The 47,810-nt window shown below is 71.7% G+C and carries 39 protein-coding genes (1 of these 39 cut by a window edge); 14 read left to right on the forward strand and 25 right to left on the reverse strand.

Features of this window, described 5'->3' with window-relative positions; all coding sequences use genetic code 11:
- Positions 1-535: the 3' portion of a PPA1309 family protein gene (locus ACIPSA_RS07975; protein WP_402630173.1), read on the forward strand. The gene continues 8 nt to the left of window position 1, outside the view; 535 of the gene's 543 nt are visible here — the last part of the coding sequence; the start codon falls outside the window, past its left edge; its stop codon occupies positions 533-535.
- Between the two features lie 87 nt (positions 536-622).
- On the opposite strand, the gene ACIPSA_RS07980 is transcribed toward ACIPSA_RS07975, so the two are convergent.
- The 3 genes from ACIPSA_RS07980 to ACIPSA_RS07990 form a co-directional block, all read right to left on the reverse strand.
- Positions 623-1,720 (reverse strand): PDZ domain-containing protein, encoded by a 1,098-nt coding sequence (locus ACIPSA_RS07980; protein WP_402630175.1) that lies wholly within the window; start codon positions 1,718-1,720, stop codon positions 623-625.
- A 339-nt stretch (positions 1,721-2,059) separates the two neighbouring features.
- Positions 2,060-2,521, reverse strand: a complete 462-nt coding sequence (locus ACIPSA_RS07985; RefSeq protein WP_402630178.1) for a molybdenum cofactor biosynthesis protein MoaE — start codon at positions 2,519-2,521, stop codon at positions 2,060-2,062.
- Between the two features lie 159 nt (positions 2,522-2,680).
- The gene (locus ACIPSA_RS07990) at positions 2,681-3,793 is read right to left on the reverse strand and encodes an SDR family oxidoreductase (RefSeq protein WP_402630181.1); all 1,113 of its coding nucleotides are present in this window, start codon (positions 3,791-3,793) and stop codon (positions 2,681-2,683) included.
- 190 nt (positions 3,794-3,983) lie between these two features.
- Between ACIPSA_RS07990 and ACIPSA_RS07995 the strand changes: the two genes are divergently transcribed.
- Complete coding sequence (locus tag ACIPSA_RS07995; RefSeq protein WP_402630183.1) at positions 3,984-5,426, forward strand: zinc-dependent metalloprotease; 1,443 nt, start codon at positions 3,984-3,986, stop codon at positions 5,424-5,426.
- Positions 5,423-5,950 carry an NUDIX hydrolase gene (locus tag ACIPSA_RS08000; protein ID WP_402630186.1) on the forward strand — a complete coding sequence of 176 codons (528 nt, stop codon included), beginning with the start codon at positions 5,423-5,425 and terminating at the stop codon, positions 5,948-5,950. The genes ACIPSA_RS07995 and ACIPSA_RS08000 overlap by 4 nt, the downstream gene beginning before the upstream one ends.
- Positions 5,951-6,008: 58 nt before the next feature.
- On the opposite strand, the gene ACIPSA_RS08005 is transcribed toward ACIPSA_RS08000, so the two are convergent.
- From ACIPSA_RS08005 to ACIPSA_RS08020, 4 genes are all read right to left on the reverse strand, one after another.
- The gene (locus ACIPSA_RS08005) at positions 6,009-6,764 is read right to left on the reverse strand and encodes an AIM24 family protein (protein WP_402630189.1); all 756 of its coding nucleotides are present in this window, start codon (positions 6,762-6,764) and stop codon (positions 6,009-6,011) included.
- A gap of 18 nt (positions 6,765-6,782) precedes the next feature.
- Positions 6,783-7,463: an AIM24 family protein gene (locus ACIPSA_RS08010; protein WP_402630192.1), complete on the reverse strand. Its 681-nt coding sequence runs from the start codon at positions 7,461-7,463 to the stop codon at positions 6,783-6,785.
- Positions 7,464-7,474: 11 nt separating this feature from the next.
- On the reverse strand, positions 7,475-9,145 hold the full coding sequence (locus tag ACIPSA_RS08015) for a TerD family protein (RefSeq protein WP_402630195.1): 1,671 nt from the start codon (positions 9,143-9,145) through the stop codon (positions 7,475-7,477).
- Between the two features lie 137 nt (positions 9,146-9,282).
- Positions 9,283-9,879 (reverse strand): M48 family metallopeptidase, encoded by a 597-nt coding sequence (locus ACIPSA_RS08020; RefSeq protein ID WP_402630197.1) that lies wholly within the window; start codon positions 9,877-9,879, stop codon positions 9,283-9,285.
- A 223-nt stretch (positions 9,880-10,102) separates the two neighbouring features.
- On the opposite strand from ACIPSA_RS08020, the gene ACIPSA_RS08025 reads away from it, so the two are divergent.
- Positions 10,103-11,317, forward strand: a complete 1,215-nt coding sequence (locus tag ACIPSA_RS08025) for a TOMM precursor leader peptide-binding protein (protein ID WP_402630200.1) — start codon at positions 10,103-10,105, stop codon at positions 11,315-11,317.
- Positions 11,310-12,680 carry an ABC1 kinase family protein gene (locus ACIPSA_RS08030; RefSeq protein ID WP_402630202.1) on the forward strand — a complete coding sequence of 457 codons (1,371 nt, stop codon included), beginning with the start codon at positions 11,310-11,312 and terminating at the stop codon, positions 12,678-12,680. Before ACIPSA_RS08025 ends, ACIPSA_RS08030 begins: the two co-directional genes overlap by 8 nt.
- Positions 12,681-12,722: 42 nt before the next feature.
- Here the strand turns inward: ACIPSA_RS08030 and ACIPSA_RS08035 are convergent, their stop codons facing one another.
- The 5 genes from ACIPSA_RS08035 to ACIPSA_RS08055 form a co-directional block, all read right to left on the reverse strand.
- Positions 12,723-12,932: a hypothetical protein gene (locus ACIPSA_RS08035; RefSeq protein ID WP_402630205.1), complete on the reverse strand. Its 210-nt coding sequence runs from the start codon at positions 12,930-12,932 to the stop codon at positions 12,723-12,725.
- Between the two features lie 136 nt (positions 12,933-13,068).
- Positions 13,069-13,392 carry a hypothetical protein gene (locus ACIPSA_RS08040; RefSeq protein ID WP_402630207.1) on the reverse strand — a complete coding sequence of 108 codons (324 nt, stop codon included), beginning with the start codon at positions 13,390-13,392 and terminating at the stop codon, positions 13,069-13,071.
- A complete protein-coding gene (locus ACIPSA_RS08045) occupies positions 13,389-13,757 on the reverse strand; it encodes a WhiB family transcriptional regulator (protein ID WP_019072119.1) in 369 nt (122 codons plus the stop codon). The genes ACIPSA_RS08040 and ACIPSA_RS08045 overlap by 4 nt, the downstream gene beginning before the upstream one ends.
- A gap of 176 nt (positions 13,758-13,933) precedes the next feature.
- Positions 13,934-14,260 (reverse strand): hypothetical protein, encoded by a 327-nt coding sequence (locus ACIPSA_RS08050; RefSeq protein WP_402630210.1) that lies wholly within the window; start codon positions 14,258-14,260, stop codon positions 13,934-13,936.
- 164 nt (positions 14,261-14,424) lie between these two features.
- A complete protein-coding gene (locus ACIPSA_RS08055; RefSeq protein ID WP_402630213.1) occupies positions 14,425-16,647 on the reverse strand; it encodes an ATP-dependent DNA helicase UvrD2 in 2,223 nt (740 codons plus the stop codon).
- Positions 16,648-16,828: 181 nt separating this feature from the next.
- On the opposite strand from ACIPSA_RS08055, the gene ACIPSA_RS08060 reads away from it, so the two are divergent.
- The gene (locus tag ACIPSA_RS08060; RefSeq protein ID WP_402630216.1) at positions 16,829-17,071 is read left to right on the forward strand and encodes a mycoredoxin; all 243 of its coding nucleotides are present in this window, start codon (positions 16,829-16,831) and stop codon (positions 17,069-17,071) included.
- 75 nt (positions 17,072-17,146) lie between these two features.
- On the opposite strand, the gene nudC is transcribed toward ACIPSA_RS08060, so the two are convergent.
- The 5 genes from nudC to ACIPSA_RS08085 all read right to left on the reverse strand — a co-directional run bounded on the left by nudC (position 17,147) and on the right by ACIPSA_RS08085 (position 27,304).
- Entirely contained in the window at positions 17,147-18,091 is a 945-nt protein-coding gene (gene nudC / locus ACIPSA_RS08065) for an NAD(+) diphosphatase (RefSeq protein ID WP_402630219.1), read from the reverse strand.
- 156 nt (positions 18,092-18,247) lie between these two features.
- On the reverse strand, positions 18,248-19,651 hold the full coding sequence (locus ACIPSA_RS08070; protein ID WP_402630222.1) for a dipeptidase: 1,404 nt from the start codon (positions 19,649-19,651) through the stop codon (positions 18,248-18,250).
- Positions 19,652-19,661: 10 nt separating this feature from the next.
- Positions 19,662-23,207, reverse strand: coding sequence for a UvrD-helicase domain-containing protein (locus ACIPSA_RS08075; protein WP_402630225.1), 3,546 nt, complete (start codon positions 23,205-23,207; stop codon positions 19,662-19,664).
- A 120-nt stretch (positions 23,208-23,327) separates the two neighbouring features.
- Positions 23,328-26,660: an ATP-dependent helicase gene (locus ACIPSA_RS08080; RefSeq protein WP_402630228.1), complete on the reverse strand. Its 3,333-nt coding sequence runs from the start codon at positions 26,658-26,660 to the stop codon at positions 23,328-23,330.
- A 257-nt stretch (positions 26,661-26,917) separates the two neighbouring features.
- A complete protein-coding gene (locus tag ACIPSA_RS08085) occupies positions 26,918-27,304 on the reverse strand; it encodes an MGMT family protein (RefSeq protein WP_402630231.1) in 387 nt (128 codons plus the stop codon).
- Between the two features lie 185 nt (positions 27,305-27,489).
- Between ACIPSA_RS08085 and ACIPSA_RS08090 the strand changes: the two genes are divergently transcribed.
- The 3 genes from ACIPSA_RS08090 to ACIPSA_RS08100 all read left to right on the forward strand — a co-directional run bounded on the left by ACIPSA_RS08090 (position 27,490) and on the right by ACIPSA_RS08100 (position 33,563).
- Positions 27,490-30,252, forward strand: a complete 2,763-nt coding sequence (locus ACIPSA_RS08090; protein WP_402630234.1) for a YbhN family protein — start codon at positions 27,490-27,492, stop codon at positions 30,250-30,252.
- A 72-nt stretch (positions 30,253-30,324) separates the two neighbouring features.
- Positions 30,325-31,869: an alpha/beta hydrolase gene (locus tag ACIPSA_RS08095; RefSeq protein WP_402630237.1), complete on the forward strand. Its 1,545-nt coding sequence runs from the start codon at positions 30,325-30,327 to the stop codon at positions 31,867-31,869.
- 152 nt (positions 31,870-32,021) lie between these two features.
- Positions 32,022-33,563, forward strand: a complete 1,542-nt coding sequence (locus ACIPSA_RS08100) for an alpha/beta hydrolase (RefSeq protein WP_402630239.1) — start codon at positions 32,022-32,024, stop codon at positions 33,561-33,563.
- 89 nt (positions 33,564-33,652) lie between these two features.
- Here ACIPSA_RS08100 and moeZ read toward each other — a convergent pair whose 3' ends face one another.
- From moeZ to ACIPSA_RS08135, 7 genes are all read right to left on the reverse strand, one after another.
- Positions 33,653-34,831, reverse strand: coding sequence for an adenylyltransferase/sulfurtransferase MoeZ (moeZ, locus tag ACIPSA_RS08105; RefSeq protein WP_402630242.1), 1,179 nt, complete (start codon positions 34,829-34,831; stop codon positions 33,653-33,655).
- Positions 34,832-34,894: 63 nt separating this feature from the next.
- A complete protein-coding gene (locus tag ACIPSA_RS08110; protein WP_402630245.1) occupies positions 34,895-35,647 on the reverse strand; it encodes a spherulation-specific family 4 protein in 753 nt (250 codons plus the stop codon).
- Positions 35,635-36,594: an NAD-dependent epimerase/dehydratase family protein gene (locus tag ACIPSA_RS08115; RefSeq protein WP_402630247.1), complete on the reverse strand. Its 960-nt coding sequence runs from the start codon at positions 36,592-36,594 to the stop codon at positions 35,635-35,637. Before ACIPSA_RS08115 ends, ACIPSA_RS08110 begins: the two co-directional genes overlap by 13 nt.
- A gap of 195 nt (positions 36,595-36,789) precedes the next feature.
- Entirely contained in the window at positions 36,790-38,097 is a 1,308-nt protein-coding gene (locus ACIPSA_RS08120) for a hypothetical protein (RefSeq protein WP_402630249.1), read from the reverse strand.
- Positions 38,094-39,767 carry a DUF3492 domain-containing protein gene (locus tag ACIPSA_RS08125; protein ID WP_402630251.1) on the reverse strand — a complete coding sequence of 558 codons (1,674 nt, stop codon included), beginning with the start codon at positions 39,765-39,767 and terminating at the stop codon, positions 38,094-38,096. The genes ACIPSA_RS08120 and ACIPSA_RS08125 overlap by 4 nt, the downstream gene beginning before the upstream one ends.
- A 231-nt stretch (positions 39,768-39,998) precedes the next feature.
- On the reverse strand, positions 39,999-41,396 hold the full coding sequence (locus ACIPSA_RS08130; protein WP_402630254.1) for a DUF3152 domain-containing protein: 1,398 nt from the start codon (positions 41,394-41,396) through the stop codon (positions 39,999-40,001).
- Positions 41,397-41,404: 8 nt separating this feature from the next.
- Complete coding sequence (locus tag ACIPSA_RS08135) at positions 41,405-42,424, reverse strand: alpha/beta fold hydrolase (RefSeq protein ID WP_402630256.1); 1,020 nt, start codon at positions 42,422-42,424, stop codon at positions 41,405-41,407.
- A gap of 164 nt (positions 42,425-42,588) precedes the next feature.
- Here ACIPSA_RS08135 and ACIPSA_RS08140 point away from each other — a divergent pair, with 164 nt between their 5' ends.
- From ACIPSA_RS08140 to ACIPSA_RS08155, 4 genes are all read left to right on the forward strand, one after another.
- Positions 42,589-42,813 carry a hypothetical protein gene (locus ACIPSA_RS08140; protein WP_402630259.1) on the forward strand — a complete coding sequence of 75 codons (225 nt, stop codon included), beginning with the start codon at positions 42,589-42,591 and terminating at the stop codon, positions 42,811-42,813.
- Between the two features lie 167 nt (positions 42,814-42,980).
- Complete coding sequence (locus ACIPSA_RS08145; RefSeq protein WP_402630261.1) at positions 42,981-43,625, forward strand: TetR/AcrR family transcriptional regulator; 645 nt, start codon at positions 42,981-42,983, stop codon at positions 43,623-43,625.
- A gap of 187 nt (positions 43,626-43,812) precedes the next feature.
- Entirely contained in the window at positions 43,813-44,040 is a 228-nt protein-coding gene (locus ACIPSA_RS08150; RefSeq protein ID WP_402630263.1) for a DUF3107 domain-containing protein, read from the forward strand.
- Between the two features lie 203 nt (positions 44,041-44,243).
- Positions 44,244-44,513 (forward strand): hypothetical protein, encoded by a 270-nt coding sequence (locus tag ACIPSA_RS08155; RefSeq protein WP_402630266.1) that lies wholly within the window; start codon positions 44,244-44,246, stop codon positions 44,511-44,513.
- A gap of 36 nt (positions 44,514-44,549) precedes the next feature.
- Here the strand turns inward: ACIPSA_RS08155 and ACIPSA_RS08160 are convergent, their stop codons facing one another.
- Positions 44,550-45,308, reverse strand: coding sequence for a ferritin-like fold-containing protein (locus ACIPSA_RS08160; protein WP_402630269.1), 759 nt, complete (start codon positions 45,306-45,308; stop codon positions 44,550-44,552).
- A 497-nt stretch (positions 45,309-45,805) separates the two neighbouring features.
- Between ACIPSA_RS08160 and ACIPSA_RS08165 the strand changes: the two genes are divergently transcribed.
- A partial coding sequence (locus ACIPSA_RS08165; protein WP_402630271.1) for a DEAD/DEAH box helicase occupies positions 45,806-47,810 on the forward strand: 2,005 nt, incomplete at its 3' end.

A 47,810-nucleotide genomic window follows, 5' to 3' on the forward strand; every position in this document is an offset into this window, starting at 1 on the left:
CACTCCCATGGCAGCGAACCCGCTCACCCGGGCCGTACTCGAGATCGACGAGTACGCCTCCGGCCTCGGCTGGGACCAGCCCGCTCGCCTCTTCGCCCTCGTAGACACCGCACGGCTGCGGGTTCAGGAACCTGCCCTCGCGGCCCAGCTCGGCCTGCAGGACGAGCCCGAGACCACCGGTCTCACCCCGATCGAGCAGGACGAGATTCCAACGGAAAAGGCGCTCGACGAGTTCCTCGGCACCATCGCCTGGCCCGACGCGGTCGCCGGCTGCGCCCTCACCGTGGAGCGCCTGATGCTTCCCCCGTCCGCCGAGTCCCAGGTTCCGCAGGGCCTGAGCGAGGCGAAGCTGGCGAAGTGGGTGGCGAACCACCCCGAGCGCCAGGAGGTCCGTATGACGGTCGCCGTCCTGCGCGACGGCACCCGCGAATCGGCGGTGCGCCTGCGCGAGAAGGACACCCCGACCGAGGTCCTCACCGGCCCGGACTTGGTGCCCGGCCTGGCGGAGGCGCTGTCGGCGACGTTCGTGGACTGAGTCGGCTCCGGTTCCGGTACGGCGATGGGGGCGCTCCTGGATTCAGGGGCGCCCCCATCTCCGTACCGCCTCACCCGGTTCCGCGGGTCAGCCCTTGGTCGTGCACTTCGTCAGTCCGCCGGTGTTGCCGCTGCGGATGTCCTTGAGGGCGTCGAGGGCGTCACCGATGGTCTTCACCTTGACGAGTGTGAGGCCGCTCGGGGTGTCCTTCGCGGCTGCCGCGCAGTTCTCGGCCGGCGTGAGGAAGTACTGGGCGCCCTTGTTGCGCGCGCCGACGGTCTTCATCTCGATGCCGCCGATCGGTCCGACGGTGCCTTCGTCGTCGATGGTGCCCGTGCCGGCGACGAACTTGCCGCCGGTGAGGTTGCCCGGGGTGAGCTTGTCGTAGATCCCGAGGGCGAACATCAGACCGGCGCTGGGCCCGCCGACGTCGGCGAGCTTGATGTCGATGGTGAACGGGAAGGTGTGGTCCGTGCCGGCGGAGATCCCGACGATGGCCCGCTTGGCCCCGCTGTCGCTGGACGTCGCCGTGGTGATCGTGACCTTCTCGGTCTTGGTCGCTGTCTTGTTCTCCTTCTCGGCGGCGGCCTGCTCCTTGGCCGGGACGACGGTGAAGACGACGTCCTGACCGGCCTTGTGCCTGGTCACCAGCTTCGCGACGTCGGACGGCTGCTTGACCGCCGTGCCGTCGACGGCCTTGATCACGTCACCGGCGTGCAGCCTGCCCTGGGCCGGGGAGTCCTTGACGACCGTCGAGACGATCACCCAGGACTTCACGGGGATGCCGAGCTCCTTCAGCGCCGCGACCTTGGCGCTCTCCTGGGACTGGCTGAACTCCTCGGCGTTCTCCTGGGTGGACTGCTCCTCCGTCTTGCCGTCCGGGTAGAGCGTGTCGTGCGGCACGACCTTGTCGTCGTGCGCCAGCCACCCGTAGACGGCCTCGACGAGGTTCATCCTGTAGTCGGCACTGGTGACCCGGACGGTGGTCATGTTGAGGTGCCCGGAGGCGTCGTAGGTCTTGTGCCCGGAAATCTGCAGCACCGGCTCGCCGTCGTGGTTCCCGAGGGTGTTCACGGTCGGACCCGGGGACATCTCCGAGTACGGCACGGGAATGAGCACTCCCGCGCACAGGAGCGCGATCAGCATCAGCGTGGAGGCGAGCATCGTCGCGGTGCGGCGTGGCATGCCTCGACAGTACGGGACGCCTCTGTCAGCACACCGTCAGGGCACCCGGTCCAGCGCCTCACGTACCGGAGTGGGACCTCTCCATGGCCTCGCGGAACCGGGCGTACCCGTCGAGCTCAGGGCCGTCGCCGCGTGCCTTCCGGGTCCGGTTGGCCCAACTGCCCCACAGACCGGCTCCTATCGCAGCCACAAGCGGAATAAGCAACCAGGCGAGCGCCGCCATGCCGACCTCCCAACCCCTTGAGCGTCCGCGACTGACTGATCAGCAGATTAACCATCCGCCCTGACAACGCTCACGCCAGGGGTGCGGTTACGCAACCCGACGAGACCGTGGGCGAATCAGCAGGCCCCGACCCACTCCTCGGAGCCGTCGGAGAACTTCTGGTGCTTCCAGATGGGCACTTCGTGCTTGAGGTCGTCGATCAGTTTCCGGCACGCCTCGAAGGCCTCACCCCGATGCGGACAGGCGACCGCGACGACGACGGCGAGATCGCCCACTCCGAGATCCCCCACCCGGTGCACGGCGGCCAGCGCCCGCACCGGATACTCCGCGACCACCTTCTCGGCGATCCGCCGCATCTCGGCCTCCGCACTGGGATGGCAGGAGTACCCGAGTTCGTCGACGTCGGCCCCCCCGTCGTGATTGCGCACGGTCCCGACGAAGAGCGCGATCCCGCCCGCGGCGTCGTCCCCGACGGCCCGGAAGACCTCGTCCACGGAGAGCGCGGCGTCGCGGACGGCGATCAGCTTGATGGGGTCCTGCGCCGCCTGCTCGCCCGGGTGATCGTTCGTGAGTGCCATGACTCCATCGTGCCGCATGCCTCCGACGACACGGAATGCGCCGTTCATCTGGCACGCGCGCGGGGCTGTACGGAGTGTCCTACGGGGCCGCCTCTCAGCGGACCGAGTCGGGGGTGGGTGGACATGGGCAGGGGGGTCCAGGGGGCGGAGCCCCTCGCCTCACAGCCGCCGCCGGGCCTTCCGAGCCCGCCGTACGACAGCGGCAGCGCCCAGCAGGGCCACCGTCGCCCCCGCCGCCCCCGCGGCCGTGGCGTCCTTACGGCCAAGCCGCCGTCCGGCGACCGTGTGCCTCCCGGACACCTCCTCCAGCAGCTCCGCGAGCACCTCCTCATTGGTCCACTGCGGCCGCCACCCGGCGTCGTGCAGTCGGCTCCCGCTCACCACCCAGGGGTACATCGTGTACGCCAGGTCCCCGGCCGGCGACGGAGTGAGCCCGATCCGGTGCAGGCGGGCCGCCGCGCCCAGCGCGACCGCCGACGGCAGTTCCATCCGCCGGATCCCGCTGAGCTCCTCGACCTCCTCCTGCTCCAGCCATCCGTCGCACCCGACGGCCAGCTCACCGTCGACCTTCTCCAGAACGGCGTACTCCAGCGCACTGCACAGGTCCTCGACGTGGCAGAACTGCCAGGCGGGCCGCGACCCGGCCACGACGAGCAGCCGAGGCGACTCGAAATACCGGGTCAGCGCGGTGTCGGTGCCCCCGACCAGCACGGCGGGCCGCACCACGGTGACATTGAGCCCGGGATGCGCGCGGGGGGCGCGCCGCGCGAGCCGCTCGATCTCCAGCAGGTCGCCCACTCCGGTCGCCTCGGCGGTCGCCCGCAGCTCCGCGTCCTCCGACAGCGGCAGCTCGTTGTCCGGCAGCGCCCCGTAGACCATCGCCGACGTGCACAGCACCACGCGGTGCACCCCGGCCGCCGCCGCGGCGGTCAGCACGGTCTGCGTCCCCCGCACGTTGTAGGCCGTACGGGCGGCCGCGTCACTCCCAAGGTCGAGATCGAGCGCCAGATGCACCACCACATCCGCGCCGCGCAGCTTGTCCGCGATCGCCGGATCCCGCACGTCGAGGATGTGCCACTGCGCCGCCGCGCACTCGCCGCGCCGCTCGTCGATGGCGACGACCTGCTTGATCCCGTCGGACGCGGCGAGCCGCTCGGTGAGCAGCGCGCCGACCCCGGTCGCGGCACCGGTGACCGCGACGACGGGCCCGCGCACCGCGGGTGGGGTTGAATGGTTTCGCGCTCCGCGAACCTGCGGGTCTGGGGAACTCACCGGGCGTCTCCAGCGGTTGTCTTCAGTACGAGCGTGAGTGACGCGTACGTACCAGGTGGCATCCATCCTGCCGCAGGCCGAGAGTCGGCGAAGCACCGAGGCCCGATCGGGCCTCGGGTGTCTACGCTGGTTGGTGTCGGGCAGCCGCGCCGCCGGAGAGAACCGGTGGCCTTACCAGCCGAGGAACCCCGTGAGTGACACCCCATTCGGATTCGGCCTTCCGCCGGAGGAGCCGGAAGACGGCGACGAGGGCAAGAAGAAGGACCAGCAGAGCGGTGGTGGGCAGGGACCGGGCAACCCGTTCGGTTACGGGCTGCCCGGAGCCGCGGGCTTTGGCGGCCCGGGTGCGGACAATCCGCTCGCTGCCATGTTCGGTTCGCTGAACCCCACCGACCTGGGCGCCGCGTTCCAGCAGCTCGGCCAGATGCTCTCCTACGAGGGCGGCCCGGTGAACTGGGACATGGCCAAGCAGATCGCCCGCCAGACGGTCTCCCAGGGCACGCAGGACGGCGTCAAGGACGCGAGCATCGGCCCTGCCGAGCGGACCGCGGTCGAGGAAGCCGTCCGCCTGGCCGACCTGTGGCTGGACGACGCGACGTCCCTGCCGTCGGGCGCCGGCTCCGCGCTGGCGTGGTCCCGCGCGGAGTGGGTCGAGGCGACCCTGCCCGCGTGGCAGGAACTCGTCGACCCGGTCGCCGAGCGCGTCGGCGCGGCGATGGGCGACGTCCTGCCGGAGGAGATGCAGGCCATGGCGGGCCCGCTGATCGGCATGATGCGCTCGATGGGCGGCGCCATGTTCGGCACGCAGATCGGGCAGGCCGTGGGCGTGCTCGCGGGCGAGGTCGTCGGCTCCACCGACATCGGCCTGCCGCTCGGCCCGGCCGGCCGGGCCGCCCTGCTGCCGGTGAACATCGAGGCATTCGGCAAGGACCTGGGCGTGCCGAAGGAGGAGGTGCGGCTGTATCTCGCCCTGCGCGAGGCCGCTCACCAGCGCCTCTTCGCGCACGTGCCGTGGCTGCGCTCGCACCTGTTCGGCGCGGTCGACGGGTACGCGCGCGGGATCAAGGTCGACACGGCCAAGCTGGAGGACGTGGTCGGCCAGTTCGACCCGCAGAACCCGGAGCAGCTGCAGGACGCACTCCAGCAGGGCATGTTCCAGCCGGAGGACACACCCGAGCAGAAGGCCGCCCTGGCCCGTCTGGAGACGGCTCTGGCACTCGTGGAGGGCTGGGTGGACGCGGTGGTCCACGCGGCCGCGAAGCCGCGTCTGTCGTCCGCCGACGCCCTGCGCGAGACGCTGCGCCGCCGTCGCGCCACGGGTGGCCCGGCCGAGCAGACGTTCGCCACCCTGATCGGCCTGGAACTGCGTCCGCGCCGTCTGCGCGACGCCTCCCGTCTGTGGGCCTCGCTCACGGACGCGCGCGGTGTCGACGGGCGGGACGCCCTGTGGGCCCACCCGGACATGCTGCCGACGGCCACCGACCTGGACGACCCGGACGGTTTCGTGCACCGCGAGCAGCTGGACTTCTCCGAGTTGGACAAGATGCTCGGCGAGGCGGCGGGCGACGCGGGCGAGAAGCCGAACCTGTCCAAGGACGACAGGAACGACGCCAAGGGCGACGACGCCGAGTGAGCCTGTACGACGACGCGGTCCTCGTGCTGAAGGGCTTCGAGGGCCAGGAAGAGCTGCGCCAGTCCTACCTGGACCACCTGGCGGCGCACCCGGACGGCATGTGGAAGGCCTGCCATGCCGGCCACGTCACGGCGAGCGCCCTGGTGATCGACCCGGAGCGCGGCCGCGTACTGCTCACGCTGCACAGGAAGCTGCGGATGTGGCTGCAGATGGGCGGCCACTGCGAGCCGGGCGACGTGACGCTGGAGGCGGCGGCGCTGCGCGAGGCGACCGAGGAGTCGGGCATCACGGGGTTGACGCTGCTTCCGGGCGGGCCGGTGCGCCTGGACCGGCATCCGATCCCGTCACCGTGCCACTGGCACTTCGACGTCCAGTACGCGGTCCTCGCCCCGCGCGACGCCGAGCACGTCATCAGTGACGAATCGCTGGACGTGCGCTGGTTCGCCTACGACGAGGTGGCGGAGGTCGCCGACGACTCGGTCGTACGGCTGCTGGAGGCGACGCGCGCCAGGCTCGGGGCCTGAGCCACAGGTAAGGGGCGACCGCGCAGGCGGTCGCCCCTTGCGTTGGCTTATCGGACGCTCAGCTCCAGACGTTCCCCTGGTTCTGCGCTCGCGCCCCGTGCTGGCCCATGCCGAACTGCGCGGCGAGGCCCTGGCCGATCACCGCGTTCTGCGGCGGCAGCAGCTCGCTGGGCTGCACGAGCGCGAAGCCGCTGCCCATGAAGCTCAGCTCCCAGCCCTCACCGGTGTTGCCGCGGCGCCGCCACACGCCGGACGAGTGCGTCTGGGCCTGCATCTGCACGCGCAGTCCGGTGGACCAGGCCACGATGGCGTCGGCGTCGCAGTTGACGTACTTGTCGGGCGTGACCTGCATCATCAGCGGCGCGCCCGAGGTCATCAGGGCGACCTTGCCGCGACCGGTGATGTTGAGCTGGTACTTCCCGGAGCCGGAGATGCCGTACAGGCTGTCGACGGCGATGACCTCGTGGTGCAGCGAGGAGTCCATGGCCAGGACGTAGCTGCTGTCGACAGTCAGCCCGTCCTGTTCCACGTCCACGACGTGGATGTGCTGGGCGAGGTTGGCGAGGTAGACCGTGCCCTGCCCGTGGCAGCGCATCAGGTTGAGACCCTCGCCGGTGTAGGCACGCGCGCGTGCCTGGTTGTTGCTCTGGTACTCGGCGTCGAACTCGACGAGGCCCTGGTAGGCGACCATGGTGCCCTTACGGGCGAGGATGTCGTCGTGCCCCTCCAGGACGACGCGCAGCATCTGCTTGTTCTGCAGGCTGTAGCGATCCTGGGACTGCGAGTCGTTGAAGGCGAAAAGCGGGCTCTGCATGGTGTCTCTGACTCCCCCTCAGCCCCGGATCCGAAGGCGGTCGGTGCTGTCCTCGCTGGGCTGGACGACGACGATGCCCTGGCCGGAGAAGGCCATCTGGTAGGCCTCTCCGCTGCCCCTGCCGATCAGCGACTGCGCCTTGAAGCTGCGCTTGCCCTTCACCTTGAGGTTCGGGGACCAGGCGACGAGCGCGTCGGGGTCGACGTACGTCTCGTCCTCACCACCGCCGCAGTCGACGACGATCGGCTTGCCGCGGGAGGTCAGGGCCACCCAGCCCTGCCCGGAGATCTTCGTGTTCCACAGGCCCTGTCCGGCGAACTTCGCCAGCCCCTTGACCCGCTCCACACCCCAGGTGAGGTGCGCGTCGAAGGCGAGCAGGTTGGTTGCGTTGACGGAGATGCCGTCGCCGTTGAGGTTGATGACGACGACGTTCGCCCCGTAGTCGGCGAGGTAGAGCAGGCCGTCGCCGGAGCACTTCATCAGCGGGGCGCCCTCGCCGGTGATCCAGTCGCGGGCGATCTGGCGTACGGCCGGCGGGTTGGGCTCGTACTGGACGAAGCCCTCGTAGGCGACCATCGATCCCACGCGCGCGAGGAGGTCGTTCCCGGTCTGCATGGCGACCTTCAGCATGTGGTTGCCGTGGTTCTCCATGCGGGCGGTGACGGGTGCGGGGGCGTAGCCCGCGAGTGGCTGGTTCATGACGGGCTCCCTCAGACCTCGTACGGCTGGACGACGATGAAGTTGCCGGGCGCTCCCCGGAACTGGAGGTTGACGCTCTCCCCGGTGTCTCCCGGATAGGCGTTGCGGCGCATCCGGACCTGACTGGAGACGATCACCTGGGAGGCGGCCGACCAGGCGACCACCGCGTTGCAGTCGGCGAACGTGGTGGGCGTGACCGGCAGCACGACGGGCGTGCCGTGCGTCTTGACGACGATCGTGCCGGTGCCCTGGAACTGCATCGTGAACAGCGCTCCGCCGGGGATGCCGTGCCCCTCGATGCGGCGGACCTCGTACTGGAGGCTCTCGTCGAAGGCGAGGACGTTCTCCGCGGAGACGCAGATGGCGTCGCCCTGGAGTTCGACGGGGTGCAGGTGGGTGGCGTTCTCGGCGAGGAACACCTGGCCCTGGCCGGTACAGCGCATCAGCTGCATCTCCTGGCCGGTCGCGTTGCCCACGATCCGGCCGGCGAAGCCGGCGCCCTTGTAGCTGAAGTCGACCTTGCCCTGGTAGAGCACCATGCTGCCCTGGCGGGCGAGGACGGGCTGGCCGCCGATGCCGAGGTCGACACGGATCAGCTTCTTGTTCTGCTGCGTCCAGCGCTGACCGGTGGGCGTCTCCTTGAACTTCTGGAGCGCGGCGGTCACACCGGCGCCGCCCTGGGGAGCGACCTGCGGCACCCCGTAGGAGGCGGTCGGCTGACCGGGGACCTGCCCGAACGGCGGCTGCTGGCCATAGCCGGGCGGCGGGGTCGGCTGACCGTAACCGGGAGGCGGCGTCGGGGCCTGGGGCTGGGCGTAGCCCGGCGGCGTGGGGGCGCTCGGGGCGGGGGGCTGGCCGTATGCCGGCTGGGGCTGGCCGTAGGGCGCGGGGGCCGGGGCCGGCGGGGGCACCGTGCCGCCGGCCGGCGGGGCCAGGGGTGCGATGACGGTCGGCGCGGCGTGCACATTGGGCGCGGGCGCCGGGGCCGGAGGCGGGGGCGGCGTGATTCCCGGCGGCGGTGCGAAGCCCTGCGGAGCCGCCGCGGGTGCCGGGGCAGGCGCGGGTGCCGGGGCGGCCGGGACGCCGAACGTGGGCGGGGCGAAGCCCGGAGCCGCACTGGCCTGGGGCGGCTGCGGGGCGGCGGGTGTCTCCTCCTCGAGAACCTCGCCGCCGAAGTTCTTCAGCAGCGCCTCGAGGCCCCCGTCGAAGCCCTGGCCGACGGCGGCGAACCGCCACACGTCCTTCAGGTAGAAGTCGCCCAGCATCACGGCCCGCTCGGTGGAGAACTCCGAGCCGTTGAAGGAGTACCGGGCCACCTCCTCACCGCCGGCCACGATGCGGATGTATCCGGGATTGATCTGCGACATCTGCCCGGCGCCGTCGATGGTCGCCGTGAACGACAGCTTCTGGATCTGCGGCGGGATCCTGTCCAGCGTGATCCGGAAGGACTCCGTGTCACCCGCCTGCGTACCCAGCAGCTGGATGGACTCCTCGGGCGACTTCGGCTGGTTGAAGAAGACGAAGTACTGGTCGTCCGAAAGACGTTCATCGGCGTCGAGGCCGAAGCAGCTGATGTCGAAGGTCAGTCCGGGGGCGGAAATCTGCACGCCTACGTACAGATCCGTGCCCGCGGTGAGGTCACTGATCCTGGCCTTGTGGCCGCGTTGGAATTCCCTGGCCATGCGTTACGACCGTCCCCCATCCCGAATGTGAGTGCGTCGCGCCAGGCTAACGGCAAATCCGGACACCGGACGACGTCGGTACAGACCCGGTACACAACCGTCCTCAGCCGCGTCGGCGACTCCGCCGACCGGGCAGATCACTCACTCCGCACATCAGACAAATGAGGCAAACGTCCTGCGGCGACCACTCCTTCGAGATACCCGCGGGCCCGCTCGGTCCGCGGATACGCCTCCAGCAGTCGCCAGAATCGGGGCCCGTGCCCGGGCACCAGCAGATGCGCGAGCTCATGGCAGAGCACGTAGTCGACGACGTACTCGGGCATGCCCTGCAGCCGGTGCGAGAGACGGATGCTGCCCTCCGCCGGGGTGCACGAACCCCAGCGCGTGTTCTGGTTGGTGACCCAACGCACAGAGGCGGGCCGGGCCCTGCCACCGAAGTACTGGGCCGACAGCCGCTCGGCGCGCTCGGCCAGTTCGGCGTCGCCCAGCACCCGCTTGCTCTCCTGGGCGGCCAGTTTGTCGAGCATGACGGTCACCCAGCGTTGCTCCTCCGCCTCGGACATCCGGGCGGGGATCAGCACAACGGTGCGATCGCCCTCGCGGTACGCGGAGACCGTCCGGCGTCGCCGGGCGCTCCTGCGGACCTCGATCGCGCTCGCCCCCGAGCCGCTCGGCGGCTGGCTCGTCGTGCTGCGCTGTGGCTTTCCGGCGCGGTGCAGTGGGTCGGCGGGCACGCCCCGACGTTACCCGCTGCACACGCGGGAAGTCCCGGGTCCGGGACTGTTCGATGCCGATCCCCCACCATGCGCTTGATTTGTACGACGAATCTCCGCCGCCTGTGGACAACTTTCGGCACCAGCCCGCGGCGCCGGGCATGCTGGCACTCGTCGGGGAACACGACCGGTTCCCGACGAACAGGGATGTTCCAGTACTTTTCCGAGGCTACGGGGGCCTTTCATGCATCCGATGGTGAAGCCTGCGCTGAGGCGCGGCTGGCGTGACCTCAACACCGTGCAGTTCGGGATGACTCCGGCGCACGCGTTGACGCTCGGTCCGATGGACACGGCGACGGGCAGCTTCCTGGACCTGCTCAACGGCACCCGTGGGCTTCCGCTCCTGCGCGACGAGGGCCACCGCATGGACCTTCCGGACGGCCGTGTCGACGCACTCGTGGACCGACTGTCGGCCGCGGGACTGCTCGACGACGCCCGGGGCGGCGGCCCGGCGGCCGACGCCCTGCGGGAGAAGAAGGACGTCCTCGACCGGCTGCGCCCCGATCTTGCGTCGCTCTCCCTGATCACGTCCGAACCGGGCGGCGCGATCGGCCGCCTGGCGGCCCGCCGTTCCCTGCGTGTACAGGTGAGGGGTGCGGGCCGGGTCGGCGCCGCGCTGGCCGCGCTGCTGTCGGGGGCAGGGATCGGCGAGGTCGACGTACGCGACGTGGGCTGTGTCGAGCCCTGGGACGTCGCGCCGGGCGGGCTGCCCGCGGAGTCGATCGGCGAACGCAGGAACGAGGCCGCGCGCCAAGCGGTCCGCAGGGCCGCGCCCGGCCGGCCGCCGCGCCGAAGCCGCCCCGCACCGACCGACACCGAGGATCCCGGCTACTCCCTGGTCATCCTCGCCCCGAGGGACGATGTCGCCGTCCACGCCCCCGACCCGTCCTCCGCCGACCCGCTCATGACCACCGGAACACCCCATCTCTACGCGGGCGTCGTGGAGGGAACCGGCATCGTCGGGCCCTTCGTCCTGCCCGGTGGGACCGGCTGCGCCGGCTGTCTGCACCAGGACCGCACGGACCGGGACCCGGCCTGGCCCCGCCTGGTCGCCCAATGGCGCTCGGGCAGAACACGCCCGGTGGGCCCGTGCGACCTGACGCTCGCGACGACCGTCGCCGGGCTGGCCGCCGCACACGCACTCGCCTTCCTCGACGGGGAGTCGCCCTCGAGCACGGGCGCCCGCTGGGAGGTTTCCCTGCCTGGCCTCCACTGGCATGCGCGGCCGGTCTGGCCGCACCCCGCATGCGCGTGCGGAGCGGCGGAGAGAGGTAAGGAGGAACACACCTCAACGAACGGGGAGGCACACGAGACAATGGCGGGGCAACGGCCGTCGACGGAGCGAGCATGCAAGGCGGACACGGCACGGCCGGCTGGGACTTGGAGGGCGCATGTCTGATCTTCCCCGGAAGGCGGTCACCCGTACCGCCAAGCTCGCCGCGCTCCCGCTCGGCTTCGCCGGACGGGCGACCTGGGGCCTGGGCAAGCGGATCGTGGGCGAGTCCGCGGAGATCGTCGGCCGCGAGTTGCAACAGCGCACGGCGGAGCAGTTGTTCCGCGTTCTGGGTGAGCTGAAGGGCGGCGCAATGAAATTCGGGCAGGCCCTGTCCGTTTTCGAGTCGGCGCTGCCCGAGGAGATCGCCGGCCCCTACCGCGCGGCTCTGACCAAGCTCCAGGACGCGGCACCTCCGATGCCCACCCGCACCGTGCACACCGTGCTCGCGGAGCGGCTGGGCCCGGACTGGCGGGATCTGTTCCTGGAGTTCGAGGACAAGCCGGCCGCGGCGGCCTCGATCGGACAGGTGCACCGGGCTGTGTGGAACGACGGCCGCGAGGTGGCGGTCAAGGTGCAGTACCCCGGAGCGGGCGAGGCCCTTCTCTCCGACCTGACACAACTGAGCCGTTTCGCTCGCCTGTTGGGCCCGCTCATCCCCGGCATGGACGTCAAGCCGCTGATCGCCGAGCTCCGGGACCGCGTCTCGGAGGAACTCGACTACGGCCTGGAGGCCCAGGCCCAGCAGGTGCACGCGGAGGAGTTCGAGGACGACCCCGACGTCCTGGTCCCGGCGGTGGTCCACCAGTGCGACCAGATCCTGGTCACGGAGTGGATCGACGGGATCCCCCTCTCCGAGGTCATCGCGGACGGCACGACGGAGCAACGCGCCCGCGCCGGCCAGCTCCTGGCCCGTTTCCTCTTCTCGGGCCCGGCCCGCACCGGCCTGTTGCACGCCGACCCGCATCCGGGCAACTTCCGGCTGCTCCCCGGCGGCCCGGACGGTGAGGACGACTGGCGGCTGGGCGTGCTGGACTTCGGCACCGTCGACCGTCTCCCCGGAGGTCTGCCGACGCCGATCGGCGACTCCCTGCGCATGGCCCTGGACGGCGAGGCCGAGGCGGTCTACGAGCTGCTGTGTGCCGAGGGCTTCGTCAAGGAGTCCATAGAGCTGGACCCGGAGGCGGTTCTCGACTACCTCCTGCCGATCATCGAGCCGGCCCTGGTGGACGAGTTCACCTTCACCCGCACCTGGATGCGCAGCCAGGCGGCCCGCATCGCCGACCCCCGCTCCCCCGCCCACCAACTGGGCAAGAAGCTCAACCTGCCGCCCGCGTACCTCTTGATCCACCGGGTGACCCTGAGCACCATCGGCGTCCTGTGCCAGCTGGGGGCCACGGTGCGGCTGCGCGACGAACTGGAGGAGTGGCTGCCGGGATTCGTCCCCGAGGAGGACCTGGGCGAGGAGGAATCGGCAGCGAAGGCGTGAGCACCGGCGGCTGGCCGGCCGTGGGGGTTCCGGTGGCGTGTCTCACCACCAGGCCGAGTCCAGCCGCCCCTCGATCGCCCTGAGGTTCTCCCGGGCGCAGGTGTCGCAGAAGTAGTGACGCACACCGTTCTCCACGGAGCAGGTCCAGGTGGGCTGCGGCCCCTCGGCCCGGGTGCCGCAGCGGGCGCACACGAGGGCGTGGGGCTCCGCGGGGAGGCCTTCTTGGTCACTGTCTCCGGGAAGACTCGTCACCCGGAGACGATATCGCCGTGACCGGCTGATCGGCGGGCACAACGCACCGCGGGGGCCGGTCCGTTCGCACGGACCGGCCCCTGCGGGAAGTCACCGCCTCCCGAGGCCGGGAGGCCACCGCTTCAGGTGTGGTGGGTTACTGCATGACCGCCATGGCGAGCGCGCGCCGCGCGCGCATCGAGGCGCGCTCGGCCCGACGCTGCATCCGCTGGGCGACCGCCAGGCGTACGGCCCGGCGTTCCTGCTCGGCCTCGTGCAGTCGGTCGTGCATATGCGCACGAGCCAGGGCTTCTGGGATGAGTTGCATCTCTCGGGTCCTGTTCTGACGCGAGTCGGTCGCGCCGGAGGTGGTGAAGTCTGGGGTCGCGGAGCCTGCGGGCTCGCTGGTGGACGGCTTCATCGGGGCCTGCTTCTTGGGGTCGTGCGTGAGGGGGCGGTCGATCGTTCCTGCGGTGTTCATGCCGTGACCGGGTTCTTGCGCGGGCGACCACGCGGCCGCTTCCGGGCGACGACGACACCCTGGACGAACAGCTCGCCACCCCAGACGCCCCAGGGCTCGCGCCGCTCCTTGGCGCCGGCGAGGCAGGCCTCGATCAGCGGGCAGGTGCGGCAGAGGGACTTGGCGTACTCGACGTCGGCCGGCGACTCGGCGAAGAAGACCTCCGGGTCGTAGGAGCGGCAGGGGACGGGTACGCCGAGGTTCTCGATGGCGTCGTCGAGCGCGGTGAGCGCAGTGAGCGGGGTCAAGGTGGAGTCCTCCGTGAGGCCGGGCGGGGGGATCGTTTCGGAAGGCGGTACGGACGGGGCGTGCGCTTCGAGTTGCACGGTTCGTCTTCCTCGTCTGGTCGTTCCGGTCGGGTTGGACCGGGTGGCGGCTGGTACCGGGTTCTTTTCTTGTCCCGAGGCCCCTTCGCTCCGCTGTCCAAGTACTTGGACAAACAGAAGGGCCGCGGATCCCGGGTGGGGTTCCGCGGCCCTGAAGGCGCCGGCCTGATTGTCGATCAGGCTGGATCACTCCAGGGTTCTGGCCCACGGAAGGCCCACATCAGGTGGTGCTGCTTTGTCTGCTTCCGGTATCCGGCACCGGCCGCCGTAAAGGCATAGGCCTGCGCCTGTGCCGCTACTGCTTCCAGTGCCTTGGTCGGTCGCTCATTCCGCTCACGCACGGGGAGACCCGCGAGAGACACGGAGGACGCCGGACCGGCGGCACGAATGCCGGACAGACCGGTGCCCAGGTTCGAGGCGCCGAGCATGCACATGGAGACGGTCGAGCGATCGGTCATTTTGGCCGCGCTCACGGTGCTGAAGCTGGTGTTGATGCTGATCACTGGACTCGCCTCCTCTCGGCGTCTCATGGGCTGGGGTGAGCCAGCCCGTTCGGATATGCAAGTACAACACGGAATCAGGGCCTCCGAGAAGGCCGCCGTTTCCGTGCCTAGAACCTATGGGGATTGCTGGGGCATGCGCAAACTATTTTTTCGACGAGTTCGCATCAGTCGTGCTCGTCGTCTCCACCGGCTTCCCGGCCTGCGCAGATGGCCAGAACTTCGGCTCCGTAGCGGTTGAGTTTACGCGCGCCGACGCCGGGGATGCGGGCCAGTTCGCCGTCGTCGTCGGGAACGGTCTCGGCGATGGCCATCAGTGTCTTGTCGGTGAAGACGCAGAACGCCGGCTGCCCACTGCGCCGGGCCTGTTCCGCGCGCCACTCGCGCAGCCGCTCGTAGAGGCCTTCGTCCATGTCGGAGGGGCAGTCCTCGCAGCGCATCAGCTTCATCTCACCCGCGTCGGTGAGCGTGCGGCCGCAGACGCGGCAGCGGGCCGGGGTGCGCTGGGTGCGCCGGGGGGCGGCCGGGGTGCCGTTCACGAACCCGCGCTCGACGCCCCCGGACGTGCCGGTGGCAGAACGGCCGATTACAGCGGTGGATCCGGGGCGCAGGCCGTCGAGGAAGCGGCTGGGACGGCGGCTCGGACGGCCGCCGGGCGATCGGGCCAGAGACCAGGAGAGGTACAGCCGTTCTCTGGCCCGGGTCACGCCGACGTAGAGGAGCCGGCGTTCCTCCTCGATCTGGTCGTCGGTCTTTGCGTAGGTGATCGGCATCATGCCCTCGGCGACGCCGACCAGGAAGACGACGTCCCACTCCAGGCCCTTGGCGGAGTGCAGTGAGGCGAGGGTGACGCCCTGGACGGTGGGGGCGTGCTGGGCGCCCGCGCGCTCGTCGAGTTCGGCGACGAAGTCGCTCAGGGTGGCCTCGGGTCGGGCGGCCGCCAAGTCGTGGGCGAGGTTGACCAGGGCGGCCAGCGACTCCCAGCGTTCCCTGACGGCCCCGGAGCCGGCCGGTGGCTCGGCGGTCCAGCCCTCGCCCGACAGGACGGCGCGAACCTGGGAAGGCAGGGTCACGGCGTCGTCCAGCAGGGAGTCGTTGCCGCCGAAGCGGGCCGCGCCGCGCAGTGCGACGCCCGCCTTGCGTACTTCGGGACGGTCGAAGAACCGCTCGGCGCCGCGCAGCTGGTAGGGGACTCCGGCGTCGGCGAGGGCCTGCTCGTAGGTCTCCGACTGGGAGTTCGTGCGGAACAGGACGGCGATCTCGGCGGCCGGGACACCGGAGTCGATGAGCTCGCGGATCCGGCGGGCGGCTCCTTCTGCCTCGGTCGGCTCGTCGGCGTATTCGGTGTAGCCGGGGTCGGGGCCCGGTGCGCGCTGGGAGATCAGTTCGAGCCGGTGGTCGGCGGCGCGGCCGCGAGCCTGGGCGAGCAGACCGTTGGCGAGGCGGACGACCTGCGGGGTGGAGCGGTAGTCGCGGACCAGCTTGACGACGGTGGCGCCTGGGTGGCGGGTGCGGAAGTCGAGCAGGTGGTCGGGGGTTGCTCCCGTGAACGAGTAGATCGTCTGGCTGGCGTCGCCGACGACGCACAGGCTGTCCCGGTCGCCGAGCCACAGCTCCAGCAGGCGCTGCTGGAGGGGGCTGACGTCCTGGTACTCGTCGACCACGAAGTGCTGGTACTGGGAGCGGACCTGCTCGGCGATGTCGTGCCGGTCCTGCAGGACTGCGACGGTCAGCAGCAGAACGTCCTCGAAGTCGATGACGGCGCGGTCACGCTTGAGGTCTTCGTAGACCGAGTAGAGCTGGGCGATCTCGGCGGGGTCGCGTGAGGCCTCGCGGCCGGCCTTCATGGCGGCGAGCGCGTAGTCGGCGGGGACGGTCTGGGTGACCTTGGACCACTCGATCTCGGCGGTGACGTCGCGCAGCTCGCCCCGGTCAAGACGGATGCGGCAGGCGGCGGCCGCGTCCGCGACGAGCTGGATCTTGCGGTCGACGAGCCGGGGCATGGAGCCACCGATCGCTTTCGGCCAGAAATACTGGAGCTGGCGCAGCGCGGCGGAGTGGAAGGTGCGGGCCTGGACACCCTGGGCGCCGAGCTGGCGCAGACGGCCGCGCATCTCGCCCGCGGCGCGGTTGGTGAAGGTGACGGCCAGCACGCTGGAGGGCTGGAGAATCCCGGCGCGCACGCCGTAGGCGATGCGGTGGGTGATCGCCCGCGTCTTGCCCGTGCCGGCTCCGGCCAGCACACACACCGGTCCGTTCAGGGCGGTGGCCACCTCGCGCTGCTCGGGGTCGAGCCCTTCGAGCACCGCGTCGGCCCCGCTCGGCGGAGCCGAGTACTGAGAACCCCGGTAGCCCTGCGGGAAGAGGGGGGAGTGCGTTGCTGCTGTCACACAGCCATGCTGCCAGGTCGCCGGAGACGGCTGTGCCGGTTGTCCACAGGGAGGCCCTTGCAGTCGTACTAATGCGGCAGGCATCACGTGCGGCGCATACCCCGGGCGGGAATGGCGGCCGGGTCGCGTACGTTCCAGTCCTGGATACCCTTCCCTGAGCTGCCAGAGGAGCGCGAGCGACATGCAGGGCACTGTGACGATGTACAGCACCACGTGGTGTGGCTACTGCCAGCGACTGAAGAGTCAGCTGAACCGCGAGGGCATCGCGTACACCGAGATCAACATCGAGCAGGACCCGGACTCCGCGGCGTTCGTGGAGAAGGCGAATGGCGGAAACCAGACGGTGCCGACGGTGCTCTTCGCGGACGGCTCGACGCTGACGAACCCGTCGCTGGCACAGGTGAAGCAGAAGATCGGCGTGTGACGGCTTCAACAGCCGAAAGTGTCGTAGAAGGCGGCTCCCGGGATGTCTCGGGAGCCGCCTTCTACGTGGGCCTCGTCAGATGAAGCTGCGCGTCGGCAGCGGCTTGCCGTACCAGATCTCGATCAGGCGGGCCGCGATGGAGATGCCGTACGGGGGCAGCACCTCGCCGGATTCGAAGGCGGCGCGCAGCTCCTCGCGGGAGAACCAGCGGGCCTCGTGGATCTCGTCGCCGTCGACGTTGACGTCGGTCGAGGTCGCGCGGGCCAGGAAGCCGAGCATGAGACTGGACGGGAACGGCCAGGGCTGGCTGGCGATGTACTCGACCTGGCCGACGGTGATGCCGGCCTCCTCGAAGACCTCGCGGCGCACCGCCTGCTCGATGGACTCGCCGGGTTCGACGAAACCGGCGAGCGTCGAGAAGCGGCCCTCGGGCCAGTGGACCTGGCGGCCGAGCAGAATACGGTCGTCCTCGTCGGTGACGGCCATGATCACGGCGGGGTCGGTACGCGGGTAGTGCTCGGCGCCGCAGGCCGGGCAGCGGCGGATGTGGCCGGCCGCGGCGATGACGGTGCGCTCGCCGCAGCGGGAGCAGAAGCGGTGCGTGCGCTGCCAGTTCTCCAGGCCGACCGCGTGCACCATGAGGCCGGCGTCCCGCGGCGACAGCAGCAGCCCGGCCTCGCGCAGGCCCGCCGGGCGGGCGGACTGGTCGATGCGGCCGGGCAGGGCGTCCTTCTGGAGCGCGAAGTAGCTGACGCCGTCCGCGTCGGTGCCCAGGAAGTAGCGGTGCGCCTCGGTGAGCGGGGCCTCGAAGGAGGGGGTCGTCACGAGTTCGGTCCGGCCGTCCGCCGTCTCGTCGATGAGGACCTGGCCGCCGGAGACCACGAAGCAGCGGGTCGTGGGGTGGCTCCAGGCCGCCGCGAGCCAGGCCTCGTCGAGCCGGTGGTGGGCGGCGCGGTCGATGCCGCTCGGGGCGGTGAGCGAGACGGGTCGGTCGGCGGTGTGGTCGGTCCAGGTGGTCACGGGTGCTTGCAACTCCCCCAGTGGAACGGTTTGTTTCGGCGGGCGGTTCAGCGGGACGTACGGCAGGAGGGGACCGGGCCGGGTTCGGGCGGGGCGTGCGGGACGGTCTCTCCAGTGTGCCCTGCACGCGGTGCCGCTCCGGGCGGCGCGGATCGGTCAGGGTGCATGGCGCCAGTTCTCCGCGAGGTCGCCCCACAGGTACGCGGAGGTCTCCACGCCCTTGAGGAGAAGGTCGAGCTCGACCTTCTCGTTCGGCGCGTGCCAGCCGTCGGAGGGGACGGAGATGCCCAGGAACAGGACGGGAGCGCCGAGGACCTCCTGGAGGTCGGCGGCCGGCCCGGAACCACCCTCGCGGGTGAAGCGGACCGGCGCCTCGAAGGCGCGGCCCATCGCGCGGGCCACGGACTGCAGGGCAGGGTGGTCGAGCGGGGTCAGGCACGGGCGCGTGGCCGAGCCGAACGTGATCTCGCAGCGGATCCCGGCGGGCACCTGGTCGGCGGCCCAGGCGCGGACGGCCTTCTCGATGTGGTCGGGGTCCTGGCCGGCGACCAGCCGGAAGGACAGCTTCACCATGGCCGAGGACGGGATGATCGTCTTGCTGCCGGGGCCCTGGTAGCCGCCGCCGATGCCGTTGACCTCGGCGGTGGGGCGGGCCCAGATGCGTTCCAGGGTGGTGTGTCCGGCCTCGCCATGGGTGGCGTGGGACTTGGCGGTGCGCAGCCACTGCTGCTCGTCGAAGGGCAGCTCGGCGAAGAGTTCGCGCTCGCGGTCGGTGAGTTCGACGATGCCGTCGTAGAAGCCGGGGACCGCCACGCGCGCGTGCTCGTCGTGCAGGGCCGCGACGAGGCGGGCGGCGGCGGTCGCGGGGTTGGGCACGGCGCCGCCGAAGGAGCCCGAGTGGATGTCCTGCTCGGGGCCGTACAGCCGGATCTCGCACTCGGCGAGGCCGCGCATGCCGGTGCACACGGTGGGGGTGTCCTCGGACCACATGCCGGTGTCGGACACGATCACGGCGTCGGCGGCGAGCCGGGCGGCGCGCTCCTCGACGAGGGCCCGGAAGTGCGGGGAACCGGATTCCTCCTCGCCCTCGATCAGGAGCTTCAGGTTGACGGCCGGGGCGGTGCGGCCGGTGGCGGCGAGGTGGGCGCGGACGCCGAGTGTGTGGAAGAACACCTGGCCCTTGTCGTCGGCCGCCCCGCGCGCGTAGAGACGGTTTCCGCGGACGACGGGCTCGAAGGGATCGCTGTCCCAGCCGTCCTCGCGGGCGGCGGGCTGCACGTCATGGTGGCCGTAGACGAGAACCGTGGGGGCCCCGGGCTCGTCCGCGGGCCACTCGGCGAAGACGGCCGGGGCGCCCGGTGTCTCCCAGACCTCGGTGACCGGGAAGCCGGTCTCCTTGAGCTTGGCGGCGAGCCACTCGGAACTGAGCCGTACATCGGGGGCGTGGTCGGGCTGGGCCGACACGGAGGGGATGCGCAGCCATGCGGCGAGGTCGTCGAGGAAGGCGGCGCGGTGCTGCTCGATGTACGTACGGACGGCGCTGTCCGGGGTCTGGCTCATGTTCACGAGCCTATCGGCCCGCGCGGACATCCTCGTCGGGCCGTTCGTCACACTCGGGTTCCCCGGTGTGCCATTCCGGCTCCCCCCGGAGCAGCCGTTCCAGGGCCGCCCGGTCCGGCAGCTCGGCCGGCCGTACGACCTCGCCGCTGCGGACGTAGAGGAAGGCGGCCGTGACCGACTCCGGCGGCACGCCCTGCTGCTCGGCCCAGGCGAGCCGGTAGACCGCGAGCTGCAGGGGGTCGGCGTCGCGGCTGCGGCTGGTCTTCCAGTCGATGATCTCGTACGTCGCGCTGTCCCCGTCGCCGTTCTTGTACACGGCGTCGATACGGCCCCGCACGACGCGGCCAGCGAGGGCGAGCTGGAAAGGGGCCTCGACGCGGTGGGGCGTGCGGTGGGCGTACTCGGTACGTTCGAAGGCTTCCTTGAGCGCTTCGAGGTCGCGTTCGTCGGCGATCTCGGCCTCGATGCCGGGCAACTCCTCAGGCTCCAGCATGGGCAGTGTCAGCTCCTCGAACCGGGCTTCGACCCAGGCGTGGAAACGGGTGCCTCGACGTGCAGCCGGTTGCGGGGGGCGCGGCATGGGGCGCGCGAGTTCCTGTGCGAGACCGTCCGGGTCCTCGGCCAGACGCAGCAGCTGGGACGCGGTGAGCGAGGCCGGCAGGGGTACGTCCGTGACGCTCTGCCGAGCGCGCAGGAGCTCCCCGGTGAGCGCGTCGAGATCGCGGTCCCAGGAGGCGATGGCGCGGGCCTCCTCCGGGGTGAGGGGCGCGCGCTGCGGTGCCGTGGGGCGGGGACGCGCGTCCACCGGCACGACGGGGGCGGTGGCCTGGGGCGGGACGGTGGGGCGATCGGTGCTCCAGGCGTCCCAGGCGGCGGGGTCCTCGTCGAGGGGCGCGCCGTCCTCTGCGTACGGGGCGTCGAGCGGCGCGTCGTCCTCCCCGTAGGAGTCTTCGAAGTACGCGTCGTCGTCCGGTGGCGGGGGCCAGTCCGGGTCGTCGTAAGTGTCCGGATTGTGGTCGGTGGCCGGTTGGGTGTCCGCGTGGGAGGCGAGGGCGTCCAGGTGGGCCAGGACGGCCTCGGCGGCAGCGCGGCGGCGGGTCAGGGCGGTGGCGTCCAGGGGCAGCGGCCAGGCCTGGTCGGCCGTCGCCCGGTGCAGGGCCGGGTTCTCCTCGTCCTCCTCGGGCTCGTCCGCCCATGCCTCGATCTCGCCGTACCCGGCGGCGCAGTGGTCGTGCAGGGCCAGCAGGAAGTCGGACGGCCCGCGGGGCTTCTTCTGGGCGGGCCCCCACCAGTGGCCGGAGCCGAGGAGCAGCGAGCGGGGGCGGGTGAAGGTGACGTAGCCGAGGCGGAGTTCCTCGGTGTGCTGGTGTTCCTTCATGGCCTCGTGGAAGGCCTTCATGCCCCGGGAGTCCCAGGCCTCGATGTCGGGCAGGGTGTCGGCGTCGCCGCGCAGTGCGTGCGGCAGCACCTTGGCTTGGGATGTCCACTTCTCGCGGCCCTGTGTGCTGGGGAACGTGCCGGTGACCAGGCCGGGCACGGCGACGACGTCCCACTCCAGGCCCTTGGACTTGTGTGCGGTGAGCACCTTGACGGTGTTCTCGCCGCCGGGGAGGGCGTTGTCCAGGCCCTTCTCGTACTGGGCGGCGGTGCGCAGGAAGCCGAGGAAGGCCAGCAAGGTGGCCTCGCCCTCGTTCGCGGCGAAGGACGCGGCGACGTCCAGGAAGTTGGACAGGGTCTCGCGGCGGCGGGCGGCCAGCGCGTGCGGGGACGCCGACAGTTCCACCTCCAGGCCGGTGACGGCGAGGACGCGGTGCAGCACGTCCATCAGCGGGTCTGCCAGCGAGCGGCGCAGTTCGCGCAGTTCGGTGGCCAGGCGGGCGAAGCGCACGCGCGCGTCCGGGGAGAACGGCAGACCGTCGTCGTCCCCATAGCCGTCGGCGCCGTTCAGAGGTGTCTCCAGGAACGTGTCGAGGGCGTCGGCGAGCGATATCACCTCGGACGGGTCGACCCCCTCGACCGCCTCGGCGAGCCGGCGGTCCGGGTCGTCCTCGCCGCCCACGCGCGCGTGGGCCACGAGCAGGCGGGCGCGCCGTCCGAGGAGGGCGAGGTCGCGGGGGCCGATGCGCCAGCGCGGGCCGGTCAGCAGGCGGACCAGGGAGGCGTTGGCGCCGGGGTCCTGGAGGACTTCGCAGACGGCGACGAGGTCGGCGACCTCGGGCAGGTGCAGCAGCCCGGAGAGGCCGACCACCTCGACGGGGATGTCGCGGGCGACGAGGGCTCCCTGGATCTGGGCGAAGTCGGTGGCCGTACGGCACAGAACGGCGATCTCGCCGGGTGCCTTCCCGGTGCGTACGAGGTGGGCAACGGAGTCGGCGATCCAGTCGATCTCCTCGGCGTGGGTGCGCAGCAGGGCACAGCGGACCGTGCCGTCGCGTTCGGCGCCGGGGGCCGGGCGGAGGGCCTCCACGCCCGCGTGCATGGCGCGCAGGGGCTCGGCGAGGCCATTGGCGAGGTCGAGGAGACGGCCGCCGCTGCGGCGGTTCTCACTGAGCGCCTGGCGAGTGGCGGGGCGGCCGTCGGCGTGGGCGAAGTGCTCGGGGAAGTCGTCCAGGTTGGCGACGGAGGCGCCGCGCCAGCCGTAGATCGCCTGGCAGGGGTCGCCGACGGCGGTCACCGGGTGGCCCGTGCCGCCGCCGAAGAGGCCGGCCAGCAGGACGCGCTGGGCCACCGACGTGTCCTGGTACTCGTCGAGCAGCACCACGCGGAACTCCTCGCGCAGCACGCGGCCCACCTCGGGGATCCCGGCGAGTGTCGCCGAGAGGGCGATCTGGTCGCCGAAGTCGAGCAGATCGCGCTCGCGCTTGGCGCCCCGGTAGCGCGTGACCAGTTCGGCGAGTTCGCGGCGGGCGGCGGCCGTCTCGGGGACCTTGCGCAGGTCGGCGTTGGTGAGCTTGGCGCCCTCCAGCGTGCGCAGCAGGTCGGCGTCCCGGGCGCGCAGGTCCTCGGGGCGTACGAGGTGCTCGGCGAGTTCGGAGTCGAGGGCGAGCAGGTCGCTGACCAGGTCGGCGAAGGAGCGGGTCAGCGCCGGGTACGGGCCCGGGGCCTCGCGCAGTACGCGTGCGGCGAGCTGGTAGCGGGTGGCGTCGGCGAGCAGCCGGGACGTCGGCTCCAGCCCGATGCGCAGGCCGTGGTCGGTCAGGAGGCGGCCCGCGAAGGCGTGGTAGGTGGAGATCACCGGCTCGCCGGGCGGGTTGTCCGGGTCGATGACATCGGGGTCGGTGACGCCGGCCCTGACCAGCGCCTTGCGGACGCGTTCGGCCAGCTCGCCTGCGGCCTTGTTGGTGAAGGTCAGGCCGAGGACCTGTTCGGGGGCGACCTGTCCGGTGCCGACCAGCCACACCACCCGTGCCGCCATCACCGTGGTCTTGCCCGACCCGGCTCCGGCCACGATGACCTGCGGGGCGGGCGGCGCGGTGATGCAGGCCGTCTGCTCCGGGGTGAACGGGATACCGAGGAGCTCCTTGAGCTGCTCGGGGTCGGTGATACGGGCGGGCATGTCGGAGAGGCTAGCGGCGGGCACTGACAGCGGGTGCCCGATCGGTCGCCGGGGCGGGGAGAATCCCAGGTCAGCGCGGGTGGTGCGATACGTCACGCCCCGCTCGGCGGGTCACGCACGCTACTCGACCACGTGCCGCCCCTCCGGCCGCGCGCTGCACGACGCCCGGAACGCGCAGTGCGTGCAGTGCTGGCCGGCGCTCGGCGTGAACCGTTCGTCGAGGACCTTTCCGGCGGCGGTGGCCAGCAGGTCGCCGACCCACTCCCCCTCCAGCGGCTCCTGGGCCTGCACCTTGGGCAGGGTCTCGCCGCCGTCGCGCTTGGCCGCTCCCTGGCGAAGCTGCACGAGTTCGGCGCCGCCCGCTTCGGGCCGTACGCCGTCGAAGGCGTCGTCCACGGCTCCCGCGCCGACGGCCAGCTGGTAGACGGCGAGCTGCGGGTGGCGAGCCACCTCGGCCGCGCTGACCGGCTGCTTGCCGGTCTTGAAGTCCACGACGTACGCGCGCCCCTCGGTGTCCGACTCGACGCGGTCCAGCTGGCCGCGGATGCGCACCTCGTAGTCGCCCGCTTCGAGGGTGACGTCGAAGTCGTGTTCGCTCGCCACCGGCGTACGCCCGGTGCGGTCCAGCACGTGCCACTTGAGGAAGCGTTCGAGCGCCACGCGCGCGTGCTCCTTCTCCTGCGCCGACTTCCAGGGCGCGTCGAAGGCGAGCGCGTTCCACACCGACTCCAGACGCTCCATGAGGACGGCGAGGTCGGCGGGGGTGCGGCCGGATGCGACCTCGTCGGCGAGGACGTGCACGACGTTGCCGAAGCCCTGGGCAGTGGTGGCGGGCGCGTCGGCCTTCACCTCGCGCCCCAGGAACCACTGCAGGGCGCAGGTGTTGGCGAGCTGGTCGAGGGCGCTGCCGGACAGGACGACGGGCTGGTCGCGGTTGCGCAGCGGCACCTTGCTCTCGGTCGGCTCGAACATGCCCCACCAGCGGTAGGGGTGCGCCGACGGGACCAGCGGGCGGCCGTCCTCGTCGGCGAGCGCGGCGAGCCGGGCCAGTCGGCGCGCGGCCGCCTCTCGGAGGGTGTCGGACACGCGCGGGTCGACGGTCGTGGCGCGCAGCTCGGCGACGAGCGCGGCCACGGACAGCGGGCGGCGGGGGCGGCCGGTGACGTCCTGCGGCTCGACGCCCAGTTCCGTGAGGAACCGGGAGGGCTGGTCGCCGTCGTCCGCGGGTGCCTTCACCGCGGTGGCGACGAGCCGTTCACGCGCGCGCGTGGCGGCGACGTAGAAGAGACGGCGCTCCTCGGCGAGCAGCGCGCCCGGGGTGAGCGGTTCGGCGAGTCCGTCGCGGCCGATGCGGTCGGCCTCCAGGAGGGAGCCGCGGCGGCGCAGGTCCGGCCACAGGCCCTCCTGGACACCGGCGACGACGACCAGGCGCCACTCCAGGCCCTTGGAGCGGTGCGCGGTCATCAGGCGGACGGCCTCGGGCCGTACGGCGCGCCGCGTGAGCGTGTCGGCGGCGATGTCCTCGGCCTCGATCTCCTCCAGGAAGTTCAGGGCGCCCCGGCCGCCGGTTCGCTCCTCCGCGCGCGCGGCGGTCGCGAACAGGGCGCACACGGCGTCCAGGTCGCGGTCGGCGTTGCGTCCGGCCGCGCCGTCGCGCCGGGCAACCCGTTCCAGACGGGCGGGCCACGGGGTGCCCTCCCACAGGTCCCACAGCGCCTCCTCGGCGGTGCCGCCGCCCGCGAGGCGTTCGCGGGCCTTCCTGAGCAGGGCGCCGAGCCGCTGGGCTCCCCGGGCGTACACCGGGTCGTGCGCGACGAGGCGCTCGGGCTCGGCGAGCGCCCGTGTGAGCAGTTCGTCCGAGGGCGGCGGCAGCGGGTTGCCGGCCGCCCGTTCCTCCTCGCGCAGGGCCCGGCCGAGGCGGCGCAGGTCGGCGGCGTCCATGCCGGCGAGGGGGGAGGCCAGCAGGGTCAGGGCGGTCTCGGTGTCGAGCCAGCAGGTGTCGGGGGCTTCCTCGGCAGCCTCCGCGCCATTCGGTGCGCCCCGCTCGGCACCCCGCGTCGCCTCCGCCGTCGCCACCGCCCTGAGCGCCGTCAGCAGTGGCGCCACCGCCGGTTCGTGGCGCAGGGGCAGGTCGTCGCCGTCGATGTCCAGGGGGACGCCCGCGGCGGTGAGGGCACGGCGGACCGTCGGAATGGTGCGGGATCCGGCACGTACCAGGACGGCCATCTCGCCCCAGGGGACACCGTCCTCCAGGTGTGCCCTGCGGAGGATGTCGGCGATGTTGTCGAGCTCCGTACCGGGCGTCGGGTACGTGTACACCTCGACGCGACCTCCGTCCCGTACCGGGGCGAGCTCGCGGTGTGCGCGCACCTTGCCGGCCGGGAGGCGGGTCAGCGGCATGCGCTGGGTCAGCAGGCGGGTGGCGGTGAGCAGGGCGGCGCCGGAGCGGCGGGAGGTCCGCAGGACCTCGACGGGCGCCGGACGGCCGTCCGCGCGCGGGAACGCCGAGGGGAAGTCGAGGATGCCGTTCACGTCCGCGCCCCGGAACGCGTAGATCGACTGGTCGGGGTCGCCGAAGGCGACAAGGGTTCGTCCGCCGCCGGCCAAGGCATGCAGCAGGCGCACCTGGGCCGGGTCGGTGTCCTGGTACTCATCGACGTACACGGCGTCGTACTGCGCGGCGAGCCGGGCGGCGACCTCGGGGCGGCGGGCCAGCAGCACCGCGCGGTGGACGAGTTCCGCGTAGTCGAGCACGCCCTGCATGTCGAGCACGTCCAGGTACTCGGCGAGGAACGCGGCGGCGGCCCGCCAGTCGGGGCGGCCGATGCGGCGGGCGAAGGCGTCCAGGGCATCGGGGGCCAGGCCGAGTTCCCGGCTGCGGGCGAGCACCGCGCGGACCTCGTCGGCGAAGCCGCGGGTGGTCAGGCACGCGCGCAGTTCGTCCGGCCAGCGCACATGGGTGAGGCCGAGCCGCTCCAGGTCGGGCTGGCCCGCGAGCAGCTCGCGGACGGTGACGTCCTGCTCGGGGCCGGAGAGCAGGCGCAGCGGCTCCACGAACAGGTCGCTGTCCTGGTGGGCCCGGACCAGGGCGTAGCAGTACGAGTGGAAGGTGGTGGCCCGGGGCGCGCGGGCCGCCCCCATGCGCAGCGCCATGCGGTCGCGGAGTTCGACCGCGGCCTTGCGGCTGAACGTCAGCACGAGGATCCGCGCGGGGTCCCCACCACGGGCGATGCGCGCCGCCACGGACTCGACGAGCGTGGTGGTCTTGCCGGTGCCGGGACCAGCGAGAACGAGCAATGGACCGGCAGGGTGGTCAACCACCGCGCGCTGGGCGGCGTCAAGACGAGGGGGAGCGGGCTCGGCCGGCGGGGTACGCACCAGTCGGTAAGCGCCACGGTTCCCCTGCCGCACCTGGGGGTGCGGCAGGCGCCTGGTGGAGGAAGAGGAGCTCACGTGGTTCGCCGGTCCTGGTGGTCGTACTGGTTGTCGGGCCGCCGCGTGTGCAGAGCGGTGGCCGCGGGGTGAGGGGGACACGTTCCGTCGACGCTACGCCGCCGAACGGGCCGGAAGCAGAGCTTCCGCTTCTTCCCTCCCGGCTCTCGCGACACGTGCGTCCCGTACCTCACGAACGTACGGCATGCCACGGACGTCCCTCGTATCCCTCGTACGGGCCACGGGTTCCCCGTATGGGCGTCCGATGGCGGAAGCTGTCAGGTGTGACCCTCCGCGCCCCCGTCGCCGTCCCACCGAGCCCGCCTCATGTCGAGCCGCGGCAGATGGCCCTCGGCGGCCCTGCTCGCCTCCTTCAGCGGGGTGCCCTCCACGCGGTAGTGGTCGAGGGCCCGCAGCTCGTGGCCCGGGAGCAGGACGCCGTCCGCGCGTACGACGCGCCACCACGGCACGGCTCCCCCGTAGAGGGCCATCACGCGGCCGACCTGGCGCGGCCCGCCCTCCTCCAGCCACTCGGCGACGTCCCCGTACGTCATGACCCGCCCCGGCGGAATCCGCTCCGCGACCTCCAGGACCCGCTCGGCGTACTCCGGCAGCGCGTCCGTGTCCCCCGCCCGGGCGTCCCCCGGAAGGCTCTCCTCACTCATTCGCCCATCGTGCCCCACCCCACCGACAATGTGACGCGTTCGGCAGCCGGCGCATCCCTCGCCCTGGAGCGGCGCTTCCGGCAGACTGTGCGCCCCCGCATTTGCACCCTGATGCCCCCGTGTGTCGGCGGAGCATGCCACCATCGTGCGGGCGGTGACTGGTGATACGAGATCAAGAAGAGACGATGAAGCAGCAGGGCGTGCACCCCGAAGGCGCGGAGGGCACCTCCGCCGTTCCTTCGCGCCCGTCCGACGTTCCTTCGCGGCCGGACACCGCTGACCTGCACGGAAACGGGCTTGACGAGGACGTGGACACGGAGCGTCCCCGGAAGGGGGCCGAGTGCGCGGACGACGGGCCCGTCGACGAGGTCGAGGGCGACGAACCGCTGCTCCCCGCGCGCGTGCACCGCCCGTCCGACCTGATGCGGCTCCTGGTGGGCGTGCTCGCCATCGTCGTCCTGCTCGCGATCGCCGCGTTCGCGCACGGAACCACTTCCGGGCTCGAACAGGACATCAACAAGGGCACCGGCCAGGCGCCGGATCTGCTGATCAAGATCGCGGGGCTGGCCTCCAGCATCGCGATCCTCCTGGTGCCGGTCGCGTTCGCGATCGAGCGCCTGATCAAACGCGACGGGCTGCGCATCGCCGACGGCGTGCTCGCGGCGGTCCTCGCGCACGGGGTGACGCTCGCCACCGACCTGTGGGTCGCCCGGGCCGCCCCCGACTCGATCCAGGAGGCGCTCACCCAGCCCTCCCCCGGTGACATCCACGCCCTGACCGACCCGGTGCACGGCTATCTGGCGCCGGTCATTGCGTACATGACAGCCGTCGGCATGTCACGGCGTCCCCGTTGGCGTTCCGTGCTGTGGATCGTGCTGCTGCTCGACGCGTTCTCGATGCTGGTCACCGGTTACACCACACCATTCTCGATCATCCTGACGGTGCTGATCGGCTGGACCGTGGCCTACGGGACCCTGTACGCGGTCGGCTCGCCCAACGTGCGGCCCACGGGGCAGACCCTGATGGCCGGCCTACGGCACGTCGGGTTCCACCCCGTCGCCGCGGCCCGCGAGGAGGCCTCGGACACCGAGAACGGAGACCGCGGCCGGCGCTACTTCGTCACCCTGGAGGACGGCCCGCCGCTGGACGTCACGGTGGTCGACCGGGAGCAGCAGGCACAGGGCTTCTTCTACCGGGCGTGGCGCAATCTGACCCTGCGCGGCTTCGCCACCCGCAGCAGCCTCCAGTCACTGCGCCAGGCACTGGAGCAGGAGGCCCTGCTCGCGTACGCGGCCATCGCGGCAGGCGCCAATGCGCCCAGGCTGATCGCCACCTCCGAACTGGGTCCCGACGCCGTCATGCTCGTCTACGAGCACACCGGCGGCCGCACGCTAGACATGCTGGCCGACGAGGAGATCACCGACGAACTGCTGCGCAACACCTGGCACCAGGTGCAGGCACTGCAGTCTCGGCGCATCGCACACCGCAGGCTGGCGGGTGACGCGATCCTGGTGGATCGTTCCGGCGCGGTGATCCTCACCGATCTGCGCGGCGGCGAGATCGCCGCCGGCGATCTGCTGCTGCGCATGGACGTCGCCCAGCTGGTCACCACGCTCGGCCTGCGGGTGGGCGCCGAGCGGGCGGTGGCGTCCGCGGTCCGTGTCCTCGGCCCCGACGCCGTCGCCGACTGTCTGCCGATGCTCCAGCCGATCGCGCTGACCCGCTCCACGCGCGCGACGCTGCGGAAACTGGCCCGTGAACGGGCACAGCGCGAACGCGAGGCGGTCCTGGAGGCGTCCCTCCAGGCGAAGCAGGCTCGCCTGGAGGCAGCCACGGACGGCACCGGGCCCGTGCTCGAAAAGCCCGACAAGAAGACGGTGCGCGCCGAACAGCGGGCCGAGAAGCGGGCCATCGACGAGGCTCTGGACGAGGCCCGCGAAGAGGATCTGCTCACTCAGATCCGGCACGAGGTGCTGCTGATCAGGCCGCAGGCACCCGTCGAGCCGGCCCGTCTGGAACGGGTCCGGCCGCGCACGCTGATCAGCTTCATCGCGGGCGCCATCGGCGCGTACTACCTGCTGACGCAGCTCACGCACATCGAGTTCGCAACCCTCTTCGCCCAGGCCCAGTGGGGCTGGGTCATCGCCGCGGTGCTGTTCTCCGCACTCAGCTATGTCGCTGCGGCCATGGCACTGCTCGGGTTCGTGCCCGAGCGGGTGCCGTTCGTGCGGACCGTGGCCGCGCAGGTCGCCGGGTCGTTCGTGAAGATCGTGGCACCGGCCGCCGTCGGCGGTGTGGCCCTCAACACACGCTTCCTGCAGCGCGCGGGGGTACGGCCCGGGCTCGCGGTGGCGAGCGTCGGCGCCTCGCAGCTGTTCGGGCTCGGCTGCCACATCCTGATGCTGCTGTCCTTCGGCTATCTGACCGGCACCGAGAAGACTCCGTCGCTGTCGCCGTCCCGGACGGTCATCGCCGGCCTGCTCACGGTGGCCGTGCTCGTGCTCGTGGTGACCTCGGTGCCGTTCCTGCGGAAATTCGTCGTCACGCGCGTGAGGTCGCTGTTCGCGGGTGTCGTGCCGCGCATGCTCGACGTGCTGCAGCGGCCGCAGAAGCTGGTGACCGGCATCGGCGGCATGCTGCTGCTGACCGCCTGCTTCGTCATGTGCCTGGACGCCTCGATCCGGGCCTTCGGCGACCAGTCGACCTCGCTGAGCATCGCCAGCGTCGCCGTCGTCTTCCTCGCCGGAAACGCCCTCGGGTCGGCGGCACCGACCCCCGGCGGCGTGGGCGCGGTGGAGGCGACACTGACGGTCGGACTGATCGCCGTCGGCCTCCCGAAGGAAGTGGCGGCACCCGCCGTCCTGCTGTTCCGGCTGCTGACGCTGTGGCTGCCGGTGCTGCCCGGCTGGCTGGCCTTCAACCACCTGTCGCGCAAGGGCGCCCTTTAGGCGCAGGCTGGGAGGTACCTCGTACGGCCCGCGCCCCGAGCGTGCGACCGTGCGCCGTTCCAGGATGGAAACATGCCGAAGCCCTCCCGGATCCGCGCCGCCCTGACCGTCGCCGTCGTGCTGTCCTCGCTGGTGGCGGGGTGCAGCAGCGGCTCCGGGGATGGGCACGGGGATCTGACCACGCAGAAACTTGACTGGAAGGACTGCCCGGCACCTTCCGCGGCGGAGGGCGGCGGCGGCTCACCGTCACCGCTGCCGAACGGCGGAGCATGGCAGTGCGCCACCATGCAGGCGCCCCTCGACTGGAACGACCCCAAGGGCCCCACCATCGGCCTCGCGCTGATCCGGGCGAAGGCCAGCGGCGACCCGGGCAAGCGGATCGGCTCGCTGATCTTCAACTTCGGCGGCCCCGGCGGTTCCGGCGTCACCACGCTGCCCGCCTTCGGCGAGGACTACGCGAAACTGCGCACCCGCTACGACCTGGTGAGCTTCGACCCGCGCGGGGTCGGCCGCAGCGCACCGGTCGAGTGCGAGAGCGACGAGCAGCTCGACGATTTCTTCCAGCAGGACTCGACGCCCGACGACACGGCGGAGCGCGACCAGCTCCTGAATCGCACCAAGCAGTTCAACGGGGCCTGCGAGAAGAACTCCAAGAAGGTCCTGCCGCACGTGCGCACCACGGACGCCGCCCGCGACATGGACCTGATGCGCCAGGTCCTCGGCGACGACAAGCTGCACTACTTCGGCATCTCGTACGGCACCGAACTCGGCGGCGTCTACGCCCACTTGTTCCCCAAGAACGTGGGACGGGCCGTCTTCGACGGGGTCGTCGACCCCACGCAGGACCCCGAACAGAGCTCGCTCGGCCAGGCCCAGGGCTTCCAGCTCGCGCTCAACAACTTCGCCGAGGACTGCACGTCGAAGACGACCGAGTGCCCGATCGGCGACACCCCGCAGGACGTCAAGGACCGCATCGCCAAGCTGCTCAAGGACCTCGACAAGAAGCCGATCCCGGGCATCTTCCCGCGCCAGCTGACCCAGACCGCCGCGACCAACGGCATCGCGCAGTCCCTGTACTCCAAGGACTTCTGGGAGTACCTCACCGAGGGCCTGGAGCAGGCGTACGACGGTGACGGCAGGATCCTGATGCTGCTGTCCGACTCGATGAACGGCCGCAACGAGAACGGCGAGTACAGCAACATCACCGCGGCGAACATCGCCATCAACTGCGCCGACGACAAGCCGCGCTACACCGCCGACTACGTCGAGCAGAGGCTGCCGCAGTTCCGCGCGGCCTCCTCGCTGTTCGGGGACTTCCTGGCCTGGGGCATGCTCAGCTGCACCAACTGGGCGGTGCCGGGCGCCGCCGACCATCCCGACGTGAGCGCGCCCGGGGCGGCGCCGATCCTCGTCGTGGGCAACACCGGCGACCCGGCGACCCCGTACGAGGGCGCTCGGAAGATGGTGGACGCGCTCGGCAAGGGCGTCGGCGTCGAACTGACATACAAGGGGCAGGGGCACGGCGCGTACGACAGCAAGAACAAGTGCGTGCAGGACGCGGTGAACGGCTACCTGCTGGACGGAAAGGTGCCGCCGGCCGGGACGGTCTGCTCCTGAGCCACTCGGAATCTTCGCAAAACCCCAGGCACCCTTTAGAAAACCCCAGGTCAGACGGTTATCCACAGGCCGGAGCAGGCTCGGCTCGATCTGCCTACTATGGCCTGACTGCTCCCCGCGGCTCGGTGCGGAGAGCTCGCGAGGGGGTGCACATGTCGCGTTTCGTACGGTGGACGGCCACAGTCGCCACAGCGGTTCTGGTGGCCGGATGCGGCGGCGGATCGTCCGGCGGAGGCAAGGACGAGGGGAAGGGCCGGCCCGAATCGCCGTCGGCGTCGCCGGCCACCACAGCCGCCCTGCCCGCCTCACTCACGACCCAGAGTCCGGACTGGGGCCGCTGCAAGGCCACGGGGGACTCACCGGCACCGAGCGGCGACTGGCAGTGCGCCACGCTCAAAGTGCCGCTGGACTGGTCGAAGCCGGACGGCGAGACGATCGGTCTGGCGCTGATCCGCGCCAAGGCGACCGGGGGCGACCACATCGGCTCGCTGCTGTTCAACTTCGGCGGCCCGGGCGGCTCGGGCGTGTCCACGATGCCGTACTACGCCACCATGGTCTCCAAGCTGCGTGAGCGGTACGACCTGGTGAGCTGGGACCCGCGCGGGGTCGGGGCGAGCGAGGGCATCCGCTGCCGCGGCGACCGGGAGATCCAGGCCGCCGAGACGGTGGACGCCACCCCGGACACACCGGCCGAGGAGCAGGCCTACTTCCGGGACGCCACCGACTTCGGCAAGGGCTGCGAGCGGGCCGCCGGCAAGCTGATGGCGCATGTGTCGACGACCGACACGGCACGCGACATGGACCTGATGCGCCAGGTCCTCGGTGACACCAAGATGCACTACTTCGGCATCTCGTACGGCACCGAACTCGGCGGCGTCTACGCCCACTTGTTCCCGAAGAACGTGGGGCGGCTGATCCTCGACGCGGTGGTCGACCCGAGCGCCGACACGGTAGGCCACGCCGAGAACCAGACCCGGGGCTTCCAGCGGGCCCTCGACGACTATCTGAAGTCCACGGGCCAGGACCCGAAGCAGGGCTCGCGGAAGATCGTGAACCTGCTGGACAAGATCGACGCCCATCCGCTCCCGACGTCGTCCGGACGCAGACTGACACAGACGCTCGCGGTCACCGGCATCGTCCTGCCTCTGTACAGCGAGGCCAGCTGGCCGACGCTCACCAGCGCCCTGAACGCGGCCGAGCGGGGCGACGGTTCGAAGCTGCTGTCGCTCGCGGACGACTACAACGAGCGCAACTCCTCGGGGCGCTACGGCACGACGACCCACGCCCAACGGGTCATATCGTGCCTGGACGACAAGCAGCGGCCCACACTCCAGGAGACGAAGAAGCTGCTGCCGGAGTTCGAGAAGATCTCGCCGGTGTTCGGGGACTTCATGGGCTGGGACACAGCCGGCTGGTGCCACGACTGGCCGGTGGCCGGGCAGTACGACACCCCGGAGGTCAGTGCGGCGGGTGCGGCGCCGATCCTGCTGGTCGGCAACACCGGGGACCCGGCGACACCGTACGAGGGCGCCCGCAGGATGGCGGACGAGCTGGGCAAGGGCGTCGGCGTGGAGCTCACCTGGAAGGGCGAGGGACACGGGGCGTACGGCAGCGAGAGCGACTGCGTCGACTCGGCCGTGAACGCGTACCTGCTGAACGGCACGGTGCCGAAGGACGGCACGGTCTGCTCCTAGCTCCGGTCCCTGGCGCAGCGCGTCGGGCAGCGGAAAGGGGCCCGGCACTCGTGGTGCCGGGCCCCTCCGGAACCGGGGAAGGCGTACGCCTAGTAGACCGGCTTGTCCGGCTCGATCTGGTTGACCCAGCCGATCACGCCACCGCCGACGTGCACGGCGTCCGCGAAGCCCGCGGACTTCAGCACGGCGAGGACCTCGGCGCTGCGGACACCCGTCTTGCAGTGCAGGACGATCTTCTTGTCCTGCGGGAGGGTCTCCAGCGCGGTGCCCATGAGGAACTCGTTCTTCGGGATCAGCTTGGCACCGGGGATCGAGACGATCTCGTACTCGTTGATCTCACGGACGTCGATGATCTCGATGTTCTCGCCCTCGTCGATCCACTCCTTGAGCTGCTTCGGAGTGATCGTCGCACCGGCGGCCGCCTCCTGGGCCTCCTCGGACACGACCCCGCAGAAGGCCTCGTAGTCGATGAGCTCGGTGACGGTCGGGTTCTCGCCGCAGACCGCGCAGTTCGGGTCCTTGCGGACCTTGACCTGGCGGTACTGCATCTCCAGGGCGTCATAGATCATCAGACGGCCGACCAGCGGCTCACCGGTGCCGGTGAGGACCTTGATCGCCTCGGTGACCTGGATGGAGCCGATGGACGCGCACAGCACGCCCAGGACGCCGCCCTCGGCGCAGGAGGGGACCATGCCCGGGGGCGGGGGCTCCGGGTAGAGGCAGCGGTAGCAGGGGCCGTACTCGGACCAGAAGACGGAGGCCTGGCCGTCGAAGCGGTAGATCGAACCCCACACGTACGGCTTGTTCAGCAGCACGCACGCGTCGTTGACCAGGTAGCGGGTCGCGAAGTTGTCCGTGCCGTCGACGATCAGGTCGTACTGGCTGAAGATGTCCATCACGTTGTCGGCCTCGAGCCGCTCCTCGTGAAGGATCACGTTCACGTACGGGTTGATGCCGAGAACGGAGTCACGCGCGGACTCGGCCTTGGAGCGGCCGATGTCGGACTGGCTGTGGATGATCTGGCGCTGCAGGTTCGACTCGTCGACCTCGTCGAACTCCACGATGCCGAGCGTGCCGACGCCCGCCGCGGCCAGGTACATGAGCGCCGGCGAGCCCAGGCCGCCGGCGCCCACACAGAGCACCTTGGCGTTCTTCAGCCGCTTCTGCCCGTCCATCCCGACGTCCGGGATGATCAGGTGGCGGGAGTACCGGCGGACCTCGTCTACGGTGAGCTCAGAAGCTGGCTCGACCAGGGGTGGCAGCGACACGGGGGCTCCGTTGGTCGGTCGATCACTACGGTTGTTCTTCGTGTAACAGTGCCATGGCCCCTTTCATTCCGAGACACCTGTTCCGATCCGCGAGACGATTTCGTCCCAGTAGCCGGGCATGGTCTCCCAGGGATCGGCGCGGCCGCCGTGATCGGTGCGGTCGGTGAAGTAGATCGTCGCCGCGCCCTGCCAGCGGGCGATGCGCAGCGCCTCGTCGAGGTGGCCGCGGGGCACGCCGTGCACGAAGTGGCAGAAGCGGTCGGGCGGGTAGTCGGCGGTCCACTCGGCCACCTGGGACCAGCGGTAGTCGGTCCAGGGGCCGGAGAAGGTCACCAGTTGGTCCGCGTTCTCGGCGTAGCCCGGGTGGGGGTGGGTGCCGTGGCCGAGGACCACATGGGTGTCCTCGCGCATCGCGCGGAGCGCGGTGACGGTGCGGCGAACCTCGGGGAGCTCGGTGCGCTCGGCGGGGCAGCGGTCGAGGAGGAAGCCGTCGACCTGGTACCAGTCGAGGTATCGGTGGGCGTCGGAGACCAGGTCTCCATGGGCACGGGCGCCGTGGGTGGTGTCCAGGTGGCCGAGGAGGCGGACGCCGGCGTTGCGGAGCCGACCGGCCGCTTCCAGGCAGTGCGGGTCGGGGCGAGTGCCGGGACCTCCGCCCGAGACGTTGAGGGCGACCCAGTGCAGAGGCGTGCCGGGACGGGTGAGTTCGGCCCACTCGGTCGGGGCGACCAGAGGATGCGCATAGCCGGGGATGCCGAAGCCGGTGCGGAAGCGGGTGCTCGCGGCACCCGCCTTGGTGCTGGTCAGATGCGGCATGCCGCCTCCATCCAGATGTCGGCGAGAGACTCTTCCAGGTTGATCCGGGGCCGCCAGCCGAGCCGGTCGCGTGCGGTGCGCACATCGGCCTGCTGCCAGCTGCCGCAGCCGTCCGGATACGGGTACGCGACCGGGGCCGCGTGGTCGGATTCGGTGCGGGGGTGGCCGATGGCCACTCTCAGGGGACCGGGCGGTCCGTCGAGTTCGTGCAGGGCGCCGCCGTATCCGGCGACCCGGGCGAGGACGGCGGCGGCGTCGCGGAGGCGGACGGCGCGGCCCGAGCCGATGTTGATGACGCCCTGCGCCGCGGAGAGCGAGGCGGCGTGCACGGCGCGCGCCACGTCACGGACATCGACGAAGTCACGCTGGGCGCCCAGCCCGCCGAGCTTGAGTTCGCCGTCACCGGACTGCATGGCGCGGCGCATCGCCTCGGCGAGACGGCCGAGCGGGGAGCCGGCCGGGGTGCCGGGTCCGGCGGGCGAGAACACGCGGAGGACCACGGCGTCCAGGCCAGAGCCCAGGACCAGTTCGGTGGCGGCGAGCTTGCTGACGCCGTACGGGCCGCCGGGGCGCGGGACGGCGTCCTCGGCCGTGGAGGAGCCGGGCTGGCTCGGACCGTACTCGGAGCTGCAGCCGATCTGCACCAGCCGGGCGCCGCAGCCGCTGCGGCGCAGGGCCTCGCAGACCGTGGCAACGGCGACCGTGTTGTGCCGGGTGAGTTCGCGGGCGCCGCCGCGGGTGGCTCCGGCGCAGTTGACGACGACTCCGGGGTGGACCGCGTCGAGGAAACGGGTGAGCGCGCCGGGGCTGCCCGTCGCGAGGTCGAAGCGGACGTCGGCGTCGTCGCCGCGCCCGAGCGCGGTGAGCTGGACGGCCGGGTCGGCGAGCAGGCGGTCGGCGACGAAGCGGCCGAGGTAGCCGTTGGCTCCGATCAGCAGGACCCTCATCGTTCGGCTCCCGGGGTGTGCGTTCCGGCTGTTCCGGTGGCTCCGGACGCTCCGGGTCGGGAGGTGGTCATCTGGTGTTCTCCTTCGAAGGGTTGGTGCGATTGCCTCCGGCGTCTGGGCCGGGCGCCTGCGGCTGGGACAGGTCTGGGTCGGGTGGTGGATCGCTCCGTCGCGAAGAGCGGTGTGTCGCGCTGGTCACCGGTACTCTCCCGTGGACGCGTGCGCCGAGGCGCGGGTCAGCGTGCGGGCCGCGTGGAGCAGCAGGGTCAGGGCGGCCGTTGCGCAGGCGAGCGCGGGGACGCTGCCGGCTCCCCAGGTGTCCACGAGGGTCTCGACGGGGGTCGCCAGGAAGGCGCATCCAGGAAGACGCCCGCCGAGCACCAGGGCCAGGGCCGTCGCTTCGGTCGCGGCCGTGGCGGTGAGGGCATGAGCCGGGGCGTGCGGGAGCCGGTGGACGGCGAGGAGACGGGCGAGCAGGAGGAGGGTGCCCAGGGTGAGGGTCTGGGGATAGGCGGCGGGCTCGTGCAGGACCGTGCCGGTCAGGGCGGCCAGGGCCGTGAGGGCGCTCAGGAACAGGGCGACCATGCCGAGCAGCAGCGGCCGTGCGGCGGCGGTGAACTCCTCCAGGCCGCGGCTGGCCGCGAGCCTGCGCTGTGCGCGTGCGGCGAAGAGGTGGGCGCTCCAGGCCGCCGGGGCGCAGGCCAGGGTGAGGGCCAGGGCGGACGCGGTGGCCAGGGGCCAGGGGCTGTCCGGTGCGCCGGTGGGCGGGCCGTCGGGGCCGCCGTGCAGTACGGCGCGGAGCAGGCCGTCGCCGAGGAGTGCGTAGCCGAGGAGCCAGTAGGTGGAGGCGCGCATGCGGGCTGCCGTGCGCCAGGCGTGCGTGCTCGGCGGTGTGCTGAGCGGGCCGCGGCGGAGTGCCGCGCGCACGCCCAGGGCCACGGCGAGGACGCCGACGGTGGCCACCAGGAGGCGCGTCCGGCCGTGGGTGAGGTCCGCGGTGGTCACGGCCGCCGCGCCGAGCGCTCCGGGAAGGAGGGTGAGCAGGGCCCAGTCGGCGCGCGCGCGGGGCGCTGTCGCGGGGTCGGACGGCGGGAGCGTGTCGTCGCCGCGGGGCACGCGCGCGTGCATCTCCTCGGCGAGCGAGAAGACGTCGCGGTGGCGGTAGCGCGCGGCGGTCCGGTCGGTGACGCCGTGCGCCTCCAGTCCCGCCGCGATCTCCAGCGGGTCCACGGCGCGCTCGCACAGCTCGCGATGACGGTGCATCAGCGCCTTCACGGGGTCGGCGCCCCGACGGACAGCGGGGCCGCCTGCTCTTCCCGTGCCCGCGTCGGCTCTGGCGGCCGTCGGCACGGACGACTCGGCGTCGTGGGAGGAGTCCAGCTCACTCCCGCCACCGTCACCCGGCTCCGGCTCCTGCCCCGTGAGCCACCCCTCCGACCGGGTGTCCCACGCGCCGGGGCTGCTCGGGGTTCCGGGACGGTTCAGTTCGCCCAGGTCGCTCATCGGGCTCCCTCCGGGGTAGTGAAGGGGGTGGCGCGTACCGGTGGGCCGGAGGCCCAGGCGGGGCCGCCGCGGGCGACGACGCGGGAGACGGGTCCCGTCCAGCGGCCGGGGAGGTGGGCCTCGGCCGGGACGGCGAACGGGAGGGGTTCGCCGGTGTCGTCGAGGACGACACGACGCACGGGGCAGTGCGAGACGATCTCCAGGTAAATGCCGTGAAATGCCGCGATGTTCTGCTCGACGGTGAACAGTTCGAGCGCCCGGGCCCGGGCGGCCGCGCCCAGGCGCTCACGGCGCTCGGGGTCGCGCAGCAGTGCCACGCACGCCTCCGCGAGCGCCCGCGGGTTGCGCGGCGGCACGACGAGTCCCGTGCCGCCGATGACCTCGACCACCGCGCCGACGTCCGTGGACACCGTCGCGCGACCGCAGAGCATGGCCTCGACCAGGCTGATCGGGAAGCCCTCGACGACGCTGGAGAGGATGGTCACCGCGCCGGAGGCGTACACGTCGGCGAGGGTCGGGGCCTCGGGGCCACCGATCTCCTCGAAGGACACCGGGTTGTCGCCGACGGCGTGCACGTCCTCGGCCTCGTCCGGGAAGAGCTGCGCCGCGAGTGCCCGGCACTGGCCGAGGTACGCCTCCCCCTCGGCGCCCACGGCCGCGCCGACGACGCGCAGCCGCGCCTTGGGCTCCTCCTTGCGGACTTCCGCGAAGGCGTGCAGCAGCGACACCAGGTCCTTGGCGGGTTCGACCCGGCCGACCCACACGAGCGTGCCCGGGTCGGCGTGGTCCGGAGCCTCGCCGACCTCCGCGAAGCGGGAGGCCTCCATGCCCGGGTAGACCATGCGGATCCTCGCCCGGTCCGCGCCGCAGCGCTCCTGCCAGCGACGGGCGTGCGCGTTGCCGGGCGTGACGATCGCGGCCCGCTGATAGACCTCGGCGGCGAGCCTGCCGTGGAAGGAGGCGAGCAGGGCGCGTACGGCGGGAGCGGCCTCGGAAGAGGCGAGGTAGTGCGAGCGCAGGCGCACGCCGTACTCCGTCACCAGCAGCGGTACGCCGGAGAAATGGCGGGCGAGCAGTCCGGTGAGCGCCGCGGGCCCTCCGGCCGTCGCATGGCACAGGTCGGCCGGGCCGAGTCCGTCGTCCCCGTACCAGTCGAGGGAGAGGGGGCGCAGGGTGCGTTCCAGGTGTGCGGCGACGGCGAGCAGGTCGGGTACGCGTGCCTCGCGCGCCGTGCGCGGTGCGCCGGGCGCACGGCAGGCACGCTCCAGCGCGCGTACGGCGGTTTCGGAGCGGAGCGCGCCGACCAGACCGCCGTCGTCGCGCGCCAGTTCCGCGAGCCCGTACAGCGCACTGGCGAAACGGTCCGCCTGACCGTCCGGCCCGGCGCAGAACGACTCGACGAGCTCTCCGTAGCAGTCGGCGAAGCGCCGGCGCGCGCGCCGGTTCCACACCGCCCCGTCGTCCTCGGCGGTCCACAGCGGGGCCGTGCGAACCCGGCTGACCTGTGGCGGAAGCGGGATCCAGCCCTCGTCCTCCTGTTGCCGGCTGCGACTGAGCGCGAAGATGTCGAACTCGTGCTGCCCGAGCCCGCGCACGAGCCGGTCGCACCAGAGCCTGGCATCACCGCCCAGATACGGATAACCACCCTCCGTAAGCAGTCCGATGCGCACGAGCGCACCCCCGATCTCCCGTATGGGGAGCCGCCGTTGTCCCGGCGGCTCGCAGCGGGACGAACGTATGCGGACATGACGGTGGCGCGACGGACGGTTGTCCATCACGCCACCAAAAGGGGTGAACGGACGTAACTTTCCCGTGCGGGCGACGTTCGCTCGCGCTAAGAGATCATTCGAACGCGGAACGTCACACCGTGATCCGGTCGCCGACCCGGCGTACGACGGCGCTCAACTCCTGGGGTAGGGCCAGGGGTTGGGCAGACAGTGGATTCCGTCGTGGTCGAGGAACTTGGTCTGCTGCTGCATGACCGGGGCCAGCTCGCCGTCCTTGTCGCAGGTGACATGGCCGTGGCCCAGCCGGTGGCCGACCTCGTGGTTGATGAGCATCTGCCGGTAGGCGTGGATCTCGTCCCCGTACGTCTTGCTGCCCTGCGCCCACCGATACGCGTTGATCATCACGCGCTCGGTGGAGGCGGAGTCGCACGACACGTTGTCCTCCGTCGTGTCGAGACCGGACTTGGCGCACCACTCGGCGGTGGTGCCGGGACTCGCGAGCGTGATCACGAAGTCGGGCTTGCCGGAATCGACGCGCTCGAAGGTGCGAGCCCCGTCGTGGGCCCAGCTGCGGTCGTCGTTGAGCGTCTTCTGGACAGCCTGGGCGAAGAGTTCGGCGTCCAGGCCGAGCCCCTGCTCCACGTCCACTCGGTAGGTGTACTTCTTCCCCTTGCCCGGGGCCTTGTCGGTGCCCGGGACGGCGTCGAACTTCCCCGAGCCCTTGAGCGTGGCGCCGAGCGGGTACTTCGTGGCCATCTTCTGCTCGTACGTCAGTGCCGCCACGCTCGGCGAGGCGGACGGGGTCGTCCGGCCTTTGCCGCGCGAGGTGGAGTCGTGGTCGGTGCGGGCCTGATCGGTGGCCGACTGCGACCGCACGTCGGTGTCGTCGCGGCCGTCGGCGACCTGGCCGGCCACGATCACGGCGAGCACGGTGGTGACGGCGGCGGCCGCGATGCCGGTGAAGGCCCGGCCCTTGCCGCCCTTCGTCTGCGCGGGCGGGCCCGTCGGGGGCGCGTCGCCGTCCGCCTCGGTCGCGGGTGCGGGTGCGGTCCGGCCGGTGACGGGGGTGTACGACTCCGTGCGCTGGGCGCCGATGCCGGCTCCGGACCGGGGCACGAAGACGTCGTCGTACTCGTCGAAGGCGTCGAGGTAGTCCTGCCGGGGGCCGCCCCGCATCGCCTGCCGCTGCCGCGGTACGGCCGCACCGGGCCCCGCCACACCGACTCCGGGCGGGACACCGCGCCCCGCACCGGCCCGCCCCTTCAACTCGCCCCAGCCACCACCGGATTCACGCTGCTCGGGGTGCCCGCCACGGGATTGGGGGATGCCCTGGGCGGGGGTGCCGTCAGGAAGACGGGGGGTCCCGTGGGCAGGCGTACCGTCCGGGAAACGAGGGACGCCGCGCGCGGGCGTACCGCCCACCGGGCCGTCCACCGGACCGCCCGGGGGCCCCGCGGCCCCCGCGTTCCCGGTGGCTCCTGCGGCCCCCGCGGACCCCCGCGCCCCCCGCCTCGCGCCTATGTCCGCGGCATCACCCTTGGAGGAGGGCCCGCGGCGGCTGTGGCGTCCCACGTCGCCCCTCAGCTCCCCGCACTCGCGCCGGTGGCACCCCGGCCACCGGGACCACCGTCGGCCACCGGCCCCGACTCCCCCGAGTCCGCGAGGAGTTCACGGAACGCCTCGGCCACCGCCTCCGGATACTCCATCATCGCCACGTGCCCGGCGTCGGGCAGGGTAAGCAGGCGGGAGTCGCAGAAGGAGCGGGCCGCCCGCTGGGCCATGCGGTAGCCGACGAGCTGGTCGCGGCCGCCGTAGATCAGGAGGGTCGGCGCCAGGACACGCTCGGCCTGGCGCCACAGCCCGTGCTGCCCGCCCAGCGTGTACGCGTTCACCAGCCCGCGCGCGGACCGCGTCATCGCGTCCCAGAAGTACGGCAGTTGGAGCCGCCGCTCCAGTTCCTCCACGGCGTGTCCGAACGCCTCGGGCGTCACCCGCGCGGGGTCGCCATAGCACAGCCCCAGGACCCCGCGGACCCGCTGCTCCACCGTCCACTCCTTGGTCACCCGCGTGAACAGCGCGGCCGCGCCGGGCGCCCCCAGCAGCGCGGTCGGCACCGCGGTCCGCTGCACGCGCAGCTCCGGCAGCGCGGGCGAGACGAGCGTGAGCGTCCGTACGAGATCGGGACGCACGGCGGAGACGCGCGTGGCGACCGCACCACCCAGCGAGTTCCCGAGGAGGTGTACCGGGCCGCGCCCGGACGCGTCGAGATAGCGGATCACCGCGCGCGCGTGCCCCGTGACGGAGTAGTCGCCGTCGTCCGGCGGCGGCGAGTCGCCGAAGCCCGGCAGGTCGACCGCCTCGCTGTCGACGACACCGTCGAGCCGCTCCATGAGCGACGACCAGTTCTGCGAGGAACCGCCGAGGCCGTGGACGTACAGCGCGGGTGGCAGGCCCGCGCGCGCGGGTGGCCTCGACCGGATCGACAGCGTGACTCCCGGGAGGCCCACAGAGCCGAGCCGCTCGCCCTCCGCGACCCTGACGGCCGCCGCCTTCGGGAGCACACTGGTGGCCGGCACGGACGGCAACTCGGTCGAAGACATGCGGCAATGTTACGAGACGATCACGCAGTGATTCGTGTGTTCGCAGTCACAGAACATGTGCGGATCGCATAGCGTCCGAATCGGGTGTCTCCTACGCTCATACAGAGGGCACCCGCTTGTAGCCCCTGTTTCTCCCAGGGACGTTCGACGGAAGGGAGCCCGCCATGGCCCTTGACCCCACCGACCCCGACGTCTTCGTGGAACTCGCGGCGGACGAGGTCCCGCAGTTCGACGTCGAGGCCCCCGAGAACGACGCGGCCGAACAGCACGCGGACCTCGCGCCGGACCGTGACGACCCCCTCGAGGACGTCGACCCGGCCAGCGCGAACGAGGCGGACATCATCGAGCAGGCGCGCGTCGTCACCCTCGACGAGGACGATTACCGCTGACACCGAGGCGGGTACGGGGAGTGACCTGCCCCGTTTAGTGCTCTATGAGGGACTTTCGCCGCTGTCCGCTACGTGAAATTCTGCGCTCGCACCGCGCACACCACGGTTACCGAAAAGTACGATGGCCGCGCGGCGCACACCGCATGTGGACGACTTTGGGAGGCGGCGTGACAGCCATCGAGCAGACAGAGGCGGCTCGCCCGCGGGGCACTCGCCTGCCGCGCCGTGCCCGACGGAACCAGCTGCTGGGCGCCGCCCAGGAAGTTTTCGTGGCGCAGGGCTACCACGCGGCCGCGATGGACGACATCGCCGAGCGCGCCGGTGTCAGCAAGCCGGTGCTCTACCAGCACTTCCCGGGCAAGCTCGACCTCTACCTGGCCCTGCTGGACCAGCACTGCGAGGCCCTGATCCAGGCCGTCCGCGGCGCACTGGAGTCGACGACGGACAACAAGCAGCGCGTGCGGGCGACCATGGACGCCTACTTCGCGTACGTCGAGGACGACGGCGGCGCGTTCCGTCTGGTCTTCGAGTCCGACCTGACGAACGAGCCCGCGGTGCGCGAGCGCGTCGACAAGGTCACCAAAGACTGCGCCGAGGCGATCTGCGACGTCATCGCGGAGGACACGGGCCTGTCTCGGTCCGAGTCGATGCTGCTGGCCTCTGGCCTCGGCGGACTCGCCCAGGTGGTCGCGCGCTCCTGGCTGCACAGCGACCACAGCGTCCCGCGCGACCAGGCCGTGCAGCTGCTGACGTCGCTGGCCTGGCGGGGCATCGCCGGCTTCCCGCTGCACGGACTCGATCAGAACCACTGACGCGACCGGACAGTGCCGCGGACGGGACCGAACGGAAGCCGTTGAGGGCACCCGGCCGGGTTGTTCCCGTCCGGTGTTCGCTCCTGGCGTTCTTGCCCGAAGCGTGTACGTCCCCTCACCGGGCTAATGTGTGCTGGGTACGGCGCGCAAGGTCGCGCACTTCACTGACCGTCGGAGGGACATAGCCGTGGAGGTCAAGATCGGCGTGCAGCACGCGCCCCGCGAGATCGTTCTGGAGAGCGGTCAGAGCGCGGAGGAGATCGAGCGCGTGGTGGCCGAGGCGCTGGCCGGAAAGACGCAGCTGCTGAGCCTCGCGGACGAGAAGGGCCGCAAGGTGCTGGTCCCGGCCGACCGTTTGGCGTATATCGAGCTCGGCGAGCCGACCATCCGCAAGGTGGGCTTCAGCGCGCTGTAGTGACAGCTGAGGGAAGGGGCCCGGTGGCGACACAGCCACCGGGCCCCTTCCTCGTGAACGGGTGTGAACGATCTCCATGGGCACAGCACAAGCTCCATGGGTACAACACAAGTCACCCACAGGGTGGGATTGCATTCCGCAGGTCACGGGTATGACGGGCTACGACCGCGAAGCGCGGGCCGGCCGTGTGGGAGGGACCCGTCATGATCCTGGAAGCTCTCGGCTCCGCGCTGCTCGGCGCCGTCCTGGCCTGGGCCGCGGTGCACCGCCTCTCCCGCCGCATGCCCACCCGTCCCCTGGTGTTCTGCACCGGCGTCGCCGGAGCCCTCTTCGGTGACTTCGTCACCCACAGCGCGCTGGGCCCCGGCACGGTCCTGCTGAGCCTCCTCGGCGCGGCGGTGGTCTCCGCGGCCTCGCTGTCGCTGCTGCTGCGACCGGCCGGGAGACTCCGCCGACGATCAGCCCCGGCGTAGGGGCCGGTGACCGCCAGGGCCTGTTGGCTCCTGGCTCTAGGCCGCCAGCCCGAGCGCCGCCATCCGCTTCGTGTGGGCCTCGGTGATGCGGGAGAACATCCTGCCGACCTCGGCGAGGTCGAAGCCGTCCGCGACGCCGCCGACGAGCATCGTGGACAGCGCGTCCCGGTCGGCGACCACACGCTGGGACTGCGAGAGCGCCTCGCCCATCAGACGCCGCGCCCACAGGGCGAGCCGGCCGCCCACCCGCGGGTCCGCGTCGATCGCGGCGCGCACCTTCTCGACGGCGAAACCGGCGTGTCCGGTGTCGTCCAGGACGGCCAGAACCAGTTCGCGTGTGTCGGAGTCGAGGCGGGCCGCGACCTCCCGGTAGAAGTCGCTGGCGATCGAGTCGCCGACGTACGCCTTGACCAGGCCCTCCAGCCAGTCCGAGGGCGCCGTCTGCTTGTGGAAGCCGTCCAGGGCAGCGACGAAGGGCTCCATGGCCCGGGTCGGCTCCTCGCCGATCTCGGTGAGCCGGTCGCGCAGCTGCTCGAAGTGGTGGAACTCGGCCGAGGCCATCTTGGCCAGCTCAGCCTTGTCCGCCAGCGTCGGCGCCAGCTTGGCATCCTCCGCGAGCCGCTCGAACGCCGCCAGCTCCCCGTAGGCGAGTGCGCCGAGCAGGTCCACGACCGCGGCGCGGTACTGCGGGTCGGCGGAGGCCTTCGCCCAGTCCTGGGCGGCGACTCCGGTGGCCTCGGGCGAGGCATCCTCGGGGGCGTTGTCAGGCTTGTCAGAGCTCGTCATGAAGCGCACAATAGCCCGCCCGCCGCCTCTCGGAACCCCTGGTCAACCAGTGTGACGACGAGTACGTGACCAAATCGGCCATCGCGTGTGCGAGTTTCCGGGGTATGGTGGTAATGCGCCTGCTGGTACGTGGTCGTAAATCGACGTCGCACCTCGACAGGCCGCACGTATGAGGATGCCCGGTCGGTGGCCCGATCGGCTCCGACCCGACAGCCCTCCTGGCCGTACTGCTCTGTACGTACGACAACCGGAGGGACACCCTCAGCGGTACGAGCGCTAGAGCGTCGGCAGTGGTCCCGTGCCATACGGCTTGCCCAGAGTGGTTTGCCCGTAAGGCAGCCGACGTCCCCGGCACGGTCCGTCAAAGACCCCCGCGCTCGCCTCGCGCCGCGACTCACAGAAGAGGCAGCACCCTGACTACGACGTTTCGTGAACTCGGAATCCTTCCCGAGACCGCCGAGGCCCTGGAAGCCGTCGGCATCATCACCCCCTTCCCCATCCAGGAGATGACGCTCCCCGTCGCCCTCTCGGGCACCGACGTCATCGGCCAGGCCAAGACCGGCACCGGCAAGACGCTGGGCTTCGGCCTTCCGCTCCTGGAGCGCGTCACCGTCCCCGCCGACGTCGAGGCCGGCCGCGCCCGGCCCGAGGCGCTCACCGACGCCCCGCAGGCGCTCGTCGTCGTCCCCACGCGCGAGCTGTGCACGCAGGTCACCAACGACCTGCTGACCGCGGGCAAGGTGCGCAACGTGCGCGTCACCGCGATCTACGGCGGCCGGGCCTACGAGCCTCAGGTCGAGGCCCTCAGGAAGGGCGTCGACGTGGTCGTCGGCACCCCCGGGCGCCTCCTGGACCTCGCGGGCCAGAAGAAGCTGAACCTGAATCACGTCAAGTGCCTGGTCCTGGACGAGGCCGACGAGATGCTCGACCTGGGCTTCCTGCCCGACGTCGAGAAGATCATCGACATGCTTCCGGCGAAGCGCCAGACGATGCTGTTCTCGGCGACCATGCCGGGCGCGGTCATCGGCCTCGCGCGCCGCTACATGTCCCGTCCCACGCACATCCGCGCCACGGCGCCGGACGACGAGGGCGCGACCGTCGCGAACATCAAGCAGTTCGTGTACCGCGGTCACTCCATGGACAAGCCGGAGATGATCGCGCGCATCCTGCAGGCCGACGGCCGCGGCCTGGCGATGATCTTCTGCCGCACGAAGCGCACGGCGGCCGACATCGCCGAGCAGCTCGAGCGCCGCGGCTTCGCCTCCGGCGCGGTCCACGGCGACCTCGGCCAGGGCGCCCGCGAGCAGGCGCTGCGCGCCTTCCGCAACGGCAAGGTGGACGTCCTCGTCTGCACCGACGTCGCCGCGCGCGGCATCGACGTCGAGGGCGTCACCCACGTCATCAACTACCAGTCCCCCGAGGACGAGAAGACGTACCTGCACCGCGTCGGCCGTACGGGCCGCGCGGGCGCGAAGGGTACGGCGATCACGTTCGTCGACTGGGACGACATCCCGCGCTGGCAGCTGATCAACAAGGCGCTGGAGCTGGACTTCAACGACCCGGTGGAGACGTACTCCACCTCCCCGCACCTCTTCGAGGACCTCGGTATCCCCGCGGGCACCAAGGGTGTCCTGCCGCGTGCCGAGCGCACCCGCGCCGGGCTCGACGCGGAGGAGCTGGAGGACCTGGGCGAGACCGGTGGCCGCGGTGCGCGCGGCCGTGGTGGCCGGGGCGGTCGTGGTGAGGACCGTTCCGCCGAGCGCGAGCGTCCGGCGCGTACGCCGCGTCGCCGCCGCCGTACACGCGGTGGAACGGCCCTGGAATCCACGGCCGGTACGACGCCGGTCGGCTCCGCGTCGCCGACCGCCGATGCCGTCACGGCGGAGGAGCCGACGTCGTCCCGGACCCCGCGCCGCCGTCGCCGCACCCGCGGCGGGGCGTCGGCGGAGCAGCCGGTGGCGGCCGCCGAGCCCAAGGTGACCGAGGCGGCGGAGGCCGCCGTGACCACGGCGGAGGGTCCCGCCGCGCTCGACACCCCGGAGAAGCCGCGCCGCCGCCGTACGCGCAGGTCGGCGGAGCCGGCGGTGCCCTCGGCAAAGAGCACGGCCGAGGTCGCGACCGAGCCCGAGACGCCGGTGGCCACGGCCCCCGTGGCCCCCGCGGAGGCGCCGGAAACGAAGCCGCGCCGCCGCACCCGCAAGGTCGCTGAGCCGACCGGGGTTGCCGAGACCGCCGAGGCTGCTGAGGCTGCGGTCGCCACGGCCGAGGGCGCCGCTGAGGCCGCCCCGGCCACCAAGCCGCGTCGCACCCGCAAGACGGCGGCCGCCGCCGAAACGGCAGTGGACACGGCCGAGGCCACCGAGGCCAAGCCCCGCCGCACCCGCAAGGCCACCACGGCCGCCACCACGGCCGCTGCGACCGCTGTGGAGACGGCCGAGGGCACGGAGGCCAAGCCGCGCCGCACGCGCAAGACCGCCGCCGCCCCCGAGGCAACCACGGAGACCGCCGAAG

Origin of the sequence: Streptomyces sp. NPDC086549, assembly GCF_044746205.1 — a bacterium.
Taxonomy (GTDB): Bacteria; Actinomycetota; Actinomycetes; order Streptomycetales; family Streptomycetaceae; genus Streptomyces.

Bases quoted from the DNA above. Each gene is read 5' to 3' on its own strand.
- ACIPSA_RS07980 (WP_402630175.1), bottom strand. From the start codon at position 1,720: ATGCCACGCCGCACCGCGACGATGCTCGCCTCCACGCTGATGCTGATC.
- ACIPSA_RS07985 (WP_402630178.1), bottom strand. From the start codon at position 2,521: ATGGCACTCACGAACGATCACCCGGGCGAGCAGGCGGCGCAGGACCCC.
- ACIPSA_RS08005 (WP_402630189.1), bottom strand. From the start codon at position 6,764: ATGCAGAGCCCGCTTTTCGCCTTCAACGACTCGCAGTCCCAGGATCGC.
- ACIPSA_RS08010 (WP_402630192.1), bottom strand. From the start codon at position 7,463: ATGAACCAGCCACTCGCGGGCTACGCCCCCGCACCCGTCACCGCCCGC.
- ACIPSA_RS08015 (WP_402630195.1), bottom strand. From the start codon at position 9,145: ATGGCCAGGGAATTCCAACGCGGCCACAAGGCCAGGATCAGTGACCTC.
- ACIPSA_RS08025 (WP_402630200.1), top strand. From the start codon at position 10,103: ATGCATCCGATGGTGAAGCCTGCGCTGAGGCGCGGCTGGCGTGACCTC.
- ACIPSA_RS08030 (WP_402630202.1), top strand. From the start codon at position 11,310: ATGTCTGATCTTCCCCGGAAGGCGGTCACCCGTACCGCCAAGCTCGCC.
- ACIPSA_RS08040 (WP_402630207.1), bottom strand. From the start codon at position 13,392: ATGAACACCGCAGGAACGATCGACCGCCCCCTCACGCACGACCCCAAG.
- ACIPSA_RS08060 (WP_402630216.1), top strand. From the start codon at position 16,829: ATGCAGGGCACTGTGACGATGTACAGCACCACGTGGTGTGGCTACTGC.
- ACIPSA_RS08070 (WP_402630222.1), bottom strand. From the start codon at position 19,651: ATGAGCCAGACCCCGGACAGCGCCGTCCGTACGTACATCGAGCAGCAC.
- ACIPSA_RS08075 (WP_402630225.1), bottom strand. From the start codon at position 23,207: ATGCCCGCCCGTATCACCGACCCCGAGCAGCTCAAGGAGCTCCTCGGT.
- ACIPSA_RS08085 (WP_402630231.1), bottom strand. From the start codon at position 27,304: ATGAGTGAGGAGAGCCTTCCGGGGGACGCCCGGGCGGGGGACACGGAC.
- ACIPSA_RS08090 (WP_402630234.1), top strand. From the start codon at position 27,490: ATGAAGCAGCAGGGCGTGCACCCCGAAGGCGCGGAGGGCACCTCCGCC.
- ACIPSA_RS08095 (WP_402630237.1), top strand. From the start codon at position 30,325: ATGCCGAAGCCCTCCCGGATCCGCGCCGCCCTGACCGTCGCCGTCGTG.
- ACIPSA_RS08100 (WP_402630239.1), top strand. From the start codon at position 32,022: ATGTCGCGTTTCGTACGGTGGACGGCCACAGTCGCCACAGCGGTTCTG.
- ACIPSA_RS08110 (WP_402630245.1), bottom strand. From the start codon at position 35,647: ATGCCGCATCTGACCAGCACCAAGGCGGGTGCCGCGAGCACCCGCTTC.
- ACIPSA_RS08115 (WP_402630247.1), bottom strand. From the start codon at position 36,594: ATGAGGGTCCTGCTGATCGGAGCCAACGGCTACCTCGGCCGCTTCGTC.
- ACIPSA_RS08120 (WP_402630249.1), bottom strand. From the start codon at position 38,097: ATGAGCGACCTGGGCGAACTGAACCGTCCCGGAACCCCGAGCAGCCCC.
- ACIPSA_RS08135 (WP_402630256.1), bottom strand. From the start codon at position 42,424: ATGTCTTCGACCGAGTTGCCGTCCGTGCCGGCCACCAGTGTGCTCCCG.
- ACIPSA_RS08140 (WP_402630259.1), top strand. From the start codon at position 42,589: ATGGCCCTTGACCCCACCGACCCCGACGTCTTCGTGGAACTCGCGGCG.
- ACIPSA_RS08155 (WP_402630266.1), top strand. From the start codon at position 44,244: ATGATCCTGGAAGCTCTCGGCTCCGCGCTGCTCGGCGCCGTCCTGGCC.